The sequence below is a fragment of the Nitrospirillum bahiense genome, from assembly GCF_007828025.1.
GTDB classification, from domain to species: domain Bacteria; phylum Pseudomonadota; class Alphaproteobacteria; order Azospirillales; family Azospirillaceae; genus Nitrospirillum; species Nitrospirillum amazonense.
This window is the reverse complement of record NZ_VITO01000015.1, coordinates 113,611-166,380: the sequence shown is the minus strand read 5'-3', so window position 1 is coordinate 166,380 and position 52,770 is coordinate 113,611. Positions and strand designations below refer to the sequence as shown.

Genomic DNA, 52,770 nt, shown 5'->3' with positions numbered 1-52,770 from the left:
CCGATCCCCGCATGCCGCCCTCGGCTCCGTTCCAAGGCCAACAGTGAATCATGCTGAAACTCAGGCAGCCACAGGCTTTTTCAACAGCCTGCTAATCCGCCCGGTAACCCACCTGGCAAATGCCAACCCCAGCATATGGAGGACAACATGCCCGCCAAATCCCAGTCCCAGCAGAAGGCCGCCGGCGCGGCGCTGGCCGCCAAGCGCGGCGACATCAAGAAAAGCGAGCTGAAGGGCGCCTCCCGCTCCATGGAGAAATCCATGAGCGAGAAGGAGCTGCACGACATGGCGTCGACCAAGCGCAAGGGCAAGGCCGAACACGTCCATCACTGAGTGTCGGTCACGACGCGCCGACAAGAACTGGCCAACCACGAATGAGTAGTCCCACGAGCGAGGGGGGCGGGCGGCGACGCCCAGCCCCCCGCGCCATATCTGCGTGCCGTCCCCGCCATACTGGCTTTGCCCCCTTGCTGGCGCCGGCCAGGGCGCTATAGTCGGCGCCATGATCCGGCTGCCCCCGCTTCCCCTGCTGGCGTTGCTCGCCCTCGTGATCCTGGTCACGGGCTGGTCGGCGCCCGCACGGGCGCACGATTGCGGGCAGGCCGTCGCGGTGGCCGCATCCTCCGCCCTTGCCGCTGCCCCCGCCGACCATCCTGTCGCGACCGCCGCCCACGACTGCCATGAAACGGCTGACTGCTGCTGCGCCGGCGGAATGGCGGGCTGTGCCACGGGGTGCGCCGGTCTGCTGGTGCCGTCCGTCCTGCCGGGCGCGGAGCGAACCGCCGCGCCGCTGATGCTGCTGGCCGCCGGCGACAGCCGGGGCGCCGGCTTGGCCCTGGCGCCCGCCTTGGGGCCGCCCAGACCCAACCGCATCGCCTGAGGCCCGGGCGCCCCTTGGCGGGGCCCCCGCGCGTCTCCCCGCGACCGGTTTGCCCTTTCTCCCGAGCTTTCCCATGCCCCCATTTCTTGCGCGTGTCGCCCTGCTGGCGACCGTGGCGGGCTGCGCCCCCATGGCGCCACCCGCCTTTTCGCCGGGACCCGGCGCCGCCGACGCCGGCGCCCCCGTGACCCCCTGGATTCGCCCCGCCCCGCCCGCCGAGGCGGCGCCCGCCCCAGATGCGGCCCCCCCGGATATGGCCCCCATGCCGGCCATGCCCGGCATGGACCCCGGCATGGACCATGGTTCCCACCACGGGAGCACGCCATGACCGTATCGAAATGGTTGACGCCGCTGATGATGGCCGGTGCGCTGGCCGGCTGCGCCACCGTCCCGCCCGAGGCTGGCTTCCCCGACGTGCAGAAGCAGCTTGAGGCCCGCGTGCCCCAGCGCGTCGCCTGGAACCGTGACGCCGCCGCCGACGCCCAGGCCGGCCAGGCGGTGGCCGAGCTGCTGGCCCGGCCGCTGACCGCCGATGGTGCCGTGCAGGTGGCGCTGCTGAACAATCCGGGCCTGCAGGCGACCTATGAGGATCTGGGCGTGGCCCAGGCCGACCTGGTGCAGGCCGGCCTGCTGCGCAACCCCATCCTGTCGCTGGCCACCGAGTTTCCCACCAAGGGGGCGGAGCCGCCGAAGCTGGAATTCAGCGTCGTCGCCAACTTCCTGGACCTGCTGTGGCTGCCCGCCCGGCGACAGGTGGCGGCGGACCGGTTCGAGCAGGTGAAGCTGACCGTCAGCGCCGAGGTGGTGGAGCTGGCCGCCCAGACCCGGGCCGCCTATCTGCGCCATCGCGCGGCGCTGGAGGAGGCGCAGACCCTGGCCCAGGCCCTGGACGCGGCGCAGGCGGCCTATGACCTGATGGTCCGCCTGAACCAGGCCGGCAACGTCAGTGAGCGTCGCCTGGCCACCGAACAGGCCGCCCTGGAGGAAACCCGGGTGGACAGCATGGAGACCGCCGCCGAGGTCACCGCCACGCGGGAGACGCTGACCCGCCTGATGGGCCTGTGGGGCCCGCAGGCGCAATGGAGCGTGGCCGGCGACCTGCCGCCCCTGCCCCCTGAGGAGCCGGGGCTGGCCACCGTGGAAAACGCCGTCATCGCCGGCAACCTGAAGCTGGACGCCGCCCGTCGCACCACCGCCGCCAAGGCCTCGGCCCTGGGCCTGGCCGATGCCAGCCGTCTTTGGACCGACGGTGAGCTGGGCGTGGCAGGGGAGCGAGAGACCGACCGGTCCCTGGTCATCGGCCCGTCCCTGACCCTGGCCCTGCCCCTGTTCGACCAGGGCCAGCCGGCCGTGGCCAAGGCGGAGGCCGAGTATCGGCAGGAGGCGCGGCGCACCCTGCAACTGGCCGTGGACCTGCGCTCGGAAGCGCGCGAGGCGCGCGACCGCCTGGTCCGCGCCCGCGACCTGGCGGACCATTACCTGCATACCGTCCTGCCGCTGCAGGACCGCCTGGTCCGCCTGGGCATGGCCGAATACAACTACATGCTGACCAGCCCGTTCGAGGTCATGGCCGCGCGACAGGCCCGCCTGACGGCCTATCGCCGCTACATCACCGCCGTTCGCGACTATTGGCTGGCCGACGGCGACCTGATCCGCCTGGCGGGCGGACGCCAGACCATTTCCCAGCCCATCCCCAACGAAGCGCCCCAGCCGGGAGGCCCGTCATGAGCACCTATCTACCCTGGGGCCGCCGCCAGTTGCTGAAGTCCGCCGCCCTGCTGGGCGGGGCCGGCGCCCTGCTGCGGGGAACGCCGGCAGCGGCGCAGGACCACGCGCACCATACGGCCCCATCAATGTCGGCGACCAATCCCCCCGCTAAGCCTCGCGCCATGTCCATGGACCGCAAGACGGTGGCGGCGTCGATCACCCCGCCCCGCCCACCCAGGCTGGTGCCCGGTACGGAGCGGCCGGCCACCATCACGCTGAACGGCGGCACCCTGCCCTTCGTCCTGAAGGACGGGGTCAAGGAATTCCACCTGACGGCGCATGAGTTCGAGCAGGAGTTCGCCCCCGGCTTCAAGGTCAAGGTCTGGGGTTACAACGGCAGCAGCCCCGGCCCCACCATCGAGGCGGTGGAGGGCGACCGGGTGCGCATCCTGGTCACCAACAAGCTGCCGGAGCCCACCAGCATCCACTGGCACGGCGTGCTGTTGCCCTCCGGCATGGACGGCGTCAGCGGCCTGTCCGCCCCGCCCATTCCGCCCGGGGAGACCTGGGCCTACGAGTTCACGCTGCGCCAGCACGGAACCCAGATGTACCACCCGCATTTCGATGAGATGGTGCAGATGGCGGTGGGCATGATGGGCATGTTCATCATCCACCCCAGGGACGCCGCCGTGGGCCAGGTGGACCGCGACTACACCATGATGCTGCATGCCTGGGCCATTCACCCCGGCACCTCGCGCCCCGATCCAGCCGTGATGCTGGAACACGACACCTGGACCATCAACGGCCGGGTCTTCCCCGCGGTGGAGCACCTGGTGGTGAAGACGGGGCAGCGGGTGCGCCTGCGCATCGGCAACGTGTCCATGCACGAGCATCCCATGCACATCCATGGCCACCACATGTGGGTGACGGGTACGGACGGCGGCATGATCCCGGAAGGCGCCCGCTGGCCGGAAACCACCATCCAGGTGCCGGTGGGCAGCACCCGCACAGTGGAGTTCGTGGCCGACAACCCGGGCGACTGGGCCTTCCACTGCCACAAGACCCACCACGCCATGAACACCATGGGCCACGACATCCCCAACTTCCTGGGCGTCAGCCAGGGGGGGGTGGCTCAGCGCCTGGGCGCGCAACTGCCGGGCTATATGCCCATGGGTGAAGGCGGCATGGGCGACATGGGGCATATGGCCGGCATGATGCCCGGCCCGGCCAACACCCCACCCATGATGACCGGCACCGGGCCCTATGGCGGCCTGGACATGGGCGGCATGGTGACGGTGATCAAGGTGCGCGACGAGGTGGCCGCCGACTACCGCGACCCCGGCTGGTACAAGGCGCCCAAGGGCACCATGGCCTGGAAGGTGGGGTGACCTAAAAGCGTGGGACGGGACCGGAGCCAGACGCCATAGTCGGTACGGTTCCGTCCCGTTCCCGCCTGGTCTCCATGTCTGACACTGCCGTTTCCGCCCGTCACAGCCGCGCCGTGACCTACTTGGTCGCGGGCGCCTTTTTCATGGAGCTGCTGGACGGCACGGTGATCGCCACCGCCATGCCGCGGATGGCGCAGTCCTTCGGCGTGGCGCCGGTGGACATGAACATCGGCATGACGGCCTATCTGCTGGCGCTGGCCGTGTTCATCCCCATCAGCGGCTGGGTGGCCGACCGGCTGGGCCCGCGCACGGTGTTCGGCGGCGCCATCGCCCTGTTCACTCTATCGTCCCTGCTGTGCGGCCTCAGCCCCAGCCTCTGGACCTTCACCACCGCGCGCGTGTTGCAGGGACTGGGTGGGGCGGCCATGGTGCCGGTGGGGCGGCTGATCATCCTGCGCATCACCGAGAAAAAGGACCTGATGCGCGCCATCGGCACCACCGTGTGGCCCGGCCTGGTGGCGCCGGTGCTGGGGCCGCCGCTGGGCGGCTTCATCGTCACCTATGCCGATTGGCCCTGGATCTTCTTCCTGAACCTGCCCCTGGGCCTGGCGGCGCTGGTCATGACCATCGCCTGGGTGCCCAACGAGCGCCCGACCGGCACCCGGCCCCTGGATGTGAAAGGCTTCCTGCTGTCGGGCGCGGCCCTGGTAGCCCTGGTCTTCGGCCTGGACACCCTGGGCCAGGGCGCGCGGGCGCCTGCGCAGGCCGTTGGCGGCATCGCCCTGGGCCTGGTGCTGTCGGTCCTGACCGTCCGCCACTGCCGCCGCCATCCGGCGCCGCTGTTCAAGCTGGACGCCCTGCGCCTGCCGACCTACGCCATCGCCGTCTGGGGCGGGTCGGTGCAGCGGGTGGCCATCGGCACCGTGCCCTTCCTGACCCCGCTGCTGTTCCAGACCGTGCTGGGCCTGGACGCCTTCCAGTCCGGCACGCTGGTGCTGTGCATCTTCGCCGGCAACCTGTCGATGAAGATGGTGACCAACCAGGTGCTGCGCCGCTTCGGCTTCCGCCGGGTGCTTCTGGTCAATGGCGTGCTGATGTCCCTGTCGCTGGCGGCCTGCGGCCTGTTCACGCCGGACACGCCCAAGGCGGTGGTGGGCCTGGTGCTGTTCCTGGGCGGCCTGTTCCGCTCCATGCAGTTCACCGGCCTGGGCACCATCCAGTTCGCCGACGTGCCCAAGGAAGAGGTCTCGGCCGCCAACACCCTGGCCGCCATGCTGGGGCAGCTGACCTCCGGCCTCGGCGTTGTGGCGGGGGCCCTGGCCTTGAACCTGGGCGCCTTCCTGCGCGGCCATCCCCAGGGACAGTCGGACCTGACCGATTTCCGCAACGCCTTCTTCGTCATGGGGGCCGCCGTGCTGCTGAGCCTCTACGACGCTTGGAAACTGGCGCCGGATGCCGCCCAGAACGTCAGCGGACACGAACGGCCGAATACCCGTTAACGAAGCATTGATTTTCGGATTGCGCGCATAACGAGTATCGTGCCCTGACGGTTCGCCGGCGCCACAGTGCGGCCGGCATCCACGGGGGAGGATATCGGATGAGCAAGATCCTGGACGTGGCGGTGATCGGCGGCGGCGTCGCCGGCACCTATTGCGCCTGGCGCCTGACGGGCCCGCAGGGCTTGAAGGAGGGCAAGCGGCGCGTGGCCCTGTTCGAATACAGCGACCGCATCGGCGGCCGGCTGTACACCAAGACCTTTCCCGGCATGCCCAATGTGGCGGCGGAGCTGGGCGGCATGCGCTACATCGTGCCGGAAAAGGACGATCCCACGTCCAACCAGCCCATGGTCAGCAACCTGATCGAGGCGCTGGACCTGCCCAGCCACGTCTTCCTCATGGGCAATCCCGAGAAGGGGCCCGATGGCCAGCCCATCGGCGAGAGCGAGAACATCCTCTACCTGCGCGGCAAGCACCTGCTGGTGAAGCAGCAGTCGGACCCCGCCCAGGTGCCCTACAACCTCAGCTGGAACGAGCGCGGCAAGACGGTGAACGACCTGCAGGTCTTCGCCATGAATCTGCTGGTGCCCAACAACCAGAACCTGACCCTGGAACAATGGATGGACACCCGGGTGTACGGTCACCCGCTGTACACCTACGGCTTCTGGAACCTGATGTCGCAGACGCTGAGTTCCGAGGCCTATCAGTTCATGAAGGACGCCGGCGGCTATGACGCCAACGTCGCCAACGCCAACGCGGTGGCGCAACTGCCGGCTACGGAATACGCCAACACCGACGGCTTCCGCGCCATCACCGGCGGCTATCAGCGCCTACCCCTGACCCTGGCCCAACAGGCGACCGAGCAGGGCGCCGAGATCCACATGAACCGGCGCCTGGCCAAGATCGAGAAGGACGCCGACGGCCATTACAAGCTGACCTTCATCGTCACAGAGACGCGCGTGGTCGATACCGACTTCGGCGGCGTGCATGAGGAGACCAAGGACAAGGAAGGGGTGCCGCCGGAGATCGTGCACGCCCGCGACATCATCCTGGGCCTGCCCCGCCGCTCGCTGGAACTGATCGACTGGGAAGGCTGGGACCAGAAAGGCGTGAAGGAGATGCTGTCCAGCGTCTTGATCCAGGACGCCTTCAAGCTGCTGCTGGCCTACGATTATCCCTGGTGGCGGGCCATGAACCTGGTGGCCGGCCGGTCCATCACCGACCTGCCGGTGCGCCAGATCTATTATTTCGGCACGGAAGAGGATCAGCCGGGTGGGGAGAAGGGCAACACCCGCTCCCTGCTGATGGCCTCATACAACGACATCACCACCGTGCCCTTCTGGAAGGGCCTGGAGCACGGGCCCCCCTTCGTTGGCCGCCGGCCCCAGAACGTGAAACCCCTGGCCAAGGAGCAGGCCGCCGCCACCGGCGACGACCAGCGCGTGGTGCCGCTGGCCGAATGCGTCGCCACCGACGCCATGGTGTCCAGCGCCCACCGCCAGATCCTGGAGGTCCATGGCCTGGTGGACGTGGACCAGCCCTATTCCGCCATCTACCACGACTGGTCGGGCGACCCCTATGGCGGCGGCTGGCACGAATGGAAGGCCGGCTTCCGCTACAACCTGCTGATGCCCCGCATCCGCCAGCCCCTGTCGGCGGAGAAGGTCTACATCTGCGGTGAGGCCTATTCCAACAACCAGGGCTGGGTCGAGGGCTGCCTGCAGACGGCCGAGCATGTCCTTCAGGACAAATTCGACCTGGCCTGGCCGGCATACCTGACGGGCCTGCCGGAAACGATCCTGGGGCCGTGATCCCATCCCGTTCCAGCGGCCATGGGCGCGCGCCCGTGGCGCCCCGTTCCATATCAGGAGGGTGTCGTCCCATGAACCCCTTGCCCGATCATTTCACCGTCAGCGACTACCTGATCCAGCGCCTGTACGAGGCGGGCCTGCGCGACGTGTTCACCGTGCCTGGCGACTATGTCGCCCGATGGTTCGACTATATCGACGACCCGGCCCGCAACCCGGACACGCCCCTGACCCGCCTGGGCTGCCGGTCGGAGCTGGAGGCGGGCTACGCCGCCGACGCCTATGCCCGCCTGCGCGGCATCGGCTGCGCCGCCGTCACCTATGGCGTGGGCGCCTTTTCCCTGGTCAACCCGGTGGCGGGGTCGTATGTGGAGCGGCTGCCGGTGGTGGCCATCTCCGGCAGCCCCGGCACCGCCGCGACCGACCGCCCCTTCGCCCGCACCTACAAGATCCTGCTGCACCACGCCACCGGCAACTACCGCGCCGACCGCGACGCCTATCAGCACATCACCGTGGCGGCGGAGATCATCCGCGACGCGGCCCACGCCCCGGCGGAGATCGACCGCGCGCTGGGCTTGGCGCTGGCCTACAAGCGGCCGATCTACCTGGAACTGTGGCGCAACCTGTGGGACGCCGAGTGCGCCCGGCCCCAGGGGGCCCTGGCCGTGCCCAAGCCGCCCTGCAGCCAGACCGCCGTCACCCAGGCGGCGGCCCACGCGGCCGCCCGCATCACCGCCGCCACCAAGCCCCTGTTCTGGGCCGGGGTGGAACTGCAGCGCTATGGCCTGCAGGACGCCTTCCGGGCCTTACGCGTCCAGACCGGGCTGCCCTACATCACCAGCCTGCTGGCCAAGAGCGTGCTGGCCGAGACGACGGTGGGCTTCGTCGGGACCTATACCGGGCCGTCGTCGGACTACACCACCTACCAGACGGTGGCGGACTCCGACCTGCTGGTGGTGACGGGCGACCTGATCACCGATGATTACGAGGGCATCGTCCAGGCCGATTTCACCACCATGATCGTGGCCTATGACAACGCCGTGCGCATTGGCGCCGCCACCTACAGCGACGTGCCGCTGGCCGAATTCCTGGCGGCGCTGGCCGCCGCCCTGAAGGACCAGCCGGCGCGCCAGCCCTGGGCGACCAAAGGCTCCGCCACCATCGACCCGGATTACAGGCCCTTCCCGCCCGACCTTGTCACCTATGCCCGCTTCTTCAAGCGCATGGAGACATGGGTGGAGGCCGACATGACCCTGGTTCCGGATGAAAGCAGCAGCATGTATGTCAGCTGCAACATCCCGGTGAACCGTGCCAACGGCTTCGTCAGCCAGGCGGCCTGGGGGGCCATCGGCTATGCCTCGGCAGCGGGCTTTGGCCTGTCGGTGGCCGATCCCGCCGCCCGACCCGTGGTGTTCGCCGGCGACGGCGGCTTCCAGATGGTGGCGCAGACCATTTCCAGCATGGCGCACTACGGCCGCAACCCGGTCGTCTTCATCATGGAAAACGCCATTTATGGCATCGAGCAGGCCCTGACCAATTCCGCGACATATACCGAGGACCAGCCCTTCAACGCCTACAACAAGATCCCGAAGTGGGAATACGCGGAATTCGCCCGCGCCCTGGGCGCCAAGGCCGCCCGCGTCGCCACGCTGGAGCATCTGGAAACGGTGCTGGCGGAGGTGAAGGAGGACCGGGACCATGTCTGGCTGGTGCAGGTGGTGCTGCCGGAACGCGACATCCCCTCGGAAATCCTGCGCCTGGCCACCAACACCCCGCCCAGCCCGGGACAGTGACAGGTCCTGCCGTGGAAAAGGAAGCGGGGCGGGCAGCGATGTCCGCCCCGTTTTCACGTCCGCTCCTGGGTGGTTGACACCGCGATCTTATTTATATGATAAAAAAGCGTCTCGGTGGATGAGACGCCCGACGTCGCGCGGGCCATAAAAGAACGAACACCCCCTGGGAGGGGGGTTCCGGGGCGCCCGCCCTGGCCCGGAAGTGAGGTCGCCTTGTCCCTGCATCTGTTCCGCCCGATGGTGCCGGCCGTCCTGGCCATCCTCCTGTCGTCATCGTCCGCCTTGGCCGAGGCGCCCTATCTGGGGGCCGACCTGTCCTTTGCCAATGAAATGGCCGATTGCGGTGCCGTCTACACCGACGACGGGCAAGCCGCCAATCCCTTCCAGATTCTGCGCCGGCACGGCGGCAACCTGGTCCGCATCCGCCTCTGGAACAACCCGGACTGGACCCGGTACAGCACCCTGGCCGACGTGAAGCGGAGCATACGCCTGGCGCGCGAGGCCGGTCTGCAGGTGCTGCTGGACTTCCATTATTCCGACGACTGGGCCGACGGCGACAACCAGCCCATCCCGAAAGCGTGGGAGGGCCTGGACCAAGGGCGGCTGGTGCAGGCCGTGCACGATTTCACCCGCGACACGCTGGCGGCCCTGGCGGCGGAGGGCTTGACGCCTGACATGGTGCAGGTGGGCAACGAGACCAACGGCGACATTCTGCGGGCACCGAAGACGGAGGGGAAGCCCATCCGCTGGGCCCGCAACGCCGCCCTGGCGAACGCCGGCATCCGGGCGGTGCGGGAGGCGGCCGCCGCCACCGGCCACCCCATCCAGATCATGCTGCACGTGGCCCAGCCGGAAAACCTGGAGGCCTGGTTCGCCGATGCCGAGGCCGCCGGCGTCACCGACTTCGACATCATCGGCCTCAGCTATTACCGCAAATGGTCGCGCCAGCCGATCACGGTCATGGGCCGCACCGTCAACCGCATGGCCACCCGCTTCGACAAACACGTGCTGCTCGTGGAAACCGCTTATCCCTGGACGCTGGAGCCCAGCAGCGCCTCGCCCAGCGTGCTGGGGGACGACAGCCTGGACCCCGCCTATCCCGCTACGCCGGCGGGACAGCGGGCCTATCTGCTGGACGTCACCCGGACCGTCATCGCCAACGGCGGCATCGGCATGGTCTATTGGGCACCGGATTGGGTGGCCACGAAGTGCCGCACCCGCTGGGGCGAGGGCACCACCTGGGGCAATGCCGCCCTGTTCGGCTACGGCGCCCAGCACGCGGCATTGCCCGGCTGGGACTATGTCGGCGCCCACTATGCCGCGCCCGTGCCCGTGACCTTCCGCCTGACCGTGCCGGCCGGCACCGCACCCTATTTCTGGGCGGATTTCCTGGACAACGGCGCCGGCAGCTTCCCGGTAAAGGCCAAGGATGGCCAAGTGGAGATCCACACCACCGTGATGCCGGGCACCACCATGCGCTATCAGCTGTTCGACGGGCCGGGGTTTGGGCATCCCTTGCTGCGGGCCACGAAGGACGGCGTCGTCGCCCGCACCGTCACCACCGCCACGACCCTTACCGCGAAAGCCGGCCGCTGATGTTGAAGACCCCCCTCCTGGGCCTGGCCGCCCTGTTGGCCAGCACCGTCTCCGCCTTGGCCACCGACATCTCCTTCAACGACGGCTGGCAATTCCATCGGGTGGAAAGCGGCCCCGCCCTGGGGCATGAGGCCCTGCCCCCGGCGGACTGGACGTGGGAAACCGTGCGCCTGCCCCACACCGCGCACCTGGAGGCGCGGATCATCCAGTCGGCGGGCCGGCCGCAATGGCAGGGCGACGCCTTCTATGTGAAACGCTTCCGCAGCGATCCGGCCTGGAAGGGCCAGCGGGTGACCCTGCGCTTCGAGGCCGCCATGAACGTGGCCGACGTCTGGCTGAACGGCCGTCACCTGACCACCCACCTGGGCGGCTTCCTACCGTTCACCCTGGATCTGACGGACGGGTTGAAGGCGGAAGGGGAGAATGAGGTGGTCGTGCACCTGGACAACCGCGACAACGCGGTGACGGGGCCGAAGTCGCTGAAGGATCTGGACTTCAACACCTATGGCGGCCTTTATCGCGGCGCCACCCTCAGTGTGCGCGCGCCACTGCACATCACGGATGAGATGCTGGCCGGCCACGTGGCCGGCGGCGGCATCGTCGTGCGGCAAACCCATGTCGACAGCGCCCGCGCCGACCTGACCGTGACGACGGAGGTGCGCAACGACGCCGCGACGGCCCGGCGCTTCATCGTCACCCAGCGTCTGCTGCGCGACGGCAAGACGGCGGCGGTGACAGCCAGCACGGTCCTGGACCTGGCGGCCAGCGCCGCCCTGTCCCTGCCCCAGGATCTGTCGGTGGCCCAGCCCCGCCTCTGGTCCCTGGACGACCCGGCGCTTTACGAGTTGGAGACGGCGGTGATGGCGGGCGGCAAGGTGGTGGACAGCCGCCGCACCCGCATTGGCCTACGCAGCATCGTCATGACGAAAGACGGGCTGTGGCTGAACGGGCGCAAGACCTTCCTGCGCGGCGTCAACCGCCACCAGGAATACCCCTATGTCGGCTATGCCCTGTCGCCGGAGGCCAGCCGGAGGGAGGCGCGCCTGATCAAGGCCGCCGGGTTCGATTATGTGCGCCTCTCACACTATCCCCAGGACCCGGCCTTCATGGACGCGGCGGACGAGGTGGGGCTGCTGGTGCTGGACGGCATCCCCGGCTGGCAGTACGCGCCGCAGGACCCCGCCTTCGCCGCCCAGGTGGTGCAGACCTGCCGCGACATGATCCGCCGCGACCGCAACCATGCCAGCGTCCTGGCCTGGGAATGCTCCCTGAACGAATCCCCCATGGCGGATGCGTTGGTGGACGCGCTGCATGCCACGGTGCATGAGGAACTGCCCGGCCCCGGCGTCTACTCCGCCGGCTGGATGCCGCGCGCCTACGACGTCTACCTCCAGGCCCGCCAGCATCGCCTGCCCGAGGCCGGCAAAAAAGAGGCGCCGCCCCCCGCCCCCGACAAGCCCCTGATCGTCTCCGAATACGGCGATTGGGAGTATTACGCCATGAACGCCGGCTTCCAGCAGGGCCAGTGGGGCGACCTGCTGCCCCAGGAACGCAGCAGCCGGCAAGAGCTGGGCGGCCCGGAAAAGGGCCTGCTGCAACAGGCGACCAACGTGCAGGAGGCGCACAACGACAACCTAGGCCTGACCGCTGTGGGCGACGGCTATTGGGGCATGTTCGACTACAACCGCGGCTATGCCCCGGATCTGGAAACCTCCGGCGTCTACAGCATAGACCGCCTGCCCAAGCCGGCCGCCTACTTCTTCATGAGCCAGCGCGACGCCCAGCCCGATGGCGCCGGCGCCATGGTCCACATCGCGACCCGCTGGACACCGGACAGCGGCCCGGCGGTGCGGGTGTTCAGCAATGCCGAGGCCGTCGAGCTACGCCTGAACGGCCGGCTGATCGCCCACCAGACACCGGACAAGGACCGCCTGTCCACCCATTTGCGCCACCCGCCCTTCACCTTTCATCTCGATCATTTCGAATCCGGAACGCTTGAGGCCGTGGCCTACATCAATGATCGGGCAGTCGCCCGCCAGCAGGTGCACACGCCCGGCGCCGCCCATCATCTGGAACTGTCGCTGGACACCCAAGGCGTCGCCCCCGCCGCCGGCCATAACGACGTGCTGTTCGTCCGTGCCCGCCTGGTCGATGCCGACGGCACCCCCGTCCCCACCACCGGCACCGACATTCACCTGGGCCTTGCTGGCGATCTGATGCTGATGAGCCCCGACCACGTGCCCACGGAAGCCGGTACCGCCAGCTTCCTCATCCGCGTGGGCGACAACCTCGACGGCGCCAACGTCACGGCGGACGGCGCCGGATTGCGGGCGGTCAGCCTGCCCGTCCGCTGACGTGAGATCTCCCACCACGCCCTTGTCCCCCTAGGCGTTACGCGTTACGTTGTTACGCGTAACGCCTAGGGGGTTTCCCAGGAGGGTTCGATGGCTGAGACGGCGGCACGGGTGCGGGCATTCCGGGAACGGCGCAAGGCCCTCGGACTGCGCGAGGTGCGCATCTTCATTCCCGACGCACGCTCCACAACTGTACGGGCCCGCATCGCGGCCCAGGTCGCCCACCTGGACCGCGCTGACGAACAAGCGGCGATGGATTGGGTGGAAGCGGTAAGCGAATTCGACAACGAAGATCTGGACGATGCGGCGCGGTGACGTCGTGACCGTCGCCGCAAACGGCGATTACGGCAAACCGCGTCCCGCCCTGGTCATCCAAACCGACGCCCTTCCCCATGACACTGAATCCCTCGTGCTGGTCCAGTTCACAACCAGCCTGGTCGAGGCCGACTTCCGGGTGATGATAGAACCGTCAGCGGAAAACGGATTGCGCGCGCCGTCGCAGGTGATGGCGGACAAGCCGGTCACCGTTCGCCGGGACCGGGTGGGCGCTATCATCGGCCGGCTTTCCGCTGACCAGATGGCCAAGGTCACGGCCGCTTTGGCCTTTGTGATTGGCCTCTCCGACTGAGATCGCCCCTCGGCCCTCCCCACCGCGCATGAAAAAAAGGGCCGGGGCGATGGTGCGCCACGGCCGGGAGGAGTAGAGAGAAGTAAGAACTAGGAAAATACACTCACTACGAACAACAGATACTCAGTACTTGAACGTCACGTCGAAGGAGTAGCGCTGGCCATACTTCTCATAGCGGGCCAGACGGTCCGGCATGTTGTCGAAGTAGAGGCGCAGCGGCTCGTTCGTCAGGTTATTGACCTGGAAGCGGAAGCCGATGTTGTCGTTCAGCTGGTAGGCGGCGCTGAAGTCCAGCGTGCTTTCCGCCTCCAGCGTCGTCAGCTGCGTCGCGTCCCAGCCGTAAATGGTGGTGAAGCGGCTGTGGTACTTGTAGCCCAGGCGGGCTTCGACGCCAGCGTGGTTGTACCACAGGTCCACCGTCGCCGTGTGCCGGGCCAGGCCGTTGGCCGCCAGCGGATTGTTCACCGGCGCGTATTCGTGAACGTTGCTGTTCACATAGGCGTAGTTGGAATAGATGCCGAAGTTCTGCAACGGTTCCGGCAGGAAGAAGAACGGCGTCTGGAAGGTGAACTCGGCACCCCGGATGAAGCCGCCGCTGCCGTTGAACGGGCTGATCATCTGATAGGGAACGCCGTTGATGTCCTGGACGGCGGTCTTGTAGCCGACGTTGCTGTCCAGGTACTTGTAGTAGCCGGCGACGGCGACCAGCGCCTCCGGCCGGAAATACCACTCATAGGACAGGTCGATCTGCTTGGCCTTGTAGGGCTGCAGCTTGGGATTGCCGCCGCTGCCCGTGGGGGTGTTGCCGGTGGTATCCAGGCTGCGGCTGGCGCGCAGCTCATCCAGCGGCGGGCGGCTGATGGCCTGCGACAAGCCCAGGCGCAGGGTCTGGTCCGGCGCCACCTGGAAGTTCATGTTCAGGCTGGGCAGCGGCTCGGTATAGCTGTTGCCGACGCTGACCGGGGTATAGGGGCCGCCGTTGACGGACTGGAAGGCGCTGCTGTCGGTGTCCACGTGGATGACGCGCACGCCGACGTTGCCGCTGACCGGCACGCCGAACAGGTCGGTGTCATAGCGCAGCTTGGCGTAGCCCTCCTGCGTCTTCTCGTTCACATGCCACTTCTGCGACAGGTCTTCCGTCGCCAGGCTGGGGTTCAGCCCGCCCAGGGTCTTGTTGACCAGGCTGTCGAAATCGCCGTCCAGCAGGGCCGGCATGGTATAGCCCGGCACGGTGAAGGTGCTAAGCATGCTGGACGGGATGGTGGTGCTGGTCGGGGTCTGCGTCCAGTTGTAGGCACTGTACCACTTGGTGCGGTCGGCGATGCGCAGGCCGAAGTCGAAGGCCTTCAGCACGCTGCTGTCCAGGTCCCGCGTCACGTCCAGGCGGCCGGCGCCCAGGCTGTCACGCAGGTGGTCGGGGCCGGTATTGTTGCCCTGGGCCACGGACAGGTTGCTGTTGGCCAGCGGGTTGCCGACGACGGACAGGGTGGGCGTCACGCCGTCGCGAAAGTCGAAGGTGCTGTCCACCGGATTGGTGCTGTCGATGTACAGCGCGTTCCAGACGTTGTCGCGGTTGGCGTAGCTGTAGGAGACGTCACCCGTGACGGTCCACTTGTCGGCCGTCCACTTGACGTTGGTGCCGGTGTTGAAGACCGAGTTCTTCTGGTCGTAGCGGGCGATGACGTTGCGCAGGTAGTTGTAGCCGACGGTGCCGGCGGCCACGTCGCCGTTCTGCAGCGTGTAACTCTTGTACCAGGTGCCGGTGCCGTCCCAATTGCCCCAGTTCTGGAACCATTGCTGGTTCTGGTTCTCCACGATGTGGAACTGGGAGTAGAAGGCGTCGACCTTGATTTCCAGGTTGTCGGTGGGCCGCATCTGGATGACGCCCAGCGCGCCCTTGCGCAGTTCGTCGATGCGCGTCACCTCGGTCTGGGCGCCCCAGGGGGTGGGATCCTTGACGCCGTCGCCGTTCAGGTCGCCCGCGTCGGCGCCGGCGTTGTAGCCCCAGCCCTGGATGGAGGCGTAGCCGTTCTTCTGCTGCTGCACCGTGCCGCCCAGCGCGAAGGCGACCTTGTCGTTGATCTTGCCGACATAGGTGGCGCTGCCGCGATAGCCCACGGGGCTGTAGCTGGGCAGGTCGGCGGCGGCACCGTAGTAGACGGCGCCGAAGCGGCCGACGAATTGCGGCCCGGTATAGTCCAGCGGCTGGATGGTCTGCAGATTGACGGTGCCGGCGATGCCGCCGGCGATCAGGTCGGCCGACTGCGCCTTGTAGACCTGCACACCGGTCAGCAGTTCGGATGGGTACTGCTCGTACCGGATGTTGCGGTCGGGCTCGCTGGAGGCCACCTCGCGGCCGTCCACGGTGCCGAAGGCCAGGCGCGGCCCCAGGCCGCGGATGACCGCCTGGCTTTCATTGCCGCGGTCGCGGGTGCCGTTCAGGCCGGGCAGGCGCACCAGCGCCTCGGCGATGGTCACGTCGGGCAGCTGGCCGATGTCCTTGGCGGAGATGGCTTCCGAGACCACGTCGGTGTTGCGCTTCTGGTCCAGGGCGTCGCGCAAGCTGGCGCGCAGGCCGGTGACGACGATCTCCTGCAGATCGTCGTTGGCCCCACTGGGGGACGAGGCGGCGCTTTGCGCGTGGGCGGAGCCGGCGAAGGCGGCGGCCACGGCGCATAAGGCGAGCGCGCTGACGCCCCCCCGGATGCGGGCGGTGGCCAAGCGGGCGGTAATCGGACGGAAATAGACTTTCTGGGCGTGCTTACGCATGTCCCTCCCCTTCGTGTTTCTTGTGGCGGGACCGCTTGGGCGGCCCGCCTTTTATGGACGGTGATTTTCCACCGTCCGTCAGCCACGGCATCGTTCCCAGGGCCGCCGCGTCCGCCGTGCGGGATGCGGATGTGGCCGGAGGGACGATCCCGTCACTTGATATTTTTATCATATTAATCGTCTTATTCGCCGTCAAGCGCTCCGTTACAGAAAAAGCACTCTACGGCGCTGTACGCTTGTACGGCCCGCGCCGAGGCAAGGAGACGCCCGCGCAAGCCCCTTCCGGGCGGCGGGTCAATCCTGCCGGCGAAACGGATGATTTCGGGCAAAGGGCGTCGGCGCCCGCAGCCCCTGCGCGGCGGGGCCAGGGGGAGCCGGAGCGTACGATCAATGCGACGACGGCCGGCTGGCCGGGACCTGGCTCTGTGGCTTCACAGGGTCGCCAGCGCGGACTCCACCAGGGCGTCCAGGGTACCGTCATGGCGGAAGCCCGCAGCCTCGGCGGCCGGCGTCAGCAATGGCGGGTGGGCGCCGAACGCCGCCTCCAGCGTCCCGTCGGGAACGTGGGTGACCAGGCTGGCGTCAGCCCCCAAACGGCAGGCGATCGCCGCGATGAGTTCCCCCATGGAGACGCACAGGGCCGGCAGGGTGACGGCGCCACCGGCGGGCATGAGCGCGCTGTCGACGCTGGCGGCGTGCAGCAGGTTGTCAACGCAGCGGTCCAGCGACATGGCCCAGAGGGTGGCGGCCGGCGACACCGGGCAGATGTAGGGCCGCCCGGCCGCCAGGGCATGGAACACGTCGCTCATGAAGGCGGACTTCAGGCCGGTGGCGCCGCCCGGGCGGGCCAAGATGCCGGACAGGCGGATGGCCACGGGATCGACCAGGCCCTGGCGGCGATAGTCGGCCAGCGCCACCTCCACCATCAGCTTGTGCGCGCCATAGGTCATGGCCGGCCGCAAGGGGGTGGCGTCATCCACAAGCGCGGGCATGGGGTGGCCCAGCACGGCGATGGTGCTGGTGTAGATCACGCGCGGCGGGGACGTCCGGCCCCCGTGCGCGGCGGCCATCGCCTCGATCAGGTCCAGCGTGCCGTCCAGGTTCACCTTGCGCGACAGGGCGGGATCGCGGGCCGCCGCCCCGCCGGGCAGGGCGGCCAGGTGGAACAGCATATCGGCGCCGTCCGCCACCAGCCGGGCGCGCACCGCCGCGTCCGACAGGTCGCCCGTCACCCGCCTGACACGGATGTCGTCAAACGCCGGCGGTTCCAGGTCGGCCAGCACCAGCTGTTCCACCCTCCCCCCATCCATCCACCCCCCATTCGGGCCCCGCGCCAGCAGGCGCCGGGCCAGATGCCGGCCGACGAAGCCGCCGGCGCCGGTCAGAATGATCTTCATGACGTTCCCGCTGTTGTCTGGCTCTCTCGCCGGCCACGATAGCTGCGCAGCACCCCATCCCATAAACGATAGGGTGGAGGCGTGGTATCGACGGCACCGAAGGGTCGCCCGAACACCCCCTCGCCACCCGCCGGCCAATGCGACCGGAGATAACGGGATGCCGCGCCGGAGGAGGCGCCTTTAACGGCGGCCGGCATGGTGTCGCGGCCGAACTAAGCGGCACACGAAAGTGCCGCGCGACAAAATATAAAGGTGAGCCCCTGACACTACAAAAAGTGTTAATGCCTCTGCCCGGGTGCGTTACGCTGCGCGCACCTCTAGTAATGGGCCCCCTTCCGGGATGAGACGCGGACTTAGCTGACCAGATGGCCGAAAAAACACTGAAACCCGGCAACGACCTGATGAAACGGGTGCAACAGGCCTTCCTCACCTATGGTTACAGCGACCTCACCATGGTGGACCTGGCGGAGGCCTGCGGCTTCACCCGCCGGGCCCTGTACCACTATTTCAGCAACAAGGAGGACGCGTTCAAAGCCACCATGCGGCATGAGAACGCAGCCCTGATCCAGGCGGGGATGGAGGCCGGCGCCCGCGTGCGCCAGGCCGGCGGCAGCGCGCTGGATATCATCACCGAGATCATGGACGTGCGGTACGGCTATACCCGCCGCGTCCTGTCCAAGTCCCCCCACATCATCGACCTGAACGCGGAGGCGTTCAAACGCGGCCGCGAGCAGATGATCGAGGCCGCGATCAATTTCCAGGCGCAGCTGGAAAAGCTGCTGCGGGAATTGGAGCAGGACGGACTGCTGCGCCTGTCGCCGGAATTCACCCATGCCATGGCGGCGCAGGCGCTCGCCGACGGCGGCCGCGCCGTGAACCAGAGCCTGCCGCCCTTCCCCGCCGAGCACCTGACGGCCCGCTACCGCGCCATGTGCCGCGCCGTGCTGTTCGGCTGCGCGACATTGCCCGAGCCCCAGGCCGAGTAGGCCGCACGCCTCAGAACGCGCGGCGCAGCGTCAGGTTGATGCGCCGCGCGCCCAGCAGCGGGTGCACGCCATCCTTCAGCGGCAGGACGCCGTGATGGAACAGGCGCGATGGCCCGCCCCACACCACGACATCGCCATGGGCCAGGGCCACGCGGCGCACCGGGTCGGTGCGCTTCAGCCCGCCGAACTGGAAGGTCGCCGGTAGGCCCAGGGACAGCGACACGATGGGGTGGCCCTTGTCCCGCTCATCCCGGTCCTGGTGCAGGGTCAGGCGCGCGCCGGGTTCGTACTGGTTGATCAGGCAAGCGTCGGGATCGAACCCGGCGTAGCCGGCCTCCGCCGCGGCCGCGCGCGCCAAGTCGCGCACGGTCCCCGGCAGGGGCGGCCACGGCAGGCCGGTCAGCGGGTCTTGGGACGCGTAGCGATAGCCGGACCGGTCGGTGACCCAACCGGCGGGCCCGCAGTTGGTCATGGCCACCGACATCTCGAACCCGCCGGGCGTCACCATGCGACGGAAGGGGGCGGCGGCCGTGACCTGCGCCAGGGCCACCAGCAGATCCTCGACACGGGGCAGCGCCCAGCCGCGCAGCAGCACGGCCCCCGGGCCGATCTCCTCCCGGGCCGGCGGGGGTGGCTCCAGCCCGGCCAGCAAATCCATCACTACTTATCCCAAGCGCTCGATGAGGGCCATGGCGGCGACGGGGTTGCGCACCTTGTGGCCGCTGATGACGTAGAGATAGACATCCTTGCCGCCCGATGCCCAGTCCTTGGCCTTCTTGGCCCAGGCGTCCAGGGCAGCCTCGCTGTAGCCTTTCTCCTCCCCCTCCGTCGTGCCCATGATGCGGGCGTAGGTGAAGGGGGCGGTGTCGACCTCGATCTCCGGATACTCGCTGTCGGCCGCGTGGATCACGGCGACGCCGTGCTTGCGGGCCAGCTCCGCGAACTCCGGATCGCGGAAGCTGTCATGCCGCACCTCCACCGCGTGACGCAGGGACCGCCCGCCCGCCTCGGCCGGCAGGGCCGCCAGGAAGGCGCCGAAATCGTCGGGATCGAACTTCTTGGTGGGCATGAACTGCCAGTTGATGGGCCCCAGCTTGTCCTTCAGTTCCAGCACGCCGCTGTCGATGAAGCGCTGCACCGACTCCGCCGCCTCCGCCAGCACGCGGCGGTTGGTGGTGAAGCGCGGGCCCTTGAGGGAGAAGACGAAATCGTCAGGCGTCTCGTCATGCCACTTGGCGAAGCTCTCGGGCTTCTGCGAGCCGTAGTAGGTGCCGTTGATCTCGATGGAGCTGAGCTTGCGGCTGGCGTATTCCAGCTCCCGCTTCTGGGTCAGGCCATCGGGGTAGAAGGTGCCCCGCCAGGGCTCGTACGTCCAGCCGCCGATGCCCACCCGGATACGGCCCTGCTTCGCCATCGCTTCCTCCCCTCGCCAATCGCCCAGGTCGCAAGCGCGTCGCATAGCGCGCCGCGCATCGTCCGTCCCCCCGTTTCCCAACACGGAAACGGGCGGCCCCGCCATAGGTGGGGCACGCCCGGGAAACGTCAACGGTGACGGAAGGAAGAACGCCTTCAGGCCTTCAGCCGTTCCGCGTGCCATTCCAGATGGTCGCGCATGAAGGTGGAGATGAAGAAGTAGGAATGGTCGTAGCCGTCCTGCAGCCGCAGGGTCAGGGGGATGCCGGCATCGGCGCAGGCCTGGCGCAGCAGCTCTGGCCGCAGCTGGTTTTCCAGGAAGCTGTCGGCCGTGCCCTGGTCCACCAGCAGGTCGGGCAGCCGCGCCCCATCCTGGATCAACGCCACGGTGTCGTGGTGGCGCCAGGCGGCCGGGTCGTCACCCAGGTAGCCGGGCAGCGCCTTCTGCCCCCAGGGTACCTGGGTGGGCGCCACGATGGGCGCGAAGGCGGAGACGGACTTGAAACGGCCCGGATGGCGCAAGGCCACGGTCAGGGCACCGTGCCCGCCCATGGAATGGCCGGTGATCCCCTGGCGGTCCATATCCACGGGGAAGTTGGCGGCCACCACCTCCGGCAATTCCTTGGTGACGTAGGACCACATGCGGAAATGCGGCGTCCACGGCGCCTGGGTGGCGTCGACGTAGAAACCCGCGCCCTGGCCCATGTCCCAGGCGGCATCGTCGGCCACCCCCTCGCCCCGCGGGCTGGTGTCGGGGCAGACGACGATCAGGCCCAGCTCGGCCGCCGCCTGGCGGAACTCGCCCTTGTCGGTCACGTTGGCGTGGGTGCAGGTCAGGCCCGACAGGTACCAGACCACGGGCAGCTTGGCACCCTTCTCCGCCTGCGGCGGCAGGAAGACGCTGAACACCATGGGCGTGCCGGTCTCGGCCGAGGCATGGCGGTAGACGCCCTGGGTCCCGCCATGGCTGCGGCTGGTGGATACGGTCTCAAGGGTCATGAGGGGGCCTCCAGACATAGGAAGACCGGGCGCGGCGGCCGCGCCCGGTCCTGACGGCGGATCAAATCAATACACCACCACCGAGCGGATGCTTTCGCCAGCGTGCATGAGATCAAAACCCTTGTTGATCTCGTCCAGGCTCAGGGTATGGGTGATCATGGGGTCGATCTGGATCTTGCCGTTCATGTACCAGTCGACGATCTTGGGCACGTCGGTGCGGCCCTTGGCGCCGCCGAAGGCGGAGCCCTTCCACACGCGGCCCGTCACCAGCTGGAAGGGACGGGTGGAGATTTCCTTGCCGGCCTCGGCCACGCCGATGACCACGGACACGCCCCAGCCGCGGTGGCAGGCTTCCAGCGCCTGGCGCATCACCAGGGTGTTGCCCGTGCAGTCGAAGGTATAGTCGGCGCCGCCGTCGGTCAGGGCCACCAGGTGCTGGACGATGTCGCCCTCAACCTTCTTCGGGTTCACGAAATGGGTCATGCCGAAGCGGCGGCCCCATTCCTCCTTGCTGTCATTGATGTCGACGCCGACGATCTTGTCGGCGCCCACCATCCTGGCGCCCTGGATGACGTTCAGGCCGATGCCGCCCAGGCCGAAGACGACAACGTTGGCGCCCGGTTCCACCTTCGCCGTCTTCACCACGGCGCCCACGCCGGTGGTGACACCGCAGCCGATGTAGCAGGAGGTGTTGAAGGGCGCATCGTCCCGGATCTTGGCCAGGGCGATTTCCGGCAGCACCGTGAAGTTGGAGAAGGTGGAACAGCCCATGTAGTGGAAAATGGGCTGGCCCTTGTAGCTGAAGCGGCTGGTGCCGTCGGGCATCAGGCCCTTGCCCTGGGTCGCGCGGATGGCGGTGCACAGGTTGGTCTTGCCGGAAAGGCAGGATTTGCACTGGCGGCATTCCGGCGTGTACAGCGGGATGACGTGGTCGCCCGGCTTCACGCTGGTGACGCCCGGCCCCACCTCGCGCACGATGCCGGCGCCCTCATGGCCCAGGATGGACGGGAACAGGCCTTCGCTGTCCAGGCCGTCCAGCGTGTAGGCGTCGGTGTGGCAGATGCCTGTGGCCATGATCTCGACCAGGACCTCACCCGTCTTCGGGCCCTCCAGGTCCACTTCCACGATCTCCAGGGGCTTCTTCGCCTCGAACGCGACGGCGGCACGGGTCTTCATGGGTGCGTTTCCTATCTGGTGCAGGATTGATGCCGGCGCCTTCCCCTCCAGAGTAAGGGAAACCGGCCCGTGAGCCGCCACCTTACGCCAAGGTGGGCGCCCCCGTCCGCGCGACTATAGTATCGATTTTCCTGGCAATGCCCGCCGCCACTCGGCAAATCATTGTTGCTGACAGGCAATAATCCGAGGGCGCCTTTGCGATGGCACGCTGGGACGGCATCGACGAGTTCATCGCCGTGGGCGAAACGGAAAGTTTCTCACGCGCGGCCCAGCGGCTGGGCATCTCCACCTCCCACGTCAGCCGGGCGGTGGCACGGCTGGAGGATCGCTTGCAGGTGCGCCTGCTGTACCGCACCACCCGGCACGTCAGCCTGACCGACGCTGGCAGCACCTTCCTGGAGCGCTGCCGCCGCCTGGTGGATGAGCGCGAGGACATGTACGCCGCCGTCAGCGAACAGGATGGCGCGCCCAAGGGCCATCTGCGGCTCACCTGCTCCATCGCTTATGGGGAGCGCTACATCGTCCCCCTGGTCAACCGCTTCGCCGCCAGCCATCCACAGCTGGCGGTGACCATAGACCTCAGCAACCGCGTGGTAGATTTGGTGGGTGAAGGCTTCGACCTGGCGGTGCGCACCGGCAGCCTGCACGACAGCCGCCTGATCGCGACACGCCTCGCCTCGCGCACCCGCCACCTGTGCGCGGCCCCCGGTTACATCGACCGCCACGGCACGCCGCACAGCCTGGAGGATCTGGCCCGCCACCATTGCCTGGTGGGCACGACGGAGGTCTGGCAGTTCAGCGTCGACGGCAGGGACGTGGATATCCGTCCCCAGGGCAACTGGCGCTGCAACAGCGGCTTCGCCGTGGTCGACGCCGCCCTGCAGGGACTGGGCATCTGCCAGTTGCCGGACTTCTATGTCGCAGCCCACCTGGCGGAGGGGCGGCTGGTGCCCCTGCTGGACCATCTGCGTCCGCCGGACGAGGGGGTGTGGGCGGTCTATCCGCACCGCCGCCACCTGTCGCCCAAAGTCAGCCTGCTGATCGAGTATCTGCGCACGCGGCTGGAGGATGCGCCGGCCGCGACATCGCCCAATGCCGGCCGCGATGGCAGCACCTCGCATCGCTATGGAAATGCCTGAATGCAGCCCGGCCATACGGGTCCATGCCGGGGTGCGCAGGCCACCTGGCCGTTCTAAGTCGGGCGGTCTCGCGCTATGAAAGGGGGCCCGGGCGACCGGGGTTCCCCTTCCGGTCCCGGACGCCCCATGCTGATCGAGAACCTGACCGACATCACCATCTTCATCCGCGTGGTCGCCACCGGCAGCCTGTCGGCGGCGGCGCGGGAGCTGGACCTGTCGCTGGCGGTGGTGTCCAAGCGCCTGGCCCGGCTGGAGGAGCGGCTGGGCGTGCGCCTGGCCAACCGCACCACCCGGCGCTTCAGCCTGACGGATGAAGGGTTGGAATTCCATGAGCGCTGCGTGCGCATCGTCGCCGACCTGGAAGAGGCGCAGGATCTGGTGGCCAGCCGCCGCCGCGCTGCCACCGGCCTGCTGCGGGTGACGGCCACGGCCGCCTTCGCCCGCCGCCACATCGCCCCCCGCCTGCCCCGCTTCCATGCCCAGTATCCCGACGTGCGGGTGCAGGTGCTGGTGACCGACACGGTGGTGGATCTGGTGGAGGCCGGCATCGACGTCGCCATCCGCCAGGCGGCCCTGCCCGACAGCACCCTGATGGTGCGCTGGCTAGCGCCCAACTACCGCATCCCCTGCGCCGCCCCCGGCTACATCGCCCAACATGGTGAGCCGGCGACGCCGCAGGACCTGCTGCACCACCATTGCATCGTCATGGGCGACCCGCCCATGTCCACCTGGCGCTTCGACTGCCGCGAGGCGCTGGGCGAACCGGTCGCGGTGGAAATCCGCCCCCTGATCCAGACAAATGATGGCGAGGTCGGCCACGCCGCGGCCTTGGCCGGGTCCGGCATCGTGCTGAAATCCATCTGGGACATCTGCGATGACCTGGCGACCGGCCGCCTCAAGGGCCTGCTGCCGCAATACCACTCCCCCGCCCCGGCCATCCAGGCCGTCTACCCCGCCGGCCGCCACGCCGCCGCCAAGCTGCGCGCCTTCCTTGATTTCCTGTCGGCGGAACTGAAGGCCGATCCGTGCTGGGGGGTGGCCAACCGGCCGGCGCGCGACACCGTCACGGCTTGAGCGGCAGCCTGATCTCGAACGCCACGCCCTGGGGCGTGACCGGTTCGGCGCGCACGTCGCCGCCATGGGCACGGGCGATGGCCTGGACGACGGCCAGGCCCAGGCCGGTGCCGCCGCTGATGCGGGCGCGGGAATCGTCGGCGCGCCAGAAGGGGTCGAAGGCGTGGGCCTCCATGCCCGGCGGCAGGCCCGGCCCCTCGTCGGCCACGCGCAACACGACGCTGCCCGCCTCGGCTTTCGTCTCCACCCGCACCCGGCCAGGGGCGGCGTAGCGGCGGGCGTTCTCCAGCAAGGCCAGCAGGGCCTGGCGGACGCGGGCACCATCGGCCGACACCTCCAGCGGCGCCAGGTTGGTTTCGATCACCAGGCCAGCAGCGGCACAGGTGGGGCCCACCAGGGCCACCACGGCCGCCGCCTCCGCCGCCACGTCCACCTGATCGCGCCGCAGCTCCAGCCGGCCGCTCTGCGCCAGGGTCAGCAGCTTGAGGTCATCGACAATGCGGGTCAGCAGGTCCACCTGCCCCACCAGGCCGCGGAAGGCTTCCATGTCCGGGGTGAACACGCCGTCGGCGTAGCCCTGCAGGCGGCCGCGCAGGATGGTCAGGGGCGTGCGCAGCTCATGCGCGATGGCCACGTTCCAGGTGCGCATCTCGATGGCGGCGCGCTCCAGCTGCGCCGCCATGGCGTTGAAGTCCTGCACCAGCTGCTTGGTCTCACGGAATCCGCTCTCGTCCACCTGGGCGCGGGCCGTCAGGTCGCCGCCGGCGATGCGCTTGGCGGCCCCGGCCACCGCGTCCAGCGGGGCGATCAGCCGGCGGGCGAAGCGCACCGCGGCCCGCGCCGCCATGGCGACGCCCACCATGCCCAGCAGCGCCGTGACCGACCAGTCCATGACATGCTGCCAGATCCCGGGCGGGTGGTGGAACAGGTCCGGCCACAGGCGGAACATGACGGTGAAGAAGATGGTGAGGCCCACGGTCATGATGACCAGGGCCAGGCCGGTGACCGCGGCCATGGACAGGACCAGTTGCCGGTTCAGGCCGGTGATGCGCCGGAAGCGCCACATCTTAGACGGCCGGTCCCAGGCGATAGCCCACGCCGCGCACCCCTTCCATGAAGCCGCCGGCGCCGGCGGCCTGCAGCTTGCGCCGGATGTTGCTGGCGTGGCTGTCGATGGTGCGTTCCAGCGTGTCGCCCTCGGGCAGGCAGGCGTCGATCAGTTCCCCCCGGGTGAAGGCGCGGGTGGGTGCCCGCATCATGTGGGCCAGGATGCGGAATTCCGTCAGCGTCAGGTCCAGCCGGTTGCGCTTCCCCGCCGTGGTCACGACCGCCATGTGGGCGGTCAGGTCCAGTTCCAGCCCGCCCAGGCGCAGCAGGGTCTGCCCTTCAGTGGAACGGGTGCGGCGCAGGACGGCTTTGACCCGCGCCACCACCTCCAGCGGGTTGAAGGGCTTCACGATGTAGTCGTCGGCGCCGATGCGCAGGGCCTGCAGCTTGTCCAGATCCTCGCTCAGCGCCGTCACCATGATGACCGGGGTGTCGCCGCGCCGGCGCAGCTCGGCCAGCACCTCGTACCCATCCACCCTGGGCATCTTCACATCCAGGATGACCAGGTCGGGCGGAAGGGCGCGGTGCAGGTCCAGCGCCACCTGGCCGTTGATGGCGGTGACGGTGCGCAGGCCTTCCCGCTCCAGATAGCCCTGGAGGATGCTGGCGATCTCCGGCTCGTCCTCGGCAATCAGCACCAGGGAGCTCATGATCCCCGTCCCTTCCTATTTCACCCCGCCGCCCAGCACCTGGTACAGCGTGACCAGGTTGCCGGCGTCGGTCAGTTGCACTGACACCAGGGTCTGCTGCGCGGAATAGAGCGTGCGCTGGGCATCCAGGGCGTTCAGATAGCTGTCCGCCCCCTGCTTGTAACGGGCCTGCGACAAGTCGTAGCTGGTCTGGGCGCTACGCACCTTGGCCTGCTGGGCGTCCAGCTGCTCGGCGATGGTGCCGCGGCGGGCCAGGGCGTTCGCCACCTCCTTGAACGCGGTCTGGATGGTCTTCTCATATGTCGCCACCGCCGCCTGCTGCGTGGCCTTGGCATAGTCCAGGTTGGCCTGGTTGGCGCCATTGTCGAAGATGGGCACCGAGACCGAGGGCGTGAAGCTCAGCGACTGCGACTGGGCCTGGAACAGGTTGCCGAAGGCCTTGCTGGCGAAGCCGGCCGCCGTCGTCAGGCTGACGGTGGGGAAGAAGGCCGCGCGCGCGGCCCCGATGTTGGCGTTGGCCGACTTCAGGCTGTGTTCCGCCGACAGCACGTCCGGCCGGTTCAGCAGCACGTCGGTGCTCATCCCCGCCGGCAGCGCCGCCAGGGTGAAGGTGCGGCCCTCGATGCCATCCGGCAGATGGGCGGGGTCCACCGGCCCGCCGGTCAGCGTCTCCAGCGCGTTCAGGTCCTGCGCCACCAGGGTGGTGTAATTGGCGACGTCGGCCCGCGCCGTCTGATAGATGGTGTCGGCCTCCGCCGCGTCCAGCCGGGTGGCGACGCCGTTGCTGAGGCGCTTGCGCGTCACGTCGGCGGAATGCTGGGCGCTTTCCATCGTCTCCTGCGCAATGCGCAGCAGGCTCTTGTCGGCGGCGTAGGTGATATAGGCGGTGGCGACCTCGGAAATCAGACTGATGCGGGTGGCCCGCGCCGTCTCCTCCTGCGCCAGGTAGGTTTCAAGGTCCGCCCGCGTCAGGCTGGCGACGCGGCCGAACAGGTCGGCCTCGAAGGCGCTGACACCGACGGCGGCGGACAGGGACTTGGTCTCCTGCCGGTTGGACCCGGCGCCGGTGCGGCTGTAGCCGCCGCTGGCCGAGGCGTTCACCGTCGGCAGCTGCGCCGCTTCCTGCACCTGATACTTGGCCCGGGCGGCCAGCACGTTCTGCACCGCCACCCGCAGGTCGCGGTTGTTGTCCAGCGCCTGGCCGACGACGGCGCGCAGGTCGGCGTCGACGAAGAAGTCCTGCCAGCCCGTCTCCGCCGCCGGCGTGGCGGCAGAGGCCGGTGGGGCAGAGGCCGGCTGGGCATAGGCGGCCCCCTGCGGCCAGGCGGCCGGCACCGGGGCCGCGGGACGCTGGTAGTCCGGATCCAGCGAGATGCAGCCGGCCAGCAGGCCGAGCGCCAGAAGGGAAGTGGTGGTGCGCAAGAACGGCTGCGTCATCACACGCCCTCCGAATGCAGGTCGTCGGTCTGGTCTTTCCTGGGAGCGGCGCCGTGCTTGCCGGCCAGGTCGCCGCCGAACAGCTTGCGCACCAGGACGTAGAACAGGGGCACGAAGAAGATGGCCAGGACGGTCGCGGAAATGACGCCACCGACCACGCCGGTGCCGATGTCGTTCTGGCTGCCCGCCCCCGCCCCCGTGGCCAGGGCCAGCGGCAGCACACCGGCCACGAAGGCCAGGGAGGTCATCAGGATGGGCCGCAGGCGCAGGCGCGCGCCCTCGATGGCGGCTTGCACCGTGGGCACGCCGCGCTTCTCCGCCGCCTCCGCGAACTCCACGATCAGGATGGCGTTCTTGGCGGACAGGCCGATGGTGGTCAGCAGGCCCACCTGGAAATAGATGTCGTTGCTGAGGCCGCGCAGGGTGGCCGCCGTGACGGCGCCCAGGACGCCCAGCGGGATGACCAGCAGCACCGACACCGGGATGGACCAGCTTTCATACAGGGCGGCCAGGCAGAGGAAGACCACCAGGATGGACAGGGCGTACAGCATGGGCGCCTGGCCGCTGGACAGCCGTTCCTGGTAGGACAGGCCGGTCCACGACAGGCTGGTGCCCGGCGGCAGCTGGGCCGCCAGCTTTTCCATGGTGTTCATGGCATCGCCGGAGCTGGTCTCACCGGCGGCGGCCCCCTGGATTTCCAGGGCGGCCAGGCCGTTGAAGCGCTGCAGCTGCGGCGGGCCCATTTCCCAGCGCGCCTGGGCGAAGGCGGTGAAGGGCGCCATGGTGCCGCCGGACCCCATGACGTACCAGGCCCCCAGATCCTCGGGCGCCGAGCGGTAGGGCGCGTCGCCCTGGACATAGACGCGCTTCACGCGGCCGCGGTCGATGAAGTCGTTGACGTAGTTGGCACCCCAGGCACCGCTGAGGGTGCTGGTGATATCGCCGATGGACAGGCCCAGCGCGGTCGCCTTGGCATGGTCGATGTCGATCTTCAGCTGTGGCGTGTCATCCAGGCCGTTGGGGCGGACGGCCTGCAGGGTCCTTTCCTGCGCCGCCAGGCCCAGCAGCTGGTTGCGGGCGCCCATCAGGCCGGCATGGCCCAGGGTGCCATTGTCCTGCAGCCACATGTCGAAGCCGTTGGACTGGCCCAGGCCCTGGATGGACGGCGGGATCAGGGAGAAGATCTGGGCGTCGCGGATGCTCGACAGGCTTTTCGTCGCCCGGGCGGCGATGGCCTGGGCCCGGTTTTCCGGCCCCGGCCGTAGGCTCCAGTCCTTCAGCGCCAGGAAGGCCATGCCGGCGTTCTGGCCCGAGCCCGCGAAGCTGAAGCCCGCCACGGTGAACAGGGCGCGGACCGTGCCGCTCTCATTCTCCAGGAAGTACTTCTCGATGGCGCGGGACACCTGGTCGGTGCGGGCGTATGTCGCCCCCACCGGCAGGGTGTACTGCACCATGACGCTGCCCTGATCCTCATCGGGCAGGAAACTGGTGGGCAGGCGCACGAACAGCAGGGCCATGGCGCCGACGATGACACCATAGGTCAGCATGAACAGCACGGGCCGGCCGACGATGCCGCCCAGGCGGCGGGCGTAGCCCTCCTGCCCCCGGTCGAAATTGCGGTTGAACCAGCCGGCCAGCCCCTTGGTATGGGCATGGCCGTTGGCCTTCAGCAGCGTGGCGCAGAGGGCGGGCGACAGCACCAGGGCCACCACCACCGACAGCGCCATGGCCGACACGATGGTGATGGAGAACTGGCGGTAGATCACGCCGACGGACCCGCCGAAGAAGGCCATGGGCAGGAACACGGCCGACAGCACCATGGCGATGCCCACCAGGGCGCCGGTGATCTCGGTCATGGATTTCGCCGTGGCCTCATAGGCCGACAGCTTGTCTTCGCGCATGATGCGCTCGACGTTTTCCACCACGACGATGGCGTCGTCCACCAGCAGGCCGATGGCCAGCACCATGGCGAACAGGGTCAGGGTATTGATGGAATAGCCCGCCGCCGACAGCACGCCGAAGGTGCCCAGCAGCACCACGGGCACGGCAATGGCCGGGACCAGCACGGCGCGCCAGCTCTGCAGGAAGACGAACATCACGATGACCACCAGGATGATGGCCTCGATCAGGGTCTTGATCACCTCGTGGATGGACAGCTTCACGAAGGCGGTGCTGTCGCGGGGATAGGCGATCTTGTAGCCGGCGGGGAAGTTGTGGGCCATGGCCTCCACCTTGGCCTTCACGGCGGCGGCGGTCTTCATGGCGTTGGCGCCGGAGGCCAGCTGCAGGGCCATGCCCGAAGCCGGGTGGCCGTTCAGTCGGGTGCTGACGCTGTAATCCTCGTTGCCCAGTTCCACCCGCGCCACGTCGCTGAGGTGCACGGTGGCGCCGTTGGTCAGCGTCTTGACGATGATCTTGCGGAACTGGTCCGGCGTCTGCAGCCGCGACATGGCGGTGACGGTGGCGTTCAGCTGCTGGGTATCGGCGGAAGGGCGGGCACCGATCTCGCCCGCCGTCACCTGGGTGTTCTGCGCCTGGATGGCGCTTTCGATGTCCGACGGCATCAGGCCGTAGCTGTGCAGCTTGTGCGGGTCCAGCCAGATGCGCATGGCGTACTGCGAGCCGAAGACGCGGGTGGTGCCCACGCCGTTCACGCGGCTCAGCGGGTCCTGCAGGTTGCTGACCAGGAAGTCGGCCACGTCGGCGCTGCTGGCCTTGTCCGTCTCGTCATAGACGGCGACCACCATCAGGAAGTCGGTCTGCGCCTTGGCGACGGTGATGCCCTGCTGCTGCACCTGGGTGGGCAGGCGGCTGGTGGCCTGGGACACCTTGTTCTGCACCTGCACCTGGGCCACGTCGGGGTTGGTGCCCTGCTCGAACGTGACGCTGATGCTGGCGCTGCCGTTGGAGCTGCTGCTGGAACTGAAGTACAGCAGGTGATCGATGCCGGTCAGCTGCTGTTCCAGCACCTGCACCACGCTGCTTTCCACCGCCTCGGCCGACGCGCCGGGGTAGGAGGCGCTGATGGAGACCGACGGCGGCGCGATGTCGGGATATTGCGAGATCGGCAGGGTGAAGATGGCCAGCACGCCGAACAGCATGATGACGATGGCGATGACCCAGGCGAAGATGGGCCGGTCGATGAAGTAGCGTGCGAACATGGCGGCTTATTTCCCGCCGGCAGGAGTGGCCGCGGGCTTGGCCGACAGGTCGACCTCCACCGGCGTCACCGTCTGGCCGGCCTTGACCTTCAGCGAGCCCTCGACGATCAGGCGGTCGCCGTCCTTCAGGCCGCTGGTCACCAGCCACTTGTCACCCACCGTGCGGTCCACGGTCAGCGGCCGCTGCTCCACCTTGTTGTCGGCCGTCACCACCAGGGCGATGGGCTCGCTCTTGGGATTGCGCGACACGCCCTGCTGCGGCGCCAGGATGGCGTCGGACATCACGCCCTGCTCCACCATCGTGCGGACGTACATGCCGGGCAGCAGCATCTCCTGCGGGTTGGGGAACATGGCGCGCAGGGTTACGGCACCGGATTCCTGGTCCACCGACACCTCGGCGAACTTCAGCGTGCCGGGCGTGGCGTAGGCGGTGCCGTCCTCCAGCTTCAGGGTCACCTGCGCGTCGGCCTTGCCCAGCCCACCGGACACCAGGCGCCGCTTCAGCGACGTCATCTCCATGCTGGACTGGGTGATATCAACGTAGATGGGGTCCAGCTGGGTGATGGTGGCCAGCGCCGTCGTCTGGTCGGCTGTCACCAGGGCACCCTCGGTGATGCTGGACCGGCCGATGCGGCCGCTGATGGGGGCGGTGATGCGGGTGTAGTCCAGGTTGACCTTGGCGGCCCTCACCGCCGCCTTGTCGGCGATGATGGTGGCCTGGCCCTGCTGGTAGGCGGCACGGGCATCGTCGTAATCCTGCTTGCTGACACCCTCGACCTTCACCAGCTCGCCATAGCGCTCGGCCTTGGATTTCAGGCTGATTAGGTTGGCCTCGGCATTGGCCAGGGTGCCCTGGGCCTGCTCGTAGGCGGCCTCATAGGGCGCCGGGTCGATCTGGTACAGCAGCTGGCCCGCCTGGACCATGGCGCCTTCCTCGAACAGGCGCTTCTGGATGATGCCGGCCACCTGCGGCCTCACGTCGGAGACGCGATAGGCACTGGTGCGGCCGGCCAGCTCCGCGCGCAGCGGCACCGTCTGGGTGTGCAGGACGACGTAGCCCACCTGTTGGGGCGGCGGGGCCGCCTGCTCCTGCTTCTTCTCGCACGCCGTCAGGGCCAGCAGGGCAGCGCCCGCGAGGGCCGGAAAACTCAATCGCTTCAACATCTCGGGCGTCATCCTGACGGTTACGGCGGCCTTGGGCGCTCACTACCCGCGGTTGCTACACGCTCCCCGGGAACCGAAGCAAGATAGCAAAGTGGCCGATAATTCCGGGATGGGTTATCCGAGTTTTGTGGAGAATGCGTGGACGGTCGATCCAGGCCTTATGGTTGAGGTCCCCTGCCAGGGCATTAGATGCCCCGGCGGCCGCAGAGCGTCAGCGCGGCGGCAATCTTATCGCTGCGCGGCACGCCTTGGCCTTGCGCGTACAGCACCCCCAACTCGATCAAGGCCAAGGGGTCACCAGCCGACAGCGAAGTTTGGTTGACGGGCACGGTGTAGCCGGGTTGCTTGCCCACGGCGGGCGCCATGATGAACTGGGTCGTGGTGTGCTCCACCACCGCCGCCTTGCGGGTCCAGGCCAGGGCCTTCACCGGGTCTACGGCCACATCGATGCCGGCACGGTAGCGTTCCCCCAGGACCCGGGCGGCCGCCAGGTCGCCATGGTCGGCCTTGGCCTCCAGCGCGCGGGCGTCCAGGCCGTCGTAGGCTTTGGAGGGGGTCACCGTCCCGCCCGCCGCCGGGCAGGCCATCGTCAGCAAGGGATCCCCCTGCGGCGCCCCGCCACACGCCGCCAGCCCCATCGCCAGCACCACAGCCGGCGCCATCCGCACCCAATGCCGCACCTTGCTTCTCATGCCCCCGGTCCCACGCCGTCCCCTACGAAGGCATTCTAGCATCCATGGCCGCCAAACACGAACGCCGGCCCTGGGTGGGGCCGGCGTCGAGCGGGGCGGCGCAGGGGGTGGCTCAGCAAGATACCTCTGCCACCTTCAGGCTGGTCGCCGCCCGCCGGTCCTGGACCCACCCCAGCAGGGCCAGCAGCAGGCCGCCGGCCGCCACGGCAGCCCCGGCATAGGCCACCGCCTCATAGCCCAGGCCGCCGTCGATCACCAGGCCACCCAGGAAGGCGCCGCCGGCGTTGCCCAGGTTGAAGGCGCCGATGTTGAGGGAGGCCGCCAGGTTGGGGGCGTCGCTGGCCTTTTCCAGCACCCGCATCTGCAGGGGCGGCACCGTGGCGAAGGCGGCCATGCCCCAGACGAACAGGGTGGCGATGGATGCTGCGGGGTTGTGCATGGTGAGGGAGAAGCCGGCGAGAATCAGGCCCAGCAGCGCCAGCACGCCCACCAGGGCGGGCATCAGCGCCCGGTCCGCCAACTTGCCACCTAGGACGTTGCCCAGGGTCAGGCCCAGGCCGAAGACCAGCAGGGCGCTGGTGACGCCGGTGGGGGATAATCCCGCCGCGTGTTCCAGGATGGGGGTGATGTAGGTGAAGACGACGAACACGCCGCCGAAACCCAGCACCGTGGTGGCCAGGGCCACCAGCACGGCCGGCCGCTTCAGCACCGCGACCTCCCGCCCCAGGCTGCCCTGTTCCGAGGCGGCAACCGGCGGCACCAGCGCCGCCACCGCCAGCGCCGCCACCAGGCCCAACCCGGCCACGGCCCAGAAGGTGGCGCGCCAGCCGAAATGCTGGCCAACCAGGGTGCCCAGGGGCACGCCCAGGATGTTGGCCAGCGTCAGGCCGGTGAACATCAGGGCGATGGCGCTGGCCCGCCGGTCCGCCGGCACCAGGCTGGCCGCGACGACGGAGCCGATGCCGAAGAAGGACCCGTGGGTGAAGCTGGCGACGATGCGCGCCACCATCAGCATGGTGTAGCCGGTGGAAACGGCCGCCAGGGCGTTGCCCACGATGAACAGGGCCATGAGGCCGACCAGCAGCGTCTTTCGCGGCAGCCGGCCCGTGGTCAGGGTCAGGATGGGGGCGCCCACCACCACGCCCAGGGCGTAGCCGGAGATGAGCAGGCCCGCCATGGGGATGGAGACGCCCAGGTCCACCGCCACGTCGGGCAGCAGACCCATGATGACGAATTCCGTGGTGCCGATGGCGAAGGCTGCGGCGGCCAGGGCGAAGAGGGGAAGCGGCATGGAAAAGCACTCCGGCCTTATGAAAGGCCGCAGGGGAAAAATCCCGTCGGCGGCCTATCTGTTTCGTGTCGTACCCACCCTCGCCTTTCTCGCGCCCGCGAAAAACGGGACAGTCGCGGAAGCACTCTTCACGTTTCGGAAAGAGTGATTTGGCAACGGCGCCCATTCTTGCCACCCCGGGCCGGTGCTACATCAAAGGTCATGCAAACATTGGCAAAAGGACGCCTGCAAATGTTCGACCTTACGAATAAGGACGTGCTGGTCATTGGCGGTTCCTCGGGCATAGGCTTGGCCACGGCGGTCGCCGCCGCCAGGCTGGGTGCCCGGGTCGCCATCGCCTCCCGCAATGCGGAAAAGGTGGCGGCGGCGGTGGAGATCATCGGCCACCAGGCCCAGGGCCGCACGCTGGACACGCTGGATGACGCCGCCGTCGCCGGCTTCTTCCAGAGGGGCAAGACCTACGACCATGTCGTCGTCACCGCCTCCAGCACCAGCCGGGGCACGGTGGCGGAGATGCCGCTGGCCGACGCCTACGCCTCGTTGAATTCCAAGTTCTGGGGCGCCTACCGCGTGGCGCGCGCCGCCACGGTGGCGGACGCCATCAACCCCGGCGGCTCGCTGACCTTCGTCACCGGCTATCTCGCCATACGCCCGAAGAAAGGTGCCGCCCTGCAGGCCGCCATCAATGCGGGGCTGGAGGCGCTGGCCAAGGGCTTGGCCCTGGAGTTGGCGCCGGTGCGGGTCAACGCCGTCTCCCCCGGCTTCGTCGACACTCCGCTGTGGGGTCACGCCCCGGCGGAGGAAAAGGCCGCCCGCCTGGCCAGCGTCGCCAAAGGACTGCCCGCCGGCGTCGCCGGCCAAGGCGAACACCTCGCCGTTCAAATTATCTCAGGAATGGTCAATCCCTACCTGACCGGCAGCGTTACCTATGTGGACGGCGGCGGCGCCCTGGTCTGACCCAACGCCCCCTTTTCCCCTGACAGCCCCTTTCCCTGACAAAGAGAGCAGAACCATGCAGATCGACTTGAAGGGCCAGACGGCCATCGTCACCGGTTCCACCGCCGGCATCGGCTTCGCCATCGCGCTGGGCCTGGCCCAGGCCGGCGCATCCGTCATCCTGAACGGCCGCAGCCAGGCCACCGTCACCGCCGCCGTGGCCAAGCTGAATGAGCTGGTGCCGGGCGCCGACGCGCGCGGCGTGGCCGCCGACGTCAGCACGGCCGAGGGCGCCGCCGCCCTGGTGGAGGCCGTGCCCCAGGCCGACATCCTGGTGAACAACGCCGGCATCTTCGAGCCCAAGGACTTCTTCGAGACGCCGGATGAGGACTGGACCCGCATGTTCGACGTCAACGTCCTGTCGGGCGTGCGCCTGTCCCGCAGCTACCTCAAGGGCATGCTGGAGCGCAACCGCGGCCGCGTCATCTTCATCTCCTCCGAATCCGGGCTGAACATCCCGGTGGAAATGATCCACTACGGCTTCAGCAAGACGGCCCAGCTGGCGGTGTCGCGCGGCCTGGCCAAGCTGACGCGCGGCAGCAAGGTCACCGTCAACGCCGTCCTGCCCGGCCCCACCCTGTCGGAAGGGGTGGAAGCCATGCTGAAGGACCAAGTGGCCAAGACCGGCAAGCCGATCGAGGAGGTCGGCGCCGATTTCGTCCGCGCCTTCCGCCCGACCTCGCTGATCCAGCGCACGGCGACGGTGGAGGAAGTGGCGAACATGGTCGTCTACGCCTGCTCCCCCCAGGCGTCGGCCACCAATGGTGCCGCCCTGCGCGTGGACGGCGGCGTGGTCGACTTCATCGCCTGATACCGGAAGGGCCATCCCTCATGCGGCGCTTTATTCCCCTGATCCTGGCGGCCGCCCTAGCCGCCAGCCCCGCTGTCTCCACCACGGCGGGGGCCTCCACCGTCGCCCCGGCGGCGGCGGAGCCCATCGGCATCGCGCTGGAGGGATGGCCCTATCCCTTCCCCGTCAGTTATTTCGAGTTCGTGGCCGAGGGGCAGACGCTGCGCCAAGCCTATATGGACGTGGCGCCCACCGGCAAACCGAATGGCCGCGTGGCCCTGCTGTTCCATGGCCGCAACTTCCCCGCCAGCTATTGGGACACGGTCATCCGCGCCTTCGCCGCTGACGGCTATCGCGTCATCGCCACCGACCAGATCGGCTTCGGCAAATCGTCCAAGCCCGACCTGCCCTACAGCTTCGATTTCTTCGCCGCCAACAGCGCCGCCCTGCTGGACAGTCTGGGCATCAAGCAGGTGGATCTGGTGGGCCATTCCATCGGTGGCATGCTGGCCGCCCGCTTCACCCGCACCTATCCGGAGCGGGTGCGCCGCCTGGTGCTGGAGGCGCCGGTGGGGCTGGAGGATTACCGCCTGACCGTGCCACCAGTCAGCGACGCCTTCCTTTACGACCGTGAATACGGCCTGACAGCGGACGCCTACCGCGACTTCCTGAAGAAAACCTATTCCCTCTCCGGCCCGGTGGCGGAGATCGAGCCCTTCGTCAGCTTGCGTGAGCGGCTGAAGGCCAGCGGCGAGTATCCGCGCTGGGTGAAGTCCTTCATCAAGTCCTATCAGATGATCCACGACCAGCCGGTGGTGCATGAATACCCGCTGATCGCCACACCCACCCTGTTCATCATGGGGTCGGCCGACCACAACGCGCCGGGCAAGCCCTACACCACCAAGGAACTGGGCGCCGGCATGGGCCGCAACGCCGACAACGCCAAGACCATCGCCGCGTCCATGCCCAACGCCCAGGTGGTGGTGTTCGAGGGCGTGGGCCATTTGGTGCACGTCGAACGGCCGGACGCGTTCAACAAGGCGGCGCTGGGATTCCTGGACCGCTGACGCCTTAGAGGTCGTCGTAGAGGTTGCCCTCATCCGGCGGCGGGGCGGGTTGCTTGCCCGGGCGGGCGCCGGCCTGCTTTGCCGCCGCCGCGTCCGCGCGCACGGCGGCCAGCGGGCGGTCATCCACCATCACGTCCTCATCCGTGTCCGGGCCGGGGTCGCTCTCCGGCTTGACGCCGGCGTTGCGCAGCCATTCCCCGCACCAGTCGGTGGACAGGGTGGTGGGGAAGACGCCGGCTGGCGCCCGGTCGGTCACCACCGGCGGATAGCGCCGGCACTGTCCCTTGGGGCCCCGCTCCCGCACGCCGCCACCCAGCCAGTGGCGGCAGGTGTAGCAAATCTCGGAACGGCGGACGGCCATGGGACCAGGCTTTCAGCTGCGGATGTCGTGTGCGCCCCTTATACCATGCCCTCAAGCCGGCGATGCAAATGAGGATAAGCCAATGCCCATTTGCGGCGGGCGGTCACGCCAGTATCCGCGTATATGGTTTAAGGCCAACTTTGGAGAGCTTCATGGGCAAGACCAAGTATTCCCTGCGGCCTCGATCTTGGCCAAAATTGATTGCGAACCGTCTCACCAAGAACCTGTCCGCCTTGGAAACGGAGGCATTTTTCCGCGACCGAGCTACCGACGGTTCACGCGATGCCTTCCTGGCTTTTCTGGATGGCGCTGGGGATGAAAAACCTACCGCTGGCGATAGCCCTACGGAACCATCGCGCTGACATGAGGGGGAGGCCAGGCGCATACCCGCCCTCCCCACGCCCATCACGGCACAAACGGATCGACGGTCTGGATCGAGCCGTCGGCGTTGAAGTGCAGCTCGGTCACCTTGACGTTGCGCAGGTGGTTTTTGCCGCTCAGCTGGTTATCGGCATAGAACAGCCAGGTCTTGCCGCCCCAATCGACGATGGAGTGATGGGTGGTCCAACCCTGCACCGGCAGCAGGAAATGGCCCTGGTACTTAAAGGGGCCATAGGGGTTGTCGCCGGTGGCGTAGGCCAGGAAGTGGGTGTCGCCGGTGGAATAGGTGAAGTAGTAGGTGCCGCCGCGCTTGTACATCCACGACGCCTCGAAGAAGCGCCGCTCATGGTCGCCGCCCAGCAAGGGCTTGCCGTCCTGGCCCAGGATGACGACGTCGCGCGGCTTTTCCGCGAAGGTCTTCATGTCCGGCGACAGCTTGGCGACCTTGGCGCTGAGCGCGGGCTTGTCGTCCTGCTTCAGGTCGGTGTCGCCGACGCCGGCGTCATAATGGCCCTTGGCCCACTTCTGCAGCTGGCCGCCCCAGATGCCGCCGAAATACATGTAGCTGCTGCCGTCCGCGTCGGTGAACACGGCCGGATCAATGGAGAAGCTGCCGGGGATGGGCTTCGCCTCCGCCTTGAAGGGGCCCACGGGCTTATCGCTGGTGGCGACACCGATGTGGAAGACGCCCTTCTTATCCTTGGCGGGGAAATAGAGGTAATAGGTGCCGTTCTTGTACGCGGCATCCGGGGCCCACATGAATTCCTTGGCCCAAGGGACCTGCTCCACCGACAGCGCCACGCCGCCGATGGTCACCTTGCCGCCGATCGCGTCCATGGACAGGACGCGATAGTCGCGCATGGCGTATTGGCTGCCCAGGTCGTCGTCGGGAATGCCGGCATCGATGTCGTGGCTGGGATAGACGTAGATTTTGCCGTCGAATACATGGGCCGAGGGGTCGGCCGTGTAAATCTCGGTCACCAGCGGCTGCGACAGGAAATGCTTGCCGTTGAGCGCCACCGGATTCTGATCGGCGGGCTTGTCCTGGGCCGTGGCGGCCCCGGCCGCCATGAGCGCGCCCACGACAGGCAGGGTGAAACCGAACAAGCGACGCATGTGTCCTCCCGATATTTTTATGGCCCCATATCCTTGCGGTGGGGCGGCAAGGCCGGAAAGTTACCGCTACCATTGGCGGAACACAAGGACATCCGCGCGGGCGTGACCCGCTGGCCGCAGGCCTGATTTGCCAGCATTGGCTGTGTGGTTTCCCCGTCGCTCAACGCCAATATGCGGGGGCCGCGCTTGAAGGGCGCGCGCGGGCTCACTAGTCTTTGCACATCCCATCGGGGCCGCCTTGGCGGCGCCCGCACCTAGACATGACGGAAGACGGCCTTGGACATACGCGACGGTTTCATCGGAACGATCGGCCATACCCCCTTGGTCCGGCTGGAAGCGGCCTCCAAGGCGACGGGCTGTGACATCCTGGCCAAGGCCGAGTTCCTGAACCCCGGCGGGTCGGTCAAGGACCGCGCGGCCCTGGCCATCATCCAGGACGCCATCAAGCGCGGCACCCTGAAACCCGGCGGCACCATCGTCGAGGGCACCGCCGGCAACACCGGCATCGGCCTGGCCCTGGTGGGCAACGCCTGGGGCTTCAAGACCGTCATCGTCATGCCCGAGACGCAGAGCCAGGAAAAGAAGGACATGCTGCGCCTGATCGGCGCCGACCTGCGCCTGGTGCCGGCCGTGCCCTACAAGGATCCCGGCAACTACGTCCATGTCAGCCGCCGCATCGCGGAGGAACTGGCGGCGACGGAGCCCAACGGCGCCATCTGGGCCAACCAGTTCGACAATCTGGCCAACCGCGAGGGCCACCGCGCCACCACCGGCGTGGAAATCTGGGAACAGACCGGCGGCAAGGTTGACGCCTTCACCTGCGCCGTGGGCACCGGCGGCACGCTGGCCGGCGTTGCCCTGGCCCTGAAGGACCGCAACCCCAACGTCCGCATCGTGATGGCCGACCCGCTGGGCAGCGTGCTGTACAGCTGGAAAAAGACGGGGGAGCTGGCGTCCTCCGGCACCTCCATCACCGAGGGCATCGGCCAGGGCCGCGTCACCGCCAACCTGCTGGACGCGCCCATCGACGACGCCGTGCAGATCCCCGATGAGGAAGCCCTGCCCATCATCTTCGACCTGGTGAAGACGCAAGGCCTGGTCGTGGGCGGGTCCAGCGGCATCAACGTCGCCGCCGCCATCCGCGTCGCCCGCGACCTCGGCCCCGGCCACACGGTGGTGACGGTGCTGTGCGACTTCGGCACCCGTTATCAGTCCAAGCTGTTCAACCCGGAGTTCCTGCGGGAACGGAACCTGCCCGTTCCCGGCTGGCTTTAAGGAGGCCCCAGGCCATGGCCCTCGACCCCGCAACCCAGAGCGCGCTCGTCACCACCGACTGGCTGGCCCAGCACCTGAATGACCCGGACATCCGGGTGGTGGACGCCAGCTATCACATGCCGGCCGTGCCGCGTGAGGCCAAGGCCGAGTTCGCGGCCCAGCATATCCCCGGCGCCGTCTTCTTCGACATCGACGGCATCGCCGACAAGACCATCCCCCTGCCCCACATGCTGCCCACGTCTGAGGTGTTCGCCCAGGCCGTGGCCGACCTGGGCATCGGCCGCGACAGCACCGTCATCGTCTACGACGTCTACGACCTGTTCAGCGCGGCCCGGGTATGGTGGACCTTCCGCGTGTTCGGTCACGACAAGGTCCATGTCCTGGACGGCGGCCTGCCCAAATGGCTGGCGGAAGGCCGGCCGGTGGAGGCTGGCCCCGCCCAACCCAAACCGGCGGGAGAGCCGATTGCCGCCCGCCTGAACCCCGCCCTGGTGCGCGATGCCGACGCCGTCCGCGAAAACGTGGACCGCAAGGTGGAGCAGGTGGTGGACGCCCGCTCGCAAGGCCGGTTCGAGGCGACGGCGCCGGAGCCGCGCGCCGGCTTGCGCGGCGGCCACATCCCCGGCAGCCGCAACGTGCCCTTCAACGATCTGATCGCGGGCGGTCGCCTGCGGCCACCGGATGAGCTGGCGGCACGCTTCCAGGACGCGGGCGTGGACATCAACCGCCCGCTGGTCACCAGTTGCGGCAGCGGCCTGACCGCCGCCATCCTGGCCTTGGCGCTGTATGAGATCGGCCAGCCCGACGTCGCCATCTACGACGGGTCGTGGACGGAATGGGGCGGCCGGGCGGACCTGCCCGTCGCCACCGGCCCGGCCTGAGGCCGTCCATGAAGCCCGAGACCTGGACGCTGCCCGCCGACTTGCCGGCTGGCAAGCTGCCCGTCACCGTGACCTACCTGGAAATGGCGGAGCCGCCGGCCGGCCCGGCGCGGATGAGGCCCGAGGACGTGGCCGGTGGGAGCGTGGACGGCCCGGTGCATGCCCGGAACTGCCCGCCCGCCTATTACCGCTTCCTCTACGACACGGTGGGGGAGCCCTGGCTTTGGGAGTACCGCCGCCGCATGGCGCCGGAGCGCCTGGCCGAAATCCTGGCCGATCCGGCGGTGGAGGTGCATGTCGTCTCCGTCCAGGGCGTGCCCGCCGGCTATATCGAGTTGGACGCGGAAAAGCTGGCCAGCGACGGCGCTATGGACGTGGCCTATTTCGGCCTGATGCCCTGGGCCATTGGCCGGGGCATCGGCCCCTGGCTGCTGGACTGGGGCGTTCGCCTGGCCTGGACCAAGCCGTCGGTGCGGCGGCTGACCGTCAACACCTGCACCTTCGACCACCCGTCGGCCCTGGGCCTGTACCAGCGGGTGGGCTTCAAGATCCTGCGGACGGAGGACAAGCTGGTGGACGACCCGCGCCTGACCGGCCTGCTGCCGCTGTCGGCCGCCCCGCACATTCCCCTGGCGCGCCGGCCTTAAGCCCCCGCCCCCAAGCCTGCGCCATTTGCCGCATCCCAAGACCCGCAAGGTTGCAGGATCGTCCGACGTGCCATCCCTGAAGGGGCGCAACGCGTGCAGGTCTGCGCGCACTCCTGCACAGGAGCCGCCCCACCACCAGGCAGGGGGACGGGGCGATGACGACCATGGTGACGACGGCAGAGGCGCCGGCCGGCAAGCTGCCGGTGCTGGTCACCTTCATGGAAATGGCCAAGCGGCCTGAGACGCCGGAACGGCCCATGCCGGAAGGGGTGCACGGTCCGGTCTTGGCCCGGCACTGCACCCTGGCCTATTATCGCTTCCTCTACGACACGATCGGCGAGCCATGGCTGTGGGAAATCCGGCGGCGCATGGACCAGGGTGAACTGGCCCGGATGCTGGCCGACCCGCAGGTGGAGGTGCATGTGATCCATGTCGACGGCATGCCCGCCGGCTTTGTGGAACTGGATTGGCGCCTGTTGCCAGCCGATGGCACGGTCGCCATCGACTATCTGGGCCTGATGCCCTGGGCCATCGGCCGGGGCCTGGGGGGCTGGCTGCTGGACTGGGCGGTGCGCCGGGTATGGGAACGCCCGCGCGTCCGCCGCCTGACCATCAACACCTGCAGTTTCGACCATCCCTCGGCATTGCCCCTGTACCAGCGCGCCGGCTTCCGCCGCCTGCGCCAGGAACGCAAGTTCGTCGACGATCCCCGGCGCGCGGGCGTCCTGCCCCTGGGTGCCGCGCCCCACATTCCGCTGGCGCGGCCGGCACCCCCCGCCCCGCCCCATGCCCCGGCCACGCCCGACGGCGCGCCGCCGCAAGCCGGTGACCCGTCCCGCCGGCCCATGGCCTTCCGCCCCACGGCTGGCAGCCCATGAGCCTGCTGGCGGCTTTGCGTGCACCTGAGGTGCGATTGGCCTTCCGCGTCACCGTCGCCGGCACGGCGGCGCTGGCCATGGCCCGCCTGTTCAACCTGCCCCAGGGCTACTGGGCCGTCATCACCGCCATCATGGTCATGCAGGCCAGCATCGGCGGCTCACTGAAGGCGGCGCTGGATCGGTTCGCCGGTACCCTATCCGGGGCCGCATGGGGTGCCCTGGTCGCCACCTTCGGCCTGCACGACACGCTGCTGCACCTGTGCCTGACCCTGGCCGTGGCGCTGGCGCCCCTGGCTTGGCTGGCCGCCCGCTATCCCGTGTGCAAGCTGGCCCCGGTCACCGCCGTCATCGTCCTGCTGACCTCCGGCGGGGGGACGCAATCGTCCTTCATGCTGGCGCTGGACCGGGTGTTCGAGATCGTCATCGGCAACGTCATCGGCCTGGCCGTGGCCCTGTTCGTGTTTCCCGCCCGGGCCCATGGCGTGGTGCTGGCCACCGCCGCGCGGGTGGCCGACCTGTGCGCCGACATGCTGGACGTGCTGCTGGACCCGGACTTGGCCGATGATGTGCGCCAGGGGCTGTCCAAGCGCCATGCCCAGCTGTGGGCGGCGCTGCGCCCCCTGGATACCGCGGCGGAAGAGGCGCAGCGGGAACGCCGCACCTGGCTGGGCGATCAGCGCGACCCGGCCCCCCTGGTGCGCACCCTGACGCGCGTGCGCCATGACCTGGTGATGGTGGGCCGCGCCACCAGCAGCCGCGCACCCTCGGGCGTGGCCGCCGCCCAGCGGCTGGGAGGTCCGCAGGCGGAGGTGCGCCGGCAGGGCGTCCTGTTCCTGCGCCACGCCGCCATGGCCATGCGCGCGCCTTCGGCGCTGCACGGGCAAGGGCAGATACCGCCCGTCGAGCCGGTGCAGGCCGCGACCCACGCCTATCTGGACATGGTGCAGACCTTGCGGGCGGAGGGTGTGCTGCGGGAGCTGCCGCGTGGCGTGACGGGACAGATCTACACCCTGTCCTTTGCGCTGGAGCAGCTGAGCCAGGATTTGACGGACCTGCATGCCCGGGCGGAGGAGATGATCCCCCCGCCCCGGCACCAGGACAAGACACCGGAGGGAGCCGCCGCGCTGGCCGGTGTGGAACCTGTGGCCACCCAGCCGCCAGCGACGCCGCAGGATACCCCGTCACCAGGGTAAGGGTCCCCAGCGTGAGGCGGGCCAGCGTGGGGCGAGAACGGCCAAACGCCGCCATCCCGCCCCGGCACCGGAGAGACGCTGGTGGACTTGATCAGCGGGCGGTGTCCGCCACCTGCTCGGCCGGCAGGGTGGCGAAGTCGCGGGCCACGACCTTCAGGTCATGGATGGTGCGGTCATAGCTGTTGGCGATGGCGGCGCGGCCGTCGGGCGTCCAGGCGATGACGCTGCGGGCGCTGAGATTGTCCAGGCAAGCCAGGCGGGCCTGAGTGGCCTTGCCATAGGCGCGGACCTCGGCCGTGGCGGCACTGACCTCGGCAGCGGAGGCGGTGGCGGACAGGTGGTTCACCGGAGCCACGGGAGCCTTGCCGCAGGCGCGCTCGACACCCAGGGACTGGGCGGAGGCGGGAAGGGCGGCGGTGACAAGACCACCCAGGACCAGGGCGGCGAAAACGCGGGAAACGGAAGCCATGTTGATCTCTCCGATGGCGAAAGGTTGTGCCCTTGACGGTCGCGCCCTCCCCCGCGGATTGATGAGCGAAACTACCATTTCGCAAACGCACATTATTTATTGTGCGTCGCGGTAACCGTACGATCGTCGGGTTGGGGTGTCAACAATGGCCCGCCCGCTGATAACGCTATCATTGCCGAACCATTTTGCCCGAACCCCTTGGCCCAAAAGCGAATTATTCTTCTGATCCGTATATTGACCCTGAATGCATAGCTGCCATGAGGAGAACGACAAAGGCGGCCGGTGGGGCCGGCCGCCTTCGCTGATGAACTGTGCAGGAGGAGATGCGGTGGCTAGTCGCCGGACGGCGCCGGGGCCATCGCCGGGCTGGTCGTGCCATTAGTGACGGCGACCTTGGCCAAGCAGGCGCTGCGCGCCTTGGCCTTGGCGGCGTAGCTGTTCACCTGGGCCACGAAGGCGTCGCCATTGATGGACGCGGGCCGCGCGTCCAAGCGCTTCAGCGACAGGGTGGGGGCCGGACCGCAAGGGGTGGCGGCATCTGCGGCCCAAGCGGCGCTGCTGGTGATGGTGCCACCGGTCAAGCCGGCCAGGGCGAAGAGGGCGCAAGCAACGGATTTTGACATCGCAATCATGGGTCACCTCCTTGAAAAAACAAGGCCTTGGTATCTTCTCGACCCGTACCCGCCCCGGTGCGGTCCGGCCTGTCGCCGGCTTCGTTAATTTCACGTTATGGTGGTCGCGCTATGTAATAACGCTACCTTTGACTGTTACCGGTGTCAACCACGCCGACGGCAGGGAAGAGACGCCTTCGCCATAGGGCAACGGACGCAAAAGGTAGAGGGCTGAACCACTTGCCCGCGGCATCAGTGTCTTGGGTGCGCTCCGTCAATTGGCCTTGCGCATAGCTGCCATGCGTCAATACAAACCTGCCACAGGCTGGCCCGCGCGGGGCGGACAGGTACCCTTGCCGTCAGAAGGCCGCGCCGGATCAAGGCGATGGAGGCAAACAAGAAGGGGCGGTGACAATGGGTAAGCGGCATTTCGGCTGGATGTTGGCCCTGGGCACGAGTGTGGGGGGCCTAATGGCCGCCGCCCTGCCGGCCCATGCCGGCGATCGTGAAACGGCGCAGGCCACGGTGGACACCCGCGCCGCGGTGGAACAGCCCAAGATCATCGCCTGGCGCCGCGACATCCATGAGCATCCCGAGCTGGGCAACCAGGAGACGCGCACGGCGGCCCTGGTGGCCAAGCACCTGAAGAGCTTAGGCCTGGAGGTGCGCACCGGCGTCGCCAAGACCGGCGTGGTGGCCGTGCTGAGGGGCGGCAAGCCCGGCCCGGTGGTGGCCCTGCGCGCCGACATGGACGCCCTGCCGGTGGTGGAGCAGGTGGACGTGCCCTTCGCCTCGAAGGTGAAGACCCAGTACAATGGCCAGGAGGTGGGCGTGATGCACGCTTGCGGCCACGACACCCACGTCGCCATGCTGATGGGCGTGGCCGAAGTGCTGGCCGGCATGAAGGATCAGCTGCCCGGTACGGTGAAGTTCATCTTCCAGCCCGCCGAGGAAGGCCTGCCCAAGGGCGAGGTCGGCGGTGCCGAGCAGATGCTGAAGGAAGGCGCCTTCGAGAACCCCAAGCCCGACGCCGTCTTCGGCGTGCACGTCATCTCCACCCTGCATGCCGGCGACGTGGGCTATCGCCCCGGCCCCTTCATGGCGGCGGCGGATGAGTTCGTCATCACCGTGCACGGCAAGCAGAGCCACGGCGCCCTGCCCTGGACCGGCGTCGACCCCATCGTCACCGCCTCGCAGATCGTGCTGGGCATGCAGACCATCGAAAGCCGGCAGATGGAGGTGATCAAGGAGCCGTCCATCCTGAGCGTAGGCAGCATCCACGGCGGCAACCGCAACAACATCATCCCCGACACGGTGACCCTGAACGGTACCATCCGCACCTTCGACGAGGGCATGCGCGCCGACATCGACAAGCGGCTGCGCCGCACCGTGGCCGGCATCGCCGAGTCCGCCGGCGCCACCGCCGATGTGGACATCATCAAGGGCTATCCCGTCACCATCAACAACCCCGAACTCACGGCCAAGATCGTCCCCACCCTACAGCGGGTGGCGGGCAAGGACCATGTGAAGCTGATCGACAAGGTCACCCCATCGGAGGACTTCTCCTTCTACGAACAGCAGGCGCCGGGCGTGTACCTGTTCGTCGGCATCACCCCGCCGGAGACGGACCTGTCCAAGGCGGCGTCCAACCACTCGCCCAAGTTTTTCGTGGACGAGTCCGGCCTGATCGTCGGCGCCCGCACCCTGGCCCACCTGACGGTGGATTACCTGTACGGGCTGTAACGCAACGGAGACATGACGGGACGCGGCGGCGGGGCCGCTTCCCTGGGGCCGAGGGCAGTGCCAAGATGCCCGCCCGTTTCCGTTTCGATCCCACCGGGCCATGTCTGAAGACACGAAAAACCCCGCCACCCTGCTGGTCCATGCCGGCCGCAACCCGCTGGACAATTACGGCGTGGTCAACGTGCCGCCCTATCGCGCATCGACCATCCTGTTCTCCTGCCTGGATGAGCTGGAGGGGCATGACCCGGAGCATAGGGCGCCGCGCTACGGCCGCCGCTCCACGCCCAGCAGCCTGGCGTTCGAGGACGCGGTGGCGGCGCTGGAGGGCGGGCACCGCGCGGTGGTGGCCAGCTCCGGCCTCGCCGCCGTCACCACCGCCCTGCTGGCCTACGCCAAGGCCGGCGGCCATCTGCTGGTGGCCGACACGGTCTACGGCCCGTCGCGCGATTTCTGCGACAAGGTGCTGACGCGCCTGGGCGTGAGCGTGGAGTATGTCGATCCGCTGATCGGCGCCGACATCCGGCACAAGCTGCGGCCGGAGACCACGGCCATCCTGCTGGAATCCCCCGGATCCCTGACCTTCGAGGTGCAGGACATCCCCGCCATCGCGAAGGCCGCCCATGACAAGGGGGTGGCCGTGCTGGTGGACAGCACATGGTCGGCCGGCATCTGCAGCAAGCCGCTGGACCTGGGCGCCGACGTCGTCATCCACGCCGCCACCAAGTATTTCGTGGGTCATGCCGATGCCACCGTGGGCGTCATCGTCGGCACGCGCGAGGCCTGGCAGCGGGTGAAGGACACCGCCCTGCAGCTGGGCCAGAACGTGGGCGGCGACGACCTGTATCTGGCCATGCGCGGCATGCGCACCCTGGCCGCCCGCATGGCCCGCCACCAGGAGACGGCCCTGGCCATCGCCGGCTGGCTGAAGGGCCGGGAAGAGGTGCAGCGCGTCCTGCACCCGGCCTTCGGCGACTGCCCCGGCCATGACATCTGGAAGCGCGACTTCACCGGGTCCAGCGGCCTGTTCACGGTGGAACTGAAGAAGCAGCCGCGCGCCGCCATCGCGGCCTTGGTCGACGGCATGTCCCACTTCGGCATCGGCTTCAGCTGGGGCGGGTTCGAATCCCTGATCCTGCCCACCGACCCGCGCAAGATCCGTACGGCCACGCCCTGGACCGGCACCGGCACCCTGGTCCGCCTGCATGCCGGCCTGGAGGACGCCGACGACCTGATCCGCGACCTGGAACAGGGCCTGGCCCGCATGAAGGGAGCCGCCGCGTGAGCATGAGTGCCGACATCGCCTATCCCCTGCCCGCCGCCACCGTCGAGGCGACGCTGGCCACCATCCGCTTCGACGCCAACGGCCTGGTGCCGGCCATCGCCCAGCAGCACGACACGGGCGAGGTGCTGATGATGGCCTGGATGAACCGTGAGTCCGTGGCCGAAAGTCTGGCCACCGGCCGGGTCTGCTACTGGTCGCGCTCGCGCCAATCCTTTTGGCGCAAGGGCGACACCTCGGGCCAGGTGCAGCACCTGCGGGAACTGCGGGTGGATTGCGACGGCGATACCCTGCTGCTGCTGGTCGATCAGGTAGGGGTGGCCTGTCACACCGGGCGCCGGTCCTGCTTCTACCGTTCGGCGACGCCGGACGGGCTGTCCACAATCGCGGATGTGGTCACCGACCCCCTGGACCTGTATCCGCCGCATGGCCACAAACACACAACAACTTAGCTAAAAGTCCAGCAATCGTTTCCCGTTTCCAGTATTGTCCAATTGACGGCGACTGCTTGGTGGCCGACCATTTGGCAGTGGGGTCCGATCCGGTTTTTGGGTGGAACCGGTGGGTCCCCCGTGGGGGAAGACGGGTATGACTGGCGCTGTTCAGGGGGCTGGTGGCGAATTGGGATCGTCATCCCCACGCCCCCGTGACTTGGCGCAGGCCGCCACCCTGTTCGCGGCCCCCACCACACCATCGCAGCACGCGGCGGCCTTCCTGGTCGGCCTGGCGATGCTGGCCCTGTTCCTGATCGGCGCCATGGGGGCGAAAACGCCCGTGGGCAACATCCCCGGCCTGCTGCCCGCCTACGCCGTCATCATCCTGATCACCGACCTGCTGACGTCCTTCCTGATCGCCAGCCAGTTCCTGCTGTCGGGCCACCGCGCGCTGCTGTGGCTGGTGGGTGGCTACGCCTATTCCGGCGCCATGGCCGTGCTGCAGGTGGCGGCCCTGCCCGGCGCCTTCGCGCCCCTGGACCCCGACGGCCCGCTGTCGCAGTCCGCGCTGTGGCTGTACACGGCTTGGCACATGGCCTTCCCGCTGGCGGTGCTGGGTTTCGCCCAGCGGCAGCGCCAGGCCCCGCCGCCGGTGGCGGGCGACGTGCGCAAGATGCTGGCGCTGGGCGTTGGGGTGGGCGCCGTGCTGGCGGCCGGCCTCACCCTGGCCGCAGTGCTGTTCTCCGTGGACCGCTGGCTGCCGCGCGTCACCCTGGTCAACACCTACAACAACGACATGGCGGTCAAGGTCATCTACGTGGCCATGCTGCTGATCAACTTCTGCACGCCGGCCATCCTGGCAACGGTGACCAAGGTCCGCACGGTGGGCCATCTGGGGCTGTTGATTTCCACCGTCGCCCTGGCGATGGACACGCTGCTGAACGGCCTGGGCCTGGCGCGCTTCACCTTGGGCTGGTTCCTGGCCCGCGCCGATGGCGCCATCGCCTCCAGCGTCGTTCTGCTGCTGCTGCTGGCGGAAATGGTCGCCCTGTATCGCCGCGTCCACCTGATGAACGGGCAGTTGAACGCCCAGCGCGAGCGTCTGCTGGCCCTGACCGGCGACCTGGACCGCGCCCGGCGCACGGCGGAAGAGGCCCGGCAGGTGGCGGAGCGGGCCAACGCCGCCAAGTCGGACTTCCTGGCCAACATGAGCCACGAAATCCGCACCCCCATGAACGGCGTCACCGGCATGGCGCAGATACTGCTGGACACGCCGCTGACCACCCAGCAGCGGGGCTATGCCGAAATCATCCGCGACAACGCCGACGCCCTGCTGGGGGTCATCAACGACATCCTGGACATCTCGAAGCTGGAGGCGGGCAAGGTCAGTCTGGAACGCATCCAGTTCAACCTGGATGAGCTGGTGGACGGTGTCCTGTCCATCCTGGGTCCAAAGGCCCGCGACAAGGGGCTGGAGATCGGGGCCCTCGTGCACGAAGGCGCCATGGGCATGTGGTGGGGCGACCCGACCCGCGTGCGCCAAGTGCTGCTGAACCTGGTGGGCAACGCCATCAAGTTCACGGCCAAGGGTGCCGTGTCGGTGGACATCAAGCTGCTGGGCGACGGGCCGGCCCTGCCGGAACAGACGCGGCGCCTGCGCGTCACCGTGCAGGACACCGGCATCGGCATCGACCCGGCGAAGGCGGGCCGACTGTTCCAGATGTTCGAGCAGGCCGACAGTTCCATCACCCGCCGCTTCGGCGGCACCGGCCTGGGCCTGGCCATCAGCCGCCAGCTGGTGGAACTGATGGGGGGCAGCATCGGGGTGGAGAGCACGCCCGGCGAGGGTTCCACCTTCTGGTTCGACATCCCGCTGGAACGGGCGGTGGCCCCCAGCCGCACCGTCCAGCCCCTGGGCGACCGCCTGCGCGGCCGCCGCGCCCTGGTGGTGGATGACACCCCCGTCAACCGCCTCATCCTGGTGCACCACCTGATGACCTGCGGCATGACGGTGGATGAGGCCTCGGGCGGGATTCAGGCCCGCAACCATCTGCTGCGGACCATGGCGGTGATGGACGGCACGCTGGATGGCGCGTGTACGGATGGCGGCCAGGCCGCTCTGCCGGATGTCATCCTGATCGACCACCACATGCCCGAACTGGATGGGCCCGGCCTGGCCGCCTGGATCCGGGCGGAGCCGCGCCTGGCCGGCGTGCGCCTGCTGTTGGCCAGCTCGCTGGAGGCGCCGGCGGCGGGGGCGGACGCGCGCGAAAGCCTGTTCGATGCCGTGGTGCCCAAACCCATCCGCCGCCCCCAGCTGCTGGAGGCGCTGGCCAAGGCCTGCGGCCTGCGCGTCGACCTGGCGGAGACCGCCCCGCCCCGCCCCGCCGCCGCCGCCCCGACGGGCGGCAACAAGCCCCGCATCCTGGTGGTGGAGGACAACCTCACCAACCAGACCATCGCCTCGGTCCTGCTGGAAAAGGCGGGATACCAGGTGCAGATCGCCGAGGATGGGGCGCAGGCTGTGCGCGCCTGCCTGCAGACCCGTTTCGACCTGGTGCTGATGGACGTGCAGATGCCCGTCATGGACGGCATCGAGGCTACCCGCCGCATCCGCGCCGTGGACGTGCGCGTACCGCAGATGCCCATCATCGCCATGACCGCCAATGCCATGGCCGGCATGCGCGAGGAATACCTGGCCGCCGGCATGGACGACTATGTGTCCAAGCCGTTCAAGTCCGATCGCTTCCTGGAAACGGTGGGCCGCTGGCTGGCGGAGCGCGCGCCCCAGCCGGTGGCGGAACCGGACGCGGCCACCCTGTTGCTGGAACCCCGGGTCCTGGCGCGGCTGGAACGGACGGTGCCGCCGACGGACTTCCGCGCCTTGGTCGACGGCATCGTCAGCCGCGGCCGCGGCCGGCTGAATGCCGTCCTGGACCTGAGCGCCGCCAATGCGACCGGGGCGTTGCGGGAAGCCACGCGCGACCTGGCGGTGATGGCCGACAGCTGCGGCCTGGTGCTGCTGGCCCGCCAGGCACGCCTGCTGGGCGACAGCCTAGCCCAGTTAGGCAGTGGGGCCGACGGCGGGGCGGACGTGGAGGAGCAGCTGCGGGCCCTGGCCGACCTGGGCCACCGCTCCTGGGATGCGCTGCGCCAACGTTTCCTGGGTTTGGACGTGGCGTAGGTTACCCCCAGCTCCCCCTGGCTTTAGCCAGTGCCAACGCCATGACAAAAAGGCGGCCCCCGGATGGGGACCGCCTTGCCAGATGCCCGCGAAGCGCCCGGATCAGAACCGGAACTTGCTCACGAAGCGGGCGTCATAACCGATGAAACCGCGACGGTCTTCCCCGCCCAGCTCCAACGCGATGTCGGAGTAGCGGTTGCCGCCCTGCACCGTGATGCGGGCAATGGGTCCGCCGCCCACCACGGACTGCGGCATCAGGGTGAAGCTGGACCCGCCGGCGAAACTGGCGGTGGTGTCGCCCGGGCCATCGCCGAACACCTGCTTCCACCCCACGGTCAGGGCGGGCTTCCACTGGAAATCGCCGCCCAGCTGGGTCCCGAAGGTCAAGGCGGCCTCGGCGTTGCCCTGCTGGCCGGTGCGCTCGTCGATCTTCAGGTTGAAGCCGTCGCTGCCGCCGCTTTCCTGGTGGGCGCCATCGGACAGCACGAAATAGTCCAGCGAGGCGGTGGGCCGCACGAACATGAAGCCCAGCGACTGCTCATACCCCAGGCCGAAATGGGCATCGCCCAGATAGCCCGACCAGTGGGCGTTGGCGTCGCGCTCGAACGCGGCGCCCTCATCGTCGGTGCCGGTGAAGACGCGCTTGCTGGAGAACCGGATATAGCCGGCGTTCAGGCTGGCGCTGGCCATCAGCCCACCATACCGGTCGCGCCAGTAGGCGCCGCCGGTGAAGACCTCGCCCTTCACCTGGTTGCCGCTGGAGGCGTCCGGATCGTTGACGGCGGTGATCATGTAGGAGGAGGACAGGCCGACGATGCCGACATTCTCCATGGATTTTTCGTAGCCGCCCATCAGCGCCACGCCGTTGCCGTTATAGCCCGGGCCCTCACCGCGGTTCTGCGACACGGCGAAGCCCAGTTCCTGCACCCAGGCACCGCGCTTCTCATCCTTCATGGCCACGGTGGGGTCGGACTCGGTACGGGCCAGCGCCATCATGCCGCGGTTCAGCAGCTGGAAGGGGCCGCCGTTGTAGTCGGGCAGCATCTTCTCATAGAGGCTGCCGAAGGTGCTGGCGCTGGTGGCGTTGAAGAAGGCCTCGCCGATCTGCGTATCCTTGTCGAAGGCGCCGTAGACGGCGTTGAACGCGCCGGCGCCCACGGTGATGCCCGCCTCGGCCGCCGTCCGGCGGGCCACGTTCACCGTCACGGTGCCGGCGGTGGTGTCGGTGGCGACGTTGGCCTTGTACCAGTAGGACACGTCGCCCAGCAGCGACTGGTCGGTGCTGCCCACGCTCAGGCTGCTGGCCTTGATGACGGTGAAGCTGTTGGCGTCGGTGACCTTGCTCTTGAAGATCAGGCCG

Annotated in this window: 46 protein-coding genes (1 of these 46 only partly in view); 28 read left to right on the top strand and 18 right to left on the bottom strand. The window is 68.4% G+C overall.

Annotated elements, in window-relative coordinates:
• Positions 1 to 147: 147 nt before the first annotated feature.
• The 11 genes from FBZ88_RS20870 to FBZ88_RS20820 all read left to right on the top strand — a co-directional run bounded on the left by FBZ88_RS20870 (position 148) and on the right by FBZ88_RS20820 (position 13,650).
• Positions 148 to 333, top strand: coding sequence for a DUF3008 family protein (locus FBZ88_RS20870; protein WP_040843936.1), 186 nt, complete (start codon positions 148 to 150; stop codon positions 331 to 333).
• Between the two features lie 169 nt (positions 334 to 502).
• Entirely contained in the window at positions 503 to 880 is a 378-nt protein-coding gene (locus FBZ88_RS20865; protein WP_145619066.1) for a hypothetical protein, read from the top strand.
• 324 nt (positions 881 to 1,204) lie between these two features.
• Entirely contained in the window at positions 1,205 to 2,608 is a 1,404-nt protein-coding gene (locus tag FBZ88_RS20860) for a TolC family protein (protein ID WP_145619065.1), read from the top strand.
• A complete protein-coding gene (locus FBZ88_RS20855) occupies positions 2,605 to 3,975 on the top strand; it encodes a multicopper oxidase family protein (RefSeq protein WP_211102744.1) in 1,371 nt (456 codons plus the stop codon). Before FBZ88_RS20860 ends, FBZ88_RS20855 begins: the two co-directional genes overlap by 4 nt.
• 74 nt (positions 3,976 to 4,049) lie before the next feature.
• Positions 4,050 to 5,474 (top strand): MFS transporter, encoded by a 1,425-nt coding sequence (locus tag FBZ88_RS20850; RefSeq protein ID WP_145619064.1) that lies wholly within the window; start codon positions 4,050 to 4,052, stop codon positions 5,472 to 5,474.
• Positions 5,475 to 5,572: 98 nt separating this feature from the next.
• Entirely contained in the window at positions 5,573 to 7,282 is a 1,710-nt protein-coding gene (locus FBZ88_RS20845) for a flavin monoamine oxidase family protein (RefSeq protein WP_145619063.1), read from the top strand.
• Between the two features lie 71 nt (positions 7,283 to 7,353).
• Complete coding sequence (locus tag FBZ88_RS20840; RefSeq protein WP_145619062.1) at positions 7,354 to 9,072, top strand: alpha-keto acid decarboxylase family protein; 1,719 nt, start codon at positions 7,354 to 7,356, stop codon at positions 9,070 to 9,072.
• Between the two features lie 213 nt (positions 9,073 to 9,285).
• The gene (locus FBZ88_RS20835) at positions 9,286 to 10,668 is read left to right on the top strand and encodes a glycoside hydrolase family 53 protein (protein ID WP_211102743.1); all 1,383 of its coding nucleotides are present in this window, start codon (positions 9,286 to 9,288) and stop codon (positions 10,666 to 10,668) included.
• Positions 10,668 to 13,022 carry a glycoside hydrolase family 2 TIM barrel-domain containing protein gene (locus tag FBZ88_RS20830; protein WP_145619061.1) on the top strand — a complete coding sequence of 785 codons (2,355 nt, stop codon included), beginning with the start codon at positions 10,668 to 10,670 and terminating at the stop codon, positions 13,020 to 13,022. Before FBZ88_RS20835 ends, FBZ88_RS20830 begins: the two co-directional genes overlap by 1 nt.
• A gap of 90 nt (positions 13,023 to 13,112) precedes the next feature.
• Positions 13,113 to 13,337, top strand: a complete 225-nt coding sequence (locus tag FBZ88_RS20825; protein ID WP_211102742.1) for an antitoxin MazE-like protein — start codon at positions 13,113 to 13,115, stop codon at positions 13,335 to 13,337.
• Complete coding sequence (locus tag FBZ88_RS20820; RefSeq protein WP_145619060.1) at positions 13,324 to 13,650, top strand: type II toxin-antitoxin system PemK/MazF family toxin; 327 nt, start codon at positions 13,324 to 13,326, stop codon at positions 13,648 to 13,650. The genes FBZ88_RS20825 and FBZ88_RS20820 overlap by 14 nt, the downstream gene beginning before the upstream one ends.
• A gap of 123 nt (positions 13,651 to 13,773) precedes the next feature.
• On the opposite strand, the gene FBZ88_RS20815 is transcribed toward FBZ88_RS20820, so the two are convergent.
• Entirely contained in the window at positions 13,774 to 16,419 is a 2,646-nt protein-coding gene (locus FBZ88_RS20815; protein ID WP_145619059.1) for a TonB-dependent receptor, read from the bottom strand.
• Positions 16,420 to 16,850: 431 nt separating this feature from the next.
• A complete protein-coding gene (locus tag FBZ88_RS20810; protein ID WP_145619058.1) occupies positions 16,851 to 17,816 on the bottom strand; it encodes an NAD-dependent epimerase/dehydratase family protein in 966 nt (321 codons plus the stop codon).
• A gap of 365 nt (positions 17,817 to 18,181) precedes the next feature.
• Between FBZ88_RS20810 and FBZ88_RS20805 the strand changes: the two genes are divergently transcribed.
• Positions 18,182 to 18,802: a TetR/AcrR family transcriptional regulator gene (locus tag FBZ88_RS20805; protein WP_088873533.1), complete on the top strand. Its 621-nt coding sequence runs from the start codon at positions 18,182 to 18,184 to the stop codon at positions 18,800 to 18,802.
• 10 nt (positions 18,803 to 18,812) lie between these two features.
• Here FBZ88_RS20805 and alkB read toward each other — a convergent pair whose 3' ends face one another.
• The 4 genes from alkB to FBZ88_RS20785 all read right to left on the bottom strand — a co-directional run bounded on the left by alkB (position 18,813) and on the right by FBZ88_RS20785 (position 22,390).
• A complete protein-coding gene (alkB, locus tag FBZ88_RS20800; protein ID WP_145619057.1) occupies positions 18,813 to 19,460 on the bottom strand; it encodes a DNA oxidative demethylase AlkB in 648 nt (215 codons plus the stop codon).
• Between the two features lie 6 nt (positions 19,461 to 19,466).
• On the bottom strand, positions 19,467 to 20,216 hold the full coding sequence (locus FBZ88_RS20795) for a DUF72 domain-containing protein (protein ID WP_186464524.1): 750 nt from the start codon (positions 20,214 to 20,216) through the stop codon (positions 19,467 to 19,469).
• Positions 20,217 to 20,371: 155 nt separating this feature from the next.
• Complete coding sequence (fghA, locus tag FBZ88_RS20790; protein WP_145619055.1) at positions 20,372 to 21,214, bottom strand: S-formylglutathione hydrolase; 843 nt, start codon at positions 21,212 to 21,214, stop codon at positions 20,372 to 20,374.
• A gap of 66 nt (positions 21,215 to 21,280) precedes the next feature.
• A complete protein-coding gene (locus FBZ88_RS20785) occupies positions 21,281 to 22,390 on the bottom strand; it encodes an S-(hydroxymethyl)glutathione dehydrogenase/class III alcohol dehydrogenase (protein ID WP_145619054.1) in 1,110 nt (369 codons plus the stop codon).
• Between the two features lie 200 nt (positions 22,391 to 22,590).
• On the opposite strand from FBZ88_RS20785, the gene FBZ88_RS20780 reads away from it, so the two are divergent.
• Positions 22,591 to 23,529 (top strand): LysR family transcriptional regulator, encoded by a 939-nt coding sequence (locus tag FBZ88_RS20780; RefSeq protein ID WP_145619053.1) that lies wholly within the window; start codon positions 22,591 to 22,593, stop codon positions 23,527 to 23,529.
• A 126-nt stretch (positions 23,530 to 23,655) separates the two neighbouring features.
• The gene (locus tag FBZ88_RS20775) at positions 23,656 to 24,603 is read left to right on the top strand and encodes a LysR family transcriptional regulator (RefSeq protein ID WP_088873539.1); all 948 of its coding nucleotides are present in this window, start codon (positions 23,656 to 23,658) and stop codon (positions 24,601 to 24,603) included.
• On the opposite strand, the gene FBZ88_RS20770 is transcribed toward FBZ88_RS20775, so the two are convergent.
• The 7 genes from FBZ88_RS20770 to FBZ88_RS20740 all read right to left on the bottom strand — a co-directional run bounded on the left by FBZ88_RS20770 (position 24,593) and on the right by FBZ88_RS20740 (position 34,105).
• Entirely contained in the window at positions 24,593 to 25,669 is a 1,077-nt protein-coding gene (locus FBZ88_RS20770; protein WP_145619052.1) for an ATP-binding protein, read from the bottom strand. The genes FBZ88_RS20775 and FBZ88_RS20770 overlap by 11 nt on opposite strands.
• Position 25,670: 1 nt before the next feature.
• Positions 25,671 to 26,360: a response regulator gene (locus FBZ88_RS20765; RefSeq protein ID WP_088873541.1), complete on the bottom strand. Its 690-nt coding sequence runs from the start codon at positions 26,358 to 26,360 to the stop codon at positions 25,671 to 25,673.
• Positions 26,361 to 26,375: 15 nt separating this feature from the next.
• Positions 26,376 to 27,797: an efflux transporter outer membrane subunit gene (locus FBZ88_RS20760; protein ID WP_145619051.1), complete on the bottom strand. Its 1,422-nt coding sequence runs from the start codon at positions 27,795 to 27,797 to the stop codon at positions 26,376 to 26,378.
• Complete coding sequence (locus tag FBZ88_RS20755; protein ID WP_145619050.1) at positions 27,797 to 30,958, bottom strand: efflux RND transporter permease subunit; 3,162 nt, start codon at positions 30,956 to 30,958, stop codon at positions 27,797 to 27,799. The genes FBZ88_RS20760 and FBZ88_RS20755 overlap by 1 nt, the downstream gene beginning before the upstream one ends.
• Positions 30,959 to 30,964: 6 nt before the next feature.
• Positions 30,965 to 32,122 (bottom strand): efflux RND transporter periplasmic adaptor subunit, encoded by a 1,158-nt coding sequence (locus FBZ88_RS20750; protein ID WP_246138779.1) that lies wholly within the window; start codon positions 32,120 to 32,122, stop codon positions 30,965 to 30,967.
• 185 nt (positions 32,123 to 32,307) lie between these two features.
• Positions 32,308 to 32,814 carry an SEL1-like repeat protein gene (locus FBZ88_RS30360; RefSeq protein WP_186464523.1) on the bottom strand — a complete coding sequence of 169 codons (507 nt, stop codon included), beginning with the start codon at positions 32,812 to 32,814 and terminating at the stop codon, positions 32,308 to 32,310.
• Between the two features lie 112 nt (positions 32,815 to 32,926).
• On the bottom strand, positions 32,927 to 34,105 hold the full coding sequence (locus FBZ88_RS20740; protein WP_145619048.1) for an MFS transporter: 1,179 nt from the start codon (positions 34,103 to 34,105) through the stop codon (positions 32,927 to 32,929).
• Here FBZ88_RS20740 and FBZ88_RS30355 point away from each other — a divergent pair.
• From FBZ88_RS30355 to FBZ88_RS20725, 4 genes are all read left to right on the top strand, one after another.
• Positions 34,104 to 34,253, top strand: coding sequence for a hypothetical protein (locus FBZ88_RS30355; protein WP_186464522.1), 150 nt, complete (start codon positions 34,104 to 34,106; stop codon positions 34,251 to 34,253). The two genes, FBZ88_RS20740 and FBZ88_RS30355, sit on opposite strands and share 2 nt — an antisense overlap.
• Before the next feature lie 83 nt (positions 34,254 to 34,336).
• Positions 34,337 to 35,062, top strand: a complete 726-nt coding sequence (locus tag FBZ88_RS20735) for an SDR family oxidoreductase (protein ID WP_145619047.1) — start codon at positions 34,337 to 34,339, stop codon at positions 35,060 to 35,062.
• A 55-nt stretch (positions 35,063 to 35,117) separates the two neighbouring features.
• On the top strand, positions 35,118 to 35,912 hold the full coding sequence (locus FBZ88_RS20730) for an SDR family NAD(P)-dependent oxidoreductase (protein ID WP_145619046.1): 795 nt from the start codon (positions 35,118 to 35,120) through the stop codon (positions 35,910 to 35,912).
• Positions 35,913 to 35,932: 20 nt separating this feature from the next.
• A complete protein-coding gene (locus tag FBZ88_RS20725) occupies positions 35,933 to 36,958 on the top strand; it encodes an alpha/beta hydrolase (protein ID WP_186464521.1) in 1,026 nt (341 codons plus the stop codon).
• Positions 36,959 to 36,962: 4 nt separating this feature from the next.
• On the opposite strand, the gene FBZ88_RS20720 is transcribed toward FBZ88_RS20725, so the two are convergent.
• Entirely contained in the window at positions 36,963 to 37,319 is a 357-nt protein-coding gene (locus tag FBZ88_RS20720; RefSeq protein WP_145619045.1) for a hypothetical protein, read from the bottom strand.
• A gap of 152 nt (positions 37,320 to 37,471) precedes the next feature.
• Between FBZ88_RS20720 and FBZ88_RS20715 the strand changes: the two genes are divergently transcribed.
• Positions 37,472 to 37,681, top strand: coding sequence for a hypothetical protein (locus tag FBZ88_RS20715; RefSeq protein ID WP_145619044.1), 210 nt, complete (start codon positions 37,472 to 37,474; stop codon positions 37,679 to 37,681).
• Between the two features lie 43 nt (positions 37,682 to 37,724).
• On the opposite strand, the gene FBZ88_RS20710 is transcribed toward FBZ88_RS20715, so the two are convergent.
• A complete protein-coding gene (locus tag FBZ88_RS20710) occupies positions 37,725 to 38,816 on the bottom strand; it encodes a glycoside hydrolase family 43 protein (RefSeq protein WP_145619043.1) in 1,092 nt (363 codons plus the stop codon).
• Positions 38,817 to 39,092: 276 nt separating this feature from the next.
• On the opposite strand from FBZ88_RS20710, the gene FBZ88_RS20705 reads away from it, so the two are divergent.
• From FBZ88_RS20705 to FBZ88_RS20685, 5 genes are all read left to right on the top strand, one after another.
• Positions 39,093 to 40,091: a cysteine synthase A gene (locus FBZ88_RS20705; RefSeq protein ID WP_145619042.1), complete on the top strand. Its 999-nt coding sequence runs from the start codon at positions 39,093 to 39,095 to the stop codon at positions 40,089 to 40,091.
• Positions 40,092 to 40,105: 14 nt separating this feature from the next.
• Entirely contained in the window at positions 40,106 to 40,972 is an 867-nt protein-coding gene (gene sseA / locus FBZ88_RS20700) for a 3-mercaptopyruvate sulfurtransferase (protein ID WP_145619041.1), read from the top strand.
• Between the two features lie 8 nt (positions 40,973 to 40,980).
• Positions 40,981 to 41,619 carry a GNAT family N-acetyltransferase gene (locus tag FBZ88_RS20695; protein WP_145619040.1) on the top strand — a complete coding sequence of 213 codons (639 nt, stop codon included), beginning with the start codon at positions 40,981 to 40,983 and terminating at the stop codon, positions 41,617 to 41,619.
• 155 nt (positions 41,620 to 41,774) lie between these two features.
• Positions 41,775 to 42,497, top strand: coding sequence for a GNAT family N-acetyltransferase (locus FBZ88_RS20690; RefSeq protein WP_246138778.1), 723 nt, complete (start codon positions 41,775 to 41,777; stop codon positions 42,495 to 42,497).
• On the top strand, positions 42,494 to 43,690 hold the full coding sequence (locus FBZ88_RS20685; RefSeq protein ID WP_145619039.1) for an FUSC family protein: 1,197 nt from the start codon (positions 42,494 to 42,496) through the stop codon (positions 43,688 to 43,690). The genes FBZ88_RS20690 and FBZ88_RS20685 overlap by 4 nt, the downstream gene beginning before the upstream one ends.
• Positions 43,691 to 43,781: 91 nt before the next feature.
• Here the strand turns inward: FBZ88_RS20685 and FBZ88_RS20680 are convergent, their stop codons facing one another.
• Entirely contained in the window at positions 43,782 to 44,159 is a 378-nt protein-coding gene (locus FBZ88_RS20680) for a hypothetical protein (protein ID WP_145619038.1), read from the bottom strand.
• 332 nt (positions 44,160 to 44,491) lie between these two features.
• Positions 44,492 to 44,791: a hypothetical protein gene (locus FBZ88_RS20675; protein WP_145619037.1), complete on the bottom strand. Its 300-nt coding sequence runs from the start codon at positions 44,789 to 44,791 to the stop codon at positions 44,492 to 44,494.
• 393 nt (positions 44,792 to 45,184) lie between these two features.
• Here FBZ88_RS20675 and FBZ88_RS20670 point away from each other — a divergent pair, with 393 nt between their 5' ends.
• The 4 genes from FBZ88_RS20670 to FBZ88_RS20655 all read left to right on the top strand — a co-directional run bounded on the left by FBZ88_RS20670 (position 45,185) and on the right by FBZ88_RS20655 (position 51,410).
• Positions 45,185 to 46,513, top strand: coding sequence for an amidohydrolase (locus tag FBZ88_RS20670; RefSeq protein ID WP_145619036.1), 1,329 nt, complete (start codon positions 45,185 to 45,187; stop codon positions 46,511 to 46,513).
• A 100-nt stretch (positions 46,514 to 46,613) separates the two neighbouring features.
• A complete protein-coding gene (metC, locus tag FBZ88_RS20665) occupies positions 46,614 to 47,795 on the top strand; it encodes a cystathionine beta-lyase (protein WP_186464520.1) in 1,182 nt (393 codons plus the stop codon).
• 2 nt (positions 47,796 to 47,797) lie between these two features.
• Positions 47,798 to 48,244, top strand: coding sequence for a phosphoribosyl-AMP cyclohydrolase (gene hisI / locus FBZ88_RS20660; RefSeq protein ID WP_145619077.1), 447 nt, complete (start codon positions 47,798 to 47,800; stop codon positions 48,242 to 48,244).
• Positions 48,245 to 48,380: 136 nt separating this feature from the next.
• Positions 48,381 to 51,410 (top strand): response regulator, encoded by a 3,030-nt coding sequence (locus tag FBZ88_RS20655; RefSeq protein ID WP_145619035.1) that lies wholly within the window; start codon positions 48,381 to 48,383, stop codon positions 51,408 to 51,410.
• Between the two features lie 102 nt (positions 51,411 to 51,512).
• On the opposite strand, the gene FBZ88_RS20650 is transcribed toward FBZ88_RS20655, so the two are convergent.
• On the bottom strand, positions 51,513 to 52,770 hold the 3' end of the coding sequence (locus FBZ88_RS20650; RefSeq protein WP_145619034.1) for an autotransporter outer membrane beta-barrel domain-containing protein. Its footprint extends 1,739 nt past the window's final position; the window shows 1,258 of its 2,997 coding nt (coding positions 1,740-2,997); its start codon lies beyond the right edge, outside the window — the gene reads right to left on this strand; the stop codon is at positions 51,513 to 51,515.

What these genes read in the sequence shown, in the direction of transcription:
- FBZ88_RS20870 (WP_040843936.1), top strand. Translation starts at nt 148, where the DNA reads ATGCCCGCCAAATCCCAGTCCCAGCAGAAGGCCGCCGGCGCGGCGCTG.
- FBZ88_RS20865 (WP_145619066.1), top strand. Translation starts at nt 503, where the DNA reads ATGATCCGGCTGCCCCCGCTTCCCCTGCTGGCGTTGCTCGCCCTCGTG.
- FBZ88_RS20860 (WP_145619065.1), top strand. Translation starts at nt 1,205, where the DNA reads ATGACCGTATCGAAATGGTTGACGCCGCTGATGATGGCCGGTGCGCTG.
- FBZ88_RS20855 (WP_211102744.1), top strand. Translation starts at nt 2,605, where the DNA reads ATGAGCACCTATCTACCCTGGGGCCGCCGCCAGTTGCTGAAGTCCGCC.
- FBZ88_RS20850 (WP_145619064.1), top strand. Translation starts at nt 4,050, where the DNA reads ATGTCTGACACTGCCGTTTCCGCCCGTCACAGCCGCGCCGTGACCTAC.
- FBZ88_RS20845 (WP_145619063.1), top strand. Translation starts at nt 5,573, where the DNA reads ATGAGCAAGATCCTGGACGTGGCGGTGATCGGCGGCGGCGTCGCCGGC.
- FBZ88_RS20840 (WP_145619062.1), top strand. Translation starts at nt 7,354, where the DNA reads ATGAACCCCTTGCCCGATCATTTCACCGTCAGCGACTACCTGATCCAG.
- FBZ88_RS20830 (WP_145619061.1), top strand. Translation starts at nt 10,668, where the DNA reads ATGTTGAAGACCCCCCTCCTGGGCCTGGCCGCCCTGTTGGCCAGCACC.
- FBZ88_RS20825 (WP_211102742.1), top strand. Translation starts at nt 13,113, where the DNA reads ATGGCTGAGACGGCGGCACGGGTGCGGGCATTCCGGGAACGGCGCAAG.
- FBZ88_RS20820 (WP_145619060.1), top strand. Translation starts at nt 13,324, where the DNA reads ATGCGGCGCGGTGACGTCGTGACCGTCGCCGCAAACGGCGATTACGGC.
- FBZ88_RS20815 (WP_145619059.1), bottom strand. Translation starts at nt 16,419, where the DNA reads ATGCGTAAGCACGCCCAGAAAGTCTATTTCCGTCCGATTACCGCCCGC.
- FBZ88_RS20810 (WP_145619058.1), bottom strand. Translation starts at nt 17,816, where the DNA reads ATGAAGATCATTCTGACCGGCGCCGGCGGCTTCGTCGGCCGGCATCTG.
- FBZ88_RS20805 (WP_088873533.1), top strand. Translation starts at nt 18,182, where the DNA reads ATGGCCGAAAAAACACTGAAACCCGGCAACGACCTGATGAAACGGGTG.
- alkB (WP_145619057.1), bottom strand. Translation starts at nt 19,460, where the DNA reads ATGGATTTGCTGGCCGGGCTGGAGCCACCCCCGCCGGCCCGGGAGGAG.
- FBZ88_RS20795 (WP_186464524.1), bottom strand. Translation starts at nt 20,216, where the DNA reads ATGGCGAAGCAGGGCCGTATCCGGGTGGGCATCGGCGGCTGGACGTAC.
- fghA (WP_145619055.1), bottom strand. Translation starts at nt 21,214, where the DNA reads ATGACCCTTGAGACCGTATCCACCAGCCGCAGCCATGGCGGGACCCAG.
- FBZ88_RS20785 (WP_145619054.1), bottom strand. Translation starts at nt 22,390, where the DNA reads ATGAAGACCCGTGCCGCCGTCGCGTTCGAGGCGAAGAAGCCCCTGGAG.
- FBZ88_RS20780 (WP_145619053.1), top strand. Translation starts at nt 22,591, where the DNA reads ATGGCACGCTGGGACGGCATCGACGAGTTCATCGCCGTGGGCGAAACG.
- FBZ88_RS20775 (WP_088873539.1), top strand. Translation starts at nt 23,656, where the DNA reads ATGCTGATCGAGAACCTGACCGACATCACCATCTTCATCCGCGTGGTC.
- FBZ88_RS20770 (WP_145619052.1), bottom strand. Translation starts at nt 25,669, where the DNA reads ATGTGGCGCTTCCGGCGCATCACCGGCCTGAACCGGCAACTGGTCCTG.
- FBZ88_RS20765 (WP_088873541.1), bottom strand. Translation starts at nt 26,360, where the DNA reads ATGAGCTCCCTGGTGCTGATTGCCGAGGACGAGCCGGAGATCGCCAGC.
- FBZ88_RS20760 (WP_145619051.1), bottom strand. Translation starts at nt 27,797, where the DNA reads ATGACGCAGCCGTTCTTGCGCACCACCACTTCCCTTCTGGCGCTCGGC.
- FBZ88_RS20755 (WP_145619050.1), bottom strand. Translation starts at nt 30,958, where the DNA reads ATGTTCGCACGCTACTTCATCGACCGGCCCATCTTCGCCTGGGTCATC.
- FBZ88_RS20750 (WP_246138779.1), bottom strand. Translation starts at nt 32,122, where the DNA reads ATGTTGAAGCGATTGAGTTTTCCGGCCCTCGCGGGCGCTGCCCTGCTG.
- FBZ88_RS30360 (WP_186464523.1), bottom strand. Translation starts at nt 32,814, where the DNA reads ATGAGAAGCAAGGTGCGGCATTGGGTGCGGATGGCGCCGGCTGTGGTG.
- FBZ88_RS30355 (WP_186464522.1), top strand. Translation starts at nt 34,104, where the DNA reads ATGGAAAAGCACTCCGGCCTTATGAAAGGCCGCAGGGGAAAAATCCCG.
- FBZ88_RS20740 (WP_145619048.1), bottom strand. Translation starts at nt 34,105, where the DNA reads ATGCCGCTTCCCCTCTTCGCCCTGGCCGCCGCAGCCTTCGCCATCGGC.
- FBZ88_RS20735 (WP_145619047.1), top strand. Translation starts at nt 34,337, where the DNA reads ATGTTCGACCTTACGAATAAGGACGTGCTGGTCATTGGCGGTTCCTCG.
- FBZ88_RS20730 (WP_145619046.1), top strand. Translation starts at nt 35,118, where the DNA reads ATGCAGATCGACTTGAAGGGCCAGACGGCCATCGTCACCGGTTCCACC.
- FBZ88_RS20725 (WP_186464521.1), top strand. Translation starts at nt 35,933, where the DNA reads ATGCGGCGCTTTATTCCCCTGATCCTGGCGGCCGCCCTAGCCGCCAGC.
- FBZ88_RS20720 (WP_145619045.1), bottom strand. Translation starts at nt 37,319, where the DNA reads ATGGCCGTCCGCCGTTCCGAGATTTGCTACACCTGCCGCCACTGGCTG.
- FBZ88_RS20715 (WP_145619044.1), top strand. Translation starts at nt 37,472, where the DNA reads ATGGGCAAGACCAAGTATTCCCTGCGGCCTCGATCTTGGCCAAAATTG.
- FBZ88_RS20710 (WP_145619043.1), bottom strand. Translation starts at nt 38,816, where the DNA reads ATGCGTCGCTTGTTCGGTTTCACCCTGCCTGTCGTGGGCGCGCTCATG.
- sseA (WP_145619041.1), top strand. Translation starts at nt 40,106, where the DNA reads ATGGCCCTCGACCCCGCAACCCAGAGCGCGCTCGTCACCACCGACTGG.
- FBZ88_RS20695 (WP_145619040.1), top strand. Translation starts at nt 40,981, where the DNA reads ATGAAGCCCGAGACCTGGACGCTGCCCGCCGACTTGCCGGCTGGCAAG.
- FBZ88_RS20690 (WP_246138778.1), top strand. Translation starts at nt 41,775, where the DNA reads ATGACGACCATGGTGACGACGGCAGAGGCGCCGGCCGGCAAGCTGCCG.
- FBZ88_RS20685 (WP_145619039.1), top strand. Translation starts at nt 42,494, where the DNA reads ATGAGCCTGCTGGCGGCTTTGCGTGCACCTGAGGTGCGATTGGCCTTC.
- FBZ88_RS20680 (WP_145619038.1), bottom strand. Translation starts at nt 44,159, where the DNA reads ATGGCTTCCGTTTCCCGCGTTTTCGCCGCCCTGGTCCTGGGTGGTCTT.
- FBZ88_RS20675 (WP_145619037.1), bottom strand. Translation starts at nt 44,791, where the DNA reads ATGATTGCGATGTCAAAATCCGTTGCTTGCGCCCTCTTCGCCCTGGCC.
- FBZ88_RS20670 (WP_145619036.1), top strand. Translation starts at nt 45,185, where the DNA reads ATGGGTAAGCGGCATTTCGGCTGGATGTTGGCCCTGGGCACGAGTGTG.
- metC (WP_186464520.1), top strand. Translation starts at nt 46,614, where the DNA reads ATGTCTGAAGACACGAAAAACCCCGCCACCCTGCTGGTCCATGCCGGC.
- hisI (WP_145619077.1), top strand. Translation starts at nt 47,798, where the DNA reads ATGAGTGCCGACATCGCCTATCCCCTGCCCGCCGCCACCGTCGAGGCG.
- FBZ88_RS20655 (WP_145619035.1), top strand. Translation starts at nt 48,381, where the DNA reads ATGACTGGCGCTGTTCAGGGGGCTGGTGGCGAATTGGGATCGTCATCC.